This is a genomic window from Fibrobacter sp. (assembly GCF_045601785.1).
GTDB lineage: Bacteria > Fibrobacterota > Fibrobacteria > Fibrobacterales > Fibrobacteraceae > Fibrobacter.
In genome coordinates, this window is the sequence record NZ_JAZSAF010000021.1 from 1 (window position 1) to 57,671 (window position 57,671).

The 57,671-nt window shown below is 50.7% G+C and carries 47 protein-coding genes (1 of these 47 running past the window's edge); 30 read left to right on the forward strand and 17 right to left on the reverse strand.

What is annotated here, in order from left to right:
* Position 1: 1 nt before the first annotated feature.
* From ACKI61_RS03345 to ACKI61_RS03360, 4 genes are all read right to left on the reverse strand, one after another.
* Complete coding sequence (locus ACKI61_RS03345) at positions 2 to 1,405, reverse strand: hypothetical protein (RefSeq protein ID WP_407456381.1); 1,404 nt, start codon at positions 1,403 to 1,405, stop codon at positions 2 to 4.
* Between the two features lie 227 nt (positions 1,406 to 1,632).
* Positions 1,633 to 4,599 (reverse strand): ferrous iron transport protein B, encoded by a 2,967-nt coding sequence (gene feoB, locus ACKI61_RS03350; protein WP_407456382.1) that lies wholly within the window; start codon positions 4,597 to 4,599, stop codon positions 1,633 to 1,635.
* Positions 4,599 to 4,883: a ferrous iron transport protein A gene (locus tag ACKI61_RS03355; RefSeq protein ID WP_407456383.1), complete on the reverse strand. Its 285-nt coding sequence runs from the start codon at positions 4,881 to 4,883 to the stop codon at positions 4,599 to 4,601. The genes feoB (ACKI61_RS03350) and ACKI61_RS03355 overlap by 1 nt, the downstream gene beginning before the upstream one ends.
* Positions 4,884 to 4,934: 51 nt before the next feature.
* Positions 4,935 to 5,357, reverse strand: coding sequence for an iron dependent repressor, metal binding and dimerization domain protein (locus tag ACKI61_RS03360; protein WP_173348122.1), 423 nt, complete (start codon positions 5,355 to 5,357; stop codon positions 4,935 to 4,937).
* A 459-nt stretch (positions 5,358 to 5,816) separates the two neighbouring features.
* Here ACKI61_RS03360 and ACKI61_RS03365 point away from each other — a divergent pair, with 459 nt between their 5' ends.
* The 8 genes from ACKI61_RS03365 to ACKI61_RS03400 all read left to right on the forward strand — a co-directional run bounded on the left by ACKI61_RS03365 (position 5,817) and on the right by ACKI61_RS03400 (position 10,815).
* The gene (locus tag ACKI61_RS03365; protein ID WP_407456384.1) at positions 5,817 to 6,839 is read left to right on the forward strand and encodes a helix-turn-helix transcriptional regulator; all 1,023 of its coding nucleotides are present in this window, start codon (positions 5,817 to 5,819) and stop codon (positions 6,837 to 6,839) included.
* 131 nt (positions 6,840 to 6,970) lie between these two features.
* A complete protein-coding gene (locus tag ACKI61_RS03370; RefSeq protein WP_407456385.1) occupies positions 6,971 to 7,147 on the forward strand; it encodes a hypothetical protein in 177 nt (58 codons plus the stop codon).
* Between the two features lie 16 nt (positions 7,148 to 7,163).
* A complete protein-coding gene (locus ACKI61_RS03375) occupies positions 7,164 to 8,285 on the forward strand; it encodes a hypothetical protein (protein WP_407456386.1) in 1,122 nt (373 codons plus the stop codon).
* A gap of 38 nt (positions 8,286 to 8,323) precedes the next feature.
* Positions 8,324 to 8,944: a hypothetical protein gene (locus tag ACKI61_RS03380; RefSeq protein WP_407456387.1), complete on the forward strand. Its 621-nt coding sequence runs from the start codon at positions 8,324 to 8,326 to the stop codon at positions 8,942 to 8,944.
* Positions 8,945 to 8,955: 11 nt separating this feature from the next.
* Entirely contained in the window at positions 8,956 to 9,333 is a 378-nt protein-coding gene (locus ACKI61_RS03385; RefSeq protein WP_407456388.1) for a hypothetical protein, read from the forward strand.
* The gene (locus ACKI61_RS03390) at positions 9,333 to 9,743 is read left to right on the forward strand and encodes a hypothetical protein (RefSeq protein ID WP_407456389.1); all 411 of its coding nucleotides are present in this window, start codon (positions 9,333 to 9,335) and stop codon (positions 9,741 to 9,743) included. Before ACKI61_RS03385 ends, ACKI61_RS03390 begins: the two co-directional genes overlap by 1 nt.
* A 77-nt stretch (positions 9,744 to 9,820) precedes the next feature.
* Positions 9,821 to 10,072 carry a hypothetical protein gene (locus ACKI61_RS03395; protein WP_407456390.1) on the forward strand — a complete coding sequence of 84 codons (252 nt, stop codon included), beginning with the start codon at positions 9,821 to 9,823 and terminating at the stop codon, positions 10,070 to 10,072.
* Positions 10,073 to 10,311: 239 nt separating this feature from the next.
* The gene (locus ACKI61_RS03400) at positions 10,312 to 10,815 is read left to right on the forward strand and encodes a cysteine peptidase family C39 domain-containing protein (RefSeq protein ID WP_407456391.1); all 504 of its coding nucleotides are present in this window, start codon (positions 10,312 to 10,314) and stop codon (positions 10,813 to 10,815) included.
* Positions 10,816 to 10,858: 43 nt separating this feature from the next.
* Here ACKI61_RS03400 and ACKI61_RS03405 read toward each other — a convergent pair whose 3' ends face one another.
* The 7 genes from ACKI61_RS03405 to ACKI61_RS03435 form a co-directional block, all read right to left on the reverse strand.
* Complete coding sequence (locus ACKI61_RS03405; RefSeq protein ID WP_407456392.1) at positions 10,859 to 12,265, reverse strand: phospholipase D family protein; 1,407 nt, start codon at positions 12,263 to 12,265, stop codon at positions 10,859 to 10,861.
* Between the two features lie 337 nt (positions 12,266 to 12,602).
* Positions 12,603 to 13,262 (reverse strand): hypothetical protein, encoded by a 660-nt coding sequence (locus ACKI61_RS03410; protein ID WP_407456393.1) that lies wholly within the window; start codon positions 13,260 to 13,262, stop codon positions 12,603 to 12,605.
* A 16-nt stretch (positions 13,263 to 13,278) separates the two neighbouring features.
* Positions 13,279 to 13,950: a hypothetical protein gene (locus ACKI61_RS03415; RefSeq protein ID WP_407456394.1), complete on the reverse strand. Its 672-nt coding sequence runs from the start codon at positions 13,948 to 13,950 to the stop codon at positions 13,279 to 13,281.
* A 731-nt stretch (positions 13,951 to 14,681) separates the two neighbouring features.
* Positions 14,682 to 16,763: a heavy metal translocating P-type ATPase gene (locus ACKI61_RS03420; RefSeq protein ID WP_407456395.1), complete on the reverse strand. Its 2,082-nt coding sequence runs from the start codon at positions 16,761 to 16,763 to the stop codon at positions 14,682 to 14,684.
* A gap of 173 nt (positions 16,764 to 16,936) precedes the next feature.
* Positions 16,937 to 17,158: a DUF1490 domain-containing protein gene (locus ACKI61_RS03425; RefSeq protein WP_407456396.1), complete on the reverse strand. Its 222-nt coding sequence runs from the start codon at positions 17,156 to 17,158 to the stop codon at positions 16,937 to 16,939.
* 261 nt (positions 17,159 to 17,419) lie between these two features.
* Positions 17,420 to 19,675, reverse strand: coding sequence for a TonB-dependent receptor (locus ACKI61_RS03430; protein ID WP_407456397.1), 2,256 nt, complete (start codon positions 19,673 to 19,675; stop codon positions 17,420 to 17,422).
* A gap of 167 nt (positions 19,676 to 19,842) precedes the next feature.
* Positions 19,843 to 21,045 (reverse strand): hypothetical protein, encoded by a 1,203-nt coding sequence (locus ACKI61_RS03435; protein ID WP_407456398.1) that lies wholly within the window; start codon positions 21,043 to 21,045, stop codon positions 19,843 to 19,845.
* 315 nt (positions 21,046 to 21,360) lie between these two features.
* Between ACKI61_RS03435 and ACKI61_RS03440 the strand changes: the two genes are divergently transcribed.
* From ACKI61_RS03440 to ACKI61_RS03480, 9 genes are all read left to right on the forward strand, one after another.
* On the forward strand, positions 21,361 to 22,197 hold the full coding sequence (locus tag ACKI61_RS03440) for an AraC family transcriptional regulator (RefSeq protein ID WP_298768727.1): 837 nt from the start codon (positions 21,361 to 21,363) through the stop codon (positions 22,195 to 22,197).
* Between the two features lie 156 nt (positions 22,198 to 22,353).
* Positions 22,354 to 24,138, forward strand: coding sequence for an ABC transporter ATP-binding protein (locus ACKI61_RS03445; RefSeq protein ID WP_407456399.1), 1,785 nt, complete (start codon positions 22,354 to 22,356; stop codon positions 24,136 to 24,138).
* Complete coding sequence (locus ACKI61_RS03450; RefSeq protein WP_407456400.1) at positions 24,131 to 25,861, forward strand: ABC transporter ATP-binding protein; 1,731 nt, start codon at positions 24,131 to 24,133, stop codon at positions 25,859 to 25,861. Before ACKI61_RS03445 ends, ACKI61_RS03450 begins: the two co-directional genes overlap by 8 nt.
* Positions 25,862 to 25,951: 90 nt before the next feature.
* On the forward strand, positions 25,952 to 26,518 hold the full coding sequence (locus ACKI61_RS03455) for a DUF3793 family protein (RefSeq protein WP_407456401.1): 567 nt from the start codon (positions 25,952 to 25,954) through the stop codon (positions 26,516 to 26,518).
* Positions 26,519 to 26,591: 73 nt separating this feature from the next.
* Positions 26,592 to 27,020: a flavodoxin gene (locus ACKI61_RS03460; protein WP_072799357.1), complete on the forward strand. Its 429-nt coding sequence runs from the start codon at positions 26,592 to 26,594 to the stop codon at positions 27,018 to 27,020.
* A gap of 104 nt (positions 27,021 to 27,124) precedes the next feature.
* The gene (locus ACKI61_RS03465) at positions 27,125 to 28,246 is read left to right on the forward strand and encodes a cysteine desulfurase family protein (protein ID WP_407456402.1); all 1,122 of its coding nucleotides are present in this window, start codon (positions 27,125 to 27,127) and stop codon (positions 28,244 to 28,246) included.
* Positions 28,247 to 28,266: 20 nt separating this feature from the next.
* Positions 28,267 to 29,127, forward strand: a complete 861-nt coding sequence (locus tag ACKI61_RS03470) for a tRNA 2-thiocytidine biosynthesis TtcA family protein (RefSeq protein WP_407456403.1) — start codon at positions 28,267 to 28,269, stop codon at positions 29,125 to 29,127.
* Between the two features lie 84 nt (positions 29,128 to 29,211).
* Positions 29,212 to 31,560, forward strand: a complete 2,349-nt coding sequence (locus ACKI61_RS03475; protein WP_407456404.1) for an efflux RND transporter permease subunit — start codon at positions 29,212 to 29,214, stop codon at positions 31,558 to 31,560.
* Between the two features lie 15 nt (positions 31,561 to 31,575).
* A complete protein-coding gene (locus tag ACKI61_RS03480; RefSeq protein WP_163453088.1) occupies positions 31,576 to 32,364 on the forward strand; it encodes a ZIP family metal transporter in 789 nt (262 codons plus the stop codon).
* 8 nt (positions 32,365 to 32,372) lie between these two features.
* Here the strand turns inward: ACKI61_RS03480 and feoB (ACKI61_RS03485) are convergent, their stop codons facing one another.
* The 3 genes from feoB (ACKI61_RS03485) to rhuM all read right to left on the reverse strand — a co-directional run bounded on the left by feoB (ACKI61_RS03485) (position 32,373) and on the right by rhuM (position 35,729).
* Complete coding sequence (gene feoB, locus ACKI61_RS03485) at positions 32,373 to 34,421, reverse strand: ferrous iron transport protein B (RefSeq protein ID WP_407456405.1); 2,049 nt, start codon at positions 34,419 to 34,421, stop codon at positions 32,373 to 32,375.
* Between the two features lie 2 nt (positions 34,422 to 34,423).
* Positions 34,424 to 34,675 (reverse strand): ferrous iron transport protein A, encoded by a 252-nt coding sequence (locus ACKI61_RS03490; RefSeq protein WP_407451401.1) that lies wholly within the window; start codon positions 34,673 to 34,675, stop codon positions 34,424 to 34,426.
* A gap of 61 nt (positions 34,676 to 34,736) precedes the next feature.
* Complete coding sequence (gene rhuM / locus ACKI61_RS03495) at positions 34,737 to 35,729, reverse strand: RhuM family protein (RefSeq protein WP_407456406.1); 993 nt, start codon at positions 35,727 to 35,729, stop codon at positions 34,737 to 34,739.
* A gap of 826 nt (positions 35,730 to 36,555) precedes the next feature.
* On the opposite strand from rhuM, the gene ACKI61_RS03500 reads away from it, so the two are divergent.
* Both ACKI61_RS03500 and ACKI61_RS03505 read left to right on the forward strand, forming a co-directional pair.
* Positions 36,556 to 37,362 (forward strand): hypothetical protein, encoded by an 807-nt coding sequence (locus tag ACKI61_RS03500; RefSeq protein WP_407456407.1) that lies wholly within the window; start codon positions 36,556 to 36,558, stop codon positions 37,360 to 37,362.
* Positions 37,363 to 37,365: 3 nt separating this feature from the next.
* Positions 37,366 to 38,016, forward strand: coding sequence for a hypothetical protein (locus tag ACKI61_RS03505; RefSeq protein ID WP_407456408.1), 651 nt, complete (start codon positions 37,366 to 37,368; stop codon positions 38,014 to 38,016).
* Between the two features lie 190 nt (positions 38,017 to 38,206).
* On the opposite strand, the gene ACKI61_RS03510 is transcribed toward ACKI61_RS03505, so the two are convergent.
* Positions 38,207 to 39,139 (reverse strand): Rpn family recombination-promoting nuclease/putative transposase, encoded by a 933-nt coding sequence (locus ACKI61_RS03510; protein WP_407456409.1) that lies wholly within the window; start codon positions 39,137 to 39,139, stop codon positions 38,207 to 38,209.
* Between the two features lie 222 nt (positions 39,140 to 39,361).
* Here ACKI61_RS03510 and ACKI61_RS03515 point away from each other — a divergent pair, with 222 nt between their 5' ends.
* The 6 genes from ACKI61_RS03515 to ACKI61_RS03540 are packed head-to-tail and all read left to right on the forward strand — an operon-like array spanning position 39,362 to position 45,465.
* A complete protein-coding gene (locus tag ACKI61_RS03515; protein WP_407456410.1) occupies positions 39,362 to 41,737 on the forward strand; it encodes an efflux RND transporter permease subunit in 2,376 nt (791 codons plus the stop codon).
* A gap of 9 nt (positions 41,738 to 41,746) precedes the next feature.
* Complete coding sequence (locus tag ACKI61_RS03520; protein ID WP_254793912.1) at positions 41,747 to 42,529, forward strand: outer membrane lipoprotein-sorting protein; 783 nt, start codon at positions 41,747 to 41,749, stop codon at positions 42,527 to 42,529.
* A gap of 2 nt (positions 42,530 to 42,531) precedes the next feature.
* On the forward strand, positions 42,532 to 43,743 hold the full coding sequence (locus tag ACKI61_RS03525; RefSeq protein WP_407456411.1) for a DUF1302 family protein: 1,212 nt from the start codon (positions 42,532 to 42,534) through the stop codon (positions 43,741 to 43,743).
* A gap of 9 nt (positions 43,744 to 43,752) precedes the next feature.
* The gene (locus ACKI61_RS03530; RefSeq protein ID WP_407456412.1) at positions 43,753 to 44,463 is read left to right on the forward strand and encodes an energy transducer TonB; all 711 of its coding nucleotides are present in this window, start codon (positions 43,753 to 43,755) and stop codon (positions 44,461 to 44,463) included.
* Between the two features lie 39 nt (positions 44,464 to 44,502).
* The gene (locus ACKI61_RS03535) at positions 44,503 to 45,069 is read left to right on the forward strand and encodes a MotA/TolQ/ExbB proton channel family protein (protein ID WP_072809021.1); all 567 of its coding nucleotides are present in this window, start codon (positions 44,503 to 44,505) and stop codon (positions 45,067 to 45,069) included.
* Positions 45,070 to 45,465 carry a biopolymer transporter ExbD gene (locus ACKI61_RS03540; RefSeq protein ID WP_072809024.1) on the forward strand — a complete coding sequence of 132 codons (396 nt, stop codon included), beginning with the start codon at positions 45,070 to 45,072 and terminating at the stop codon, positions 45,463 to 45,465.
* A 17-nt stretch (positions 45,466 to 45,482) separates the two neighbouring features.
* On the opposite strand, the gene ACKI61_RS03545 is transcribed toward ACKI61_RS03540, so the two are convergent.
* Positions 45,483 to 46,451, reverse strand: a complete 969-nt coding sequence (locus tag ACKI61_RS03545; RefSeq protein WP_407456413.1) for a nickel/cobalt transporter — start codon at positions 46,449 to 46,451, stop codon at positions 45,483 to 45,485.
* A 257-nt stretch (positions 46,452 to 46,708) separates the two neighbouring features.
* On the opposite strand from ACKI61_RS03545, the gene ACKI61_RS03550 reads away from it, so the two are divergent.
* The 4 genes from ACKI61_RS03550 (at position 46,709) to carB (ending at position 55,303) form a co-directional block, all read left to right on the forward strand.
* The gene (locus ACKI61_RS03550) at positions 46,709 to 48,829 is read left to right on the forward strand and encodes a glutamine synthetase III (RefSeq protein WP_407456414.1); all 2,121 of its coding nucleotides are present in this window, start codon (positions 46,709 to 46,711) and stop codon (positions 48,827 to 48,829) included.
* A gap of 402 nt (positions 48,830 to 49,231) precedes the next feature.
* Positions 49,232 to 50,356, forward strand: a complete 1,125-nt coding sequence (gene carA / locus ACKI61_RS03555) for a glutamine-hydrolyzing carbamoyl-phosphate synthase small subunit (RefSeq protein WP_407456415.1) — start codon at positions 49,232 to 49,234, stop codon at positions 50,354 to 50,356.
* A complete protein-coding gene (locus ACKI61_RS03560) occupies positions 50,356 to 52,047 on the forward strand; it encodes a CTP synthase (RefSeq protein ID WP_407456416.1) in 1,692 nt (563 codons plus the stop codon). The genes carA and ACKI61_RS03560 overlap by 1 nt, the downstream gene beginning before the upstream one ends.
* Positions 52,040 to 55,303, forward strand: coding sequence for a carbamoyl-phosphate synthase large subunit (carB, locus tag ACKI61_RS03565; RefSeq protein WP_407456417.1), 3,264 nt, complete (start codon positions 52,040 to 52,042; stop codon positions 55,301 to 55,303). The genes ACKI61_RS03560 and carB overlap by 8 nt, the downstream gene beginning before the upstream one ends.
* A gap of 15 nt (positions 55,304 to 55,318) precedes the next feature.
* Here carB and ACKI61_RS03570 read toward each other — a convergent pair whose 3' ends face one another.
* A complete protein-coding gene (locus ACKI61_RS03570; RefSeq protein WP_407456418.1) occupies positions 55,319 to 56,776 on the reverse strand; it encodes an esterase in 1,458 nt (485 codons plus the stop codon).
* Between the two features lie 150 nt (positions 56,777 to 56,926).
* Here ACKI61_RS03570 and ACKI61_RS03575 point away from each other — a divergent pair, with 150 nt between their 5' ends.
* Positions 56,927 to 57,671, forward strand: the 5' portion of a protein-coding gene (locus tag ACKI61_RS03575; protein WP_407456419.1) for a cation diffusion facilitator family transporter. It continues 368 nt past the right edge of the window; only the first 745 of its 1,113 coding nucleotides appear in the window; it begins with the start codon at positions 56,927 to 56,929; the stop codon falls past the right edge of the window.

Below are 57,671 nucleotides of genomic sequence, written 5' to 3' on the forward strand. Positions count from 1 at the left end.
ATTAGAAGCTGAATACGGTTTCGAGACCGAAACGCAGCGCAGTATCGTCCTCGTTATCCTGCACGGGAATGTCCACCATGCCGAAGGCCATGATTTCGAGGTTTTCCACCGGCGTAATGTAGGCGCGGGCACCGACATCGAATGTAGCGGCGGAATCATCGTCATCATCCATGGTATTGGTGTGGTATTCTACAGGAATGCCGAGCTTGATGAATTCAGCAAGCTTGAAGGCGGGTTCGGCATACACAAAGAAGTATTCCGGAATTTCGCCGTTGTCAAGGTCGCTTGCATCTTCGGCGGCATCGCCCCTGTCAACAATGGCATAGAAGGCAGTCGTCTTGATATCGAACATACCCACTTCAAACGTCGGCTCAACCAAGAAGGCGTGAGCAGTAGAAGTCCAATCCTGATTTTCTACGACATCGCCATCGTCCATCAGATAGTCGGCATGGAAACCATACACAGCCCTGAAGCCAAAGCCACCGAGAGAGAGGCCCGCTTCTACACCGGCATGGAGTTCGTTATGCTGAGTGGTCTGGAAGCTCTTGTAGTCTACATACGGACGCAAGTGCTGACCGGCATAATCGAATTCGTAGGCAGCGTGCACATCGTAAACCTTGGCACCTTCTTCGTCAGCCCAGTCGTTATCGCCACGACCAAAGCCAACACCGAGAATGAAGCCAGCCAGGTCAATTTCAAGACCGCGGATATCATGTTCCTTCATACCGGCGGCGTTATCGGCAGGATCGTCGTAGTCATAGTAGGCAACGAATGCACCTTCCGAGAAGGTCAGGTCGCCCAGCTTAACCGCGAAGAAATCAGCCGGCTGGTACTGAACGTAGGCACCATTGTAAATGGCGGCCGGATCAGTCGTTTCGCCGTCGGCTTCGAGGCCAACGAATGCAGACCACTTTTCGTTGAACTTGACTTCAAAATTCAGGTCGAAGGTAGAAGCGTAGGAATGGTTCAGGTCATCTTCTGCCCAGACATTGCCTGTGTAAGCATCAAATTCCACTTCGCCATTGTACTTGACTTCCATCTGGGCTTCCGAAGTGCCTTCGTTCATGCTAGCCTTGAGCATGCCGAGAGCGTTACCGGCGGCGTCAGCGACTTCGCCCGGGTTAGTGTTTTCGGCAGGAGCGGATTCAGCGGATTTTTCTTCGGCAGGAGCGGCAGCGACAGGAGTTTCCTGAGCCGGAGCAGCGGCAGGGGCTTCCTGGGCAGGAGCCGGAGCGGCCTGAGTTTCAGCAGGGGCAGCAACGGGAGCTGCAGCAGGAGCTTCCGCAGCAGGCGCTGCAGCGGGGGCTTCGGCGGCAGGGGCGGCATCCTGAGCAAATGCAGACACAGCAAAGAAGGATGCGGCTGCAAGACCGAACAAAAGATTAGACGTCAAACGGTTTTTCATTTTTCTCTCCCTTGACGGATTTATTTTCTGTTTTTGTAACACTCCGTCAGGTTTTTTACAAATAGTGCTACAAAAACGCTTGGCTATCGCCTTCTGTATGCTATTGTTGCAAAATGCGTGCCAAGATGTTTCAGTTTAGCTCCAGAAATTAGACTAATCTAATTGAAGATTTTTAATGAAGGGCCGGCAGGTTTTGGGCCTACCAGCCCTGTTCTTGATTCCAAAGGTTAGTCTTCGAAACGCTTTTCTTTATTCGCCTTCATGCCGAAGAGCTTGAGGAAGATTCCCGTACCCACGAGCACCACGATGGCTGCGACAATCCACTTGGTATCGCCTCCAACGGGCACCTGGTAAAGGAGAACCGACACAGCCCAGGCAAGGAGCGTCTGCACGGTCGCCATGAGGACGGCGAGACCGAGGCCGATTTCACGGGCAACCACGCCCATGGCGGCAAGGCACGGCACGTAAAGCAAGATGAAGATGAGGAACGCGAACACCTGCCAATTAAAACCATCCACCGGGTTACCGTTCTTGTCCGGATTGTGGAAGTAAGAGCGGAGGTTGGCGTAGATGTCGGCGGTTTCAGAAAGGTCACCTTCTTCGAGAGCGCCCATTTCGTCTTCGGAGAGTTCGAGGCCTGCTGCAGCGAGCTTAGCAAACACGGCTTCGCGGGTCTTTTCGTCCTCTTCTTCTTCGCCGAAGGTTTCGATGGCTGCATATTCTTCGCAGGTCAGCACCTTGGCGTCGGTAATCTTGTCCAAAGTTTCTTTCTTGAGTTCGGCTGCTTCCTGGCCTTCCAATTCACCGGTGGTTCCCAGCGGGTCGGTGAGGGAGCCAAAGACTTCGGCGAGGTTAGCAGGAATCGAGCCGAGAGCTTCGAGCACGGCGCCCTTGATGTCGGGTGCGCCACCTTCTTCCTCTTCTTCGGCAGGGCATTCGTCGATGCCTACGATAAGCGGCTTTTCTTCGGCAGGAGCGGCCTTGGCAACGGCTTCTGCGGATTCAGCAGATGCTGCGGCACTATCGGCAACCACAGCGCTATCCGTTGCAGCGGAGTCAGCAACAGCGGCGACTGTCGAATCCGCCTTCACGCTATCTGTAGCAGCAGAGTCCGCAACTGCAACTTGTTCCGGTGCGGGTTCTTGAGCCTTTTCCTTTGCGACGGTCACTTCGGCAGGCTCAGTGACCTTATCGGTTGCGGAGCTTGTCGAACCATCTGCAGGAGCCTCGGCATTCTCCCCCACCATGGAATAGAGGGAGTTCATGGTACCGATAACAGCTTCCTTGGCCAAGAGGCCCGTAAACAGCGACACGGATGCAGGCCAGTTTTCACGCTCGACACCGAACGGTTCGAACACCGGCGTAATCGCCTTACCGATGACAGAAAGCAGGCTGTTTTCGGAGTCACCGTTACCGGCGGTGAACTCGTTTGACTTCACCACCTTGGATTCGTCAACAACGAAACCTTCGGGGAGAGCAACATTTTCAGCCTCGCCTTCTTCATTTTCCTTGACCATCTGGTAGCCGTCTTCGGCCTGGACAATTTCGGTCGCCGTGCCGTCAATATCGACATACATCTTCTCCACAATGCCGAAACTGTTGAGGAACCCGAGCACGGCAACGGCAAGCGTAATCACCTTACCGGCGCGCCAGATGTAGTCACGCAGGCGCTGCCAGCAGTGAATCATCAGGGACTTAAACTTGGGCAAATGATACGGCGGAAGTTCCATCACAAAGTTGCTGGCCTGGCCCTGGAAAAGCGACTTCTTCAGGAACAAACCGTAAGCGATGGCGAACAGCACACCGGCGAGGTAAAGCAGGAACACCACCGTGCCCGCCATCTTGCCGAAGAATGCCGCCGCAAACAGCGCGTACACCGGGAGGCGTGCGCCGCAGCTCATGAACGGCACCAGGAAAATGGTGAGGAAGCGTTCACGCTTGGATTCCAGCACGCGGGAGCCCATAATGCCCGGCACGCCGCAACCGAAGCCCACCATCATCGGCACGAAGGCACGACCCGGGAGTCCGAGGAACCGCATAAAACGGTCTGCAACGAAAGCCGCGCGGGCCATGTAACCCGAGTCTTCCAAGAACGAAAGGCACAGGAACATGAAGAAGATGACCGGGATGAAGGTCGAAACCGTCTGGATACCGGCACCGATACCGTCGGCGAGAACTGCCGTGACAAAGGAGGGGCAGCCGAGTACATCGCCCAGCACGTAGCCGAGGCCATCCACAAAAATCGCACCAAACAGCACGTCAAAGAAATCAATGAACGCAGAACCGATCGTCACCGCAATCCAGAACACCAGATACATGATGACCAGGAAAATCGGGAGTGCAGCCCAGCGGTTCAAAAGAACTGCGTCAAGCTTGTCCGAGAAAGTCTTCTTGGCGCGCGCAGAAACAATCGCCTTGCCCGCCACCTCGTGCGAAATGGAATAGCGGTTTTCAGCCATCGCAAATTCCGGCTCTTCGCCCAGAATCTTCACGACTTCGGCCTTGTCGAGCTTTACGCCCGCTTCGGCGAATTTGTCTGCATAGCTCTTCTGGTTGCCCAAGTACATGAGCGAAACCCAGCGAGCATCCGCATCCAAAAGCTTTGCGACCGGTGCCACCTTCGGTTCCAAAACCTTCACGGCCTCTTCGACCTTGTCGCCGTAAACCATCTGCTTCGGGAGCGGCATCGGGCTAGCAAGCACGTGGCCCATCTGGCTAATAAAGTTAGTGACGCTCTTTTCGCTCACGGCAGAAAGCGGAATGCACGGCACGCCGTAGAAATCAGAAAGTTCGTCGAGATCCAGCTGGATTCCGCGATTCTCGGCAATGTCCATCATGTTGACGGCAATCACCATCGGAATCTTCATGTCGGCAAGCTGGCTCGTAAGGAACAGGTTGCGTTCCAGGTTCGTCGCATCGACAATGTTAATAATCAGGCTCGCTTCGCGGCTGAGCAAGTAGTCAACAGCAGCGCGTTCGTCTTCGGCATTTGCGAACAAAGCGTAAGTACCCGGAAGGTCCACCAGGCGAATCTGGCGGTCGCCCAGTTCAAAGTAACCTTCCTTCTTTTCGACCGTCACGCCGGGCCAGTTACCCACATGCTGGCGTGCACCCGTAAGGGCGTTAAAGAGAGCCGTCTTACCGCAGTTCGGGTTACCGGCAATTGCAATCGTCAAAAGTTTTCTAGCAGCCATTATACCCTCCTCAGCTTGAGAACGTTGGCTTCTTCTTTACGGAGCGAGAGCCTGTAAGACAGTACGCTTACTTCAATCGGATCGCCGAGGGGGGCCACCTGCAAGACTTCCATTTGAACGCCACGCACAAGGCCCATCGAAAGCAACTTGGACTTGTAAGCAGAATCGCCCTCGTTATAACCGACGATCTCTACCTTGTCGCCGCGTTTCAAGTCCGAAAACTGCGGCTCAGTGTTCCATTTCTTTGTTTGCGACTTGCCGCCGCAACCACAATTACAGCTCATATTTTATCCTCGTATAAAAGGCCGGATACCGCATGAGCCGCGATTTCCAGCCTATTTTTTGTTTTTGACAGCCTTTGTTTTTTTAGGCGAGGGCGCAGCCTCCGCCGGTTTCATAAAATCTTCAATTTTTCCGAGAGTTTCTGCCGAAAGGATATGCTCCATGCAGCAGGCATCCTTGTCGGCAATGGCTTCGGACACGCCCAGCTTGATCAGGAATCCCTTCAGTAATATATGGCGGTTCAGAATCATGGCGGCAACGCGCTGACCTTCTTCGGTAAGCTCTACTCCGCTGTATGGTTCCTGTGTCACAAGCCCGAGCTTCTTGAGTTCAATCATCGCCTTCGCTACCGACGGCATCTTGACCGTAAGGGCTGCGGCAATGTCCTTGACGCGGGCGATTCCATTTGCAAGGCGCAGCATGTGCACCATTTCCAAGTAGTCTTCGAGACTCTGGCTTAGTTTTGTATGATCCATTCGAGGCCTCCGATTCGGATTATACGGGTTATTTTTTGTCTAATCGTCATTAGACGGGGCTAATATAGTTCTTTTCGGCTAATTAGGCAAGGCTAAAAATATTACCGAATTCGTATTTATTTAGATTAGACTAATTTTATAAGAAAAAATTTACATTATTTTCGCCATTTTACCCTTGTTTTTACAGTTAGTATTATCTAACTTTTAGTTAGACAAGTCTAATTCAGAATGTCGCCATAGCTTTCGGACTCAGACTTGTTCGGTTGAATCAAAAAATCAATTCCCTCTTTTGTGTCTCTTTGGGAATAAAGGTGCCCCCGCTCAAGTAGCTCTGAGCAGGGGCATTTTTGTTTACTATTCAAGTTGCCCTACATTTTTCACCAAAAAAAACGCAAAAGCAGAAGCTTCGCGACATCTTTTGTCGCAGTAATAAGATATATTAAGTTTTAGAGGTTTATTATGGCAGAAATTACCCGCGGCGAACGCACCGTCCAGCTTTTTGCGCTCCTGATTTCAAATCCGAGCAGAGCCTACACCATCAACGATTTGATGGCCGCATTGGAGATTCCTGAAAACGAGCGTCGCAATGTGCAACGAGATATGAATTTCCTTGCCTCCATTAATGGAGGCGCCTATATCCGCGTGAGCGGCGACCGACGAGCCTACCTTTATCAATCCGCAATTAAATCGGCGGACAATCTGCTTTTTCCGAATTTCGAAAATACCATGCTGCATTTCGTGTTTCTGCAGCGCATCGCAAACATGTACCCCGCCGCAAGCGAGACCGTCACGGATCTGCTTGAAAAAATCCAGAAAAGTCTGCCTTCGAACGAAAAAAAGGCCGTGGAACAGCTCGCTCAAGACCTGAATTCGCGAATTCTTTTTGCGGGAACCCCTCCCATGTTCGAGGAAGATTCCAGCGAAAAACTCAAGGTAATTCTGCGGGCGATTCACGAACGCCGCAAAATCCTCGTCACCTATATCAGCGAAACTGGTAACATCCCTCGCATACGAATTCCGCTGATGGTCATCTTGTACCAGGGCGAAATCTACATCGGTTGCGAGTCGCAGTCGCACCCCGGCGAAACCTACACACTCAAGTTCCGCCGAATCCAGAAGGTCGAACTCACCAAGGAAACCTTTCAGGACAACCCAAAGACACTTGAAATGTTGCGCAAACGTGTGCAGCTCGGTTCTGCCATTTTTGGGCCGCAAGACCCGAAAGCCGAAGATGTCGAAATCGTGTTCAGCAGCCATGCGCAGCATTACCTCGAAGAAAAGCCGTTCCAACGCTCCATGAAGGTGGAAAAACTCCGCGACGGCCGTCTGTTGGTCACGATGAAGGCCCTAAACGACGAGCTCCTTTTCCGCTGGGTACTTTCGTACGCCGACAGCGCCGAAGTCATCAAACCTGTCGCCCTCCGCAAAAAACTCCGCGACTTCTCGTATTTCCTCGACAGCACTTATAGAAGAAATCATTAGCAAAAAAAGTCATAGTATTCAGCTTGTCATGCCCGCCAATGTGCGGGCATTTCCTTTTTAGTGTTCAAACGCGACTATATTTGTCGCAGTAAATATCTATTTTGAAGATAAATCAAAATGGGAGCACAAATATGAAAAAAAAGAAAGATTACGTGGAGACGCTGGGACCTAACGGGACCCGTCACATATTTACGCCAAAAGAGTACAAAACCTTTATGAAGGGACTAGACGCTTATCCCGACCAACACAAGGCAGACTTATTAAAACGCATGCTTAATCCGGTATATCACAAGCCCGAAAAAGGCTAGCAACAAAGGAGGAATTATGAGCAACAAGAAAAGCCACAAAAAAGGGAGCAAGGTTTACAAAGGCAACTCCCTAATGGACCTGATGCATGATTTTTGGGAAGCCGGGAACGGGGAACGCCTTGTCGCGATTCCATCGATGAACGATAACGTCCCGGGACTTTTTGACGATTACACGCCATTCATTGAAGACGAAGATGATGACGACCCGGACGATCCCGATTCGCTAGAGATGAGCCGAATTCAGGAGGGCTCCAAAATCCGGATTTTGACGGATGTCCTCAACAAGCCAGATTGGCGCACGCTTTGGGACTTTTTGCAGTACCCCGAAATCGAGATCCGCCATATCCAAGACCTAGATATGCTTCTGTTCGTCCACCTTGGAGAAAAGCGCGCCTTCAGCATCACAAGCCTAACGCATTGCGACGGCTCATATTATGATTTCGAAGATAATTCCATTACAACGGAAACCAAGGATTACAAGCCATTTCAAAGATTATTCGATAATCTTTGGGAAGAGGCAGAACCGATTACGAGTAAAAAAATCGAGCACTTTAACAAGCTATGGAGCGACGATAGAAAAGATTCCGACAAGGAACTTCTGGAACGCACTTATTTCCTTTTCCCGGAGGGGAAAAAGGATGATTACGACATGCAGGAGGAACGGGACGAAAATGCAATATTCCGCAGCGCCTTCTGTGGCGAGATAGAGCTTAGCGATTCCGGCATTTACAACCTCGCCTACATCGTGGGCATAAAGATTCCTAGAGATGCGGAACAAATCATCATCTGCCACATAGACGCACAGTCAAAGCACATCAAATATGACCAGACCTTCCGGGTTTTCGGGAACAATCCCATCCGTGAAATAGACGAGACCCTTGAATACTATTACCCGGAGCGAGGCTTTTCCATTGTTCAGGGATGGAACGAAAATTGGTCTGTCGTGGATACTTACCCACGCCCCAAACGCTACTACAGCAAAAATATCTATATGGCGATGGAGGTATTCGATTTCCATTTTGACAACAATACCAAGAAAATCGAAAATGCACTATGCAAGAAATTTCAGACGGATGCTATGTTTGCCGATTCACTCAAGAAAACATGCTTCATAAAATGGAGCGAGGTCATGCAATGAGAAACAATTTATAACATCCCTATAAATAGGACTTTATTATGGGTATAGAAACTTTCGATTTAATTAAATCTTTCGGTGATGGTGAAAATCAGGTTGATTACGGATTCGTCTTTGCTGGCGACCGTCAAAAGGTTTTGCTGATAAAGGCGGGACAAGGCGGTTCCATTTATGGGTATCGCAACAAGTACCTGAAACTTGCCTGCGAAATGCGCGAGCTGTGCGGGTTCTCGGTGGTTTGCGCGTCCACTCCATCATCTGACATCAGCCAGATGGCGCAATTCGCCGAAGTGGTAAAATCGGAATTTGAAATCGGTGGCCATACCCAAATCTACTTTATGGGAATGTCAATGGGCGCCTCCATCGGGTGCATTGGTCGATCTCTATTTCCGGAAATCAGCCGATTCCTGTTAGTGAATCCCCCGCTCATGATAAACACAATTCGGATATGCCGCAGCGCCAAGGCATTTGACGGAGACATGATGACATTCGTTTTCGGGAGTCTCGATCCTTCAGCACATTTAGCAGGGCTTCTTAAGCTCCACGAACGTGAAAACATGCACGTTGTGGTTGTGCCAGGGCAAGACCATCATTTTTCAAGAAATGAATTTCGACTAATAGAGTTGATGAAGCTGCTAAATTCTGAAGATAAATTAAAATAAGGAGTGCGAATATGAACATTATCATGACACCGACACAAAAATACAACGACTTGAAATCGCTAGTAAAGCGTTCGTATGCAGACGAAAAAGAACGGAACGAGATGTGGGAATATATCGCAGGCTACATTCTTGCGGATGACAAAAAGCAAATTCAAGAGGACCGTCTAGAGCAATTTACGACATTCCTCTGCCACACGGGTCGCCTAGCTCACATTGACATCGTTCTCGACGCGACCGACTTCAACAAATACTCTGCCGAAAGGGATAAGGCTTTTGTCAATGCCATTGAGAAAGTGTGGCCGAGTCCATGGGTTTCCATCTGCTATGGAGAATCGATCGGAACTGACCACGAACTGAACCGATTCTTCTATATGAAAAAGGAGAGGTGATGAAACTGTTTGTATCTGGATCAAAATCAATTTCGGTATTGCCTGATGAGGTCAAAGCTATACTTGATGAACATATTGCTTTGGGTACAGAATTTCTTGTGGGAGATTGCTACGGCGTTGATGCTGCGGTGCAAGGTTATTTGGAATTAAAAGAGTACAGCAACGTGACCATTTACTATAGTGGCGAATTTCCAAGGAACAACTTCGCCACGGGAGTAAAGGTCCATTCTTGTGCCGAATCCGCCAAAGGGCTTACAGGGAGCGAGTTCCAGTATGTGAAAGACATCCAAATGGCGCAAGACTGCGATACGGCTCTCATGATTTGGGATGGGAAAAGCAAAGGCACCGCTGAAAACATTCGCCGCGTAAAGGAAATGGGGAAACCGTACAGAATTATAAACGAGGATTGACTAATAATTTTGTTCACGACATTATTTATCGTAAAAAAAAATATAATTTTACGGTATATCAAAAATGAGGTTCAACTATGCCAAACACATCAGACATTAAAATAAAAATCAGGGAAATTGATAAAAATAACAACGAGGTAAAATTTTCTTGGGAAGATTCCTTGGGAAAACGACATGGGAAAAATTTGAAACTCGGAGTCTCTCTTTCCGAGATTCATTCCGATTTCGGAAATCTAAATGTAGTGGGTATTGAAACAAAAACGATTTTACTCTCAAACGGTCATCGTTTAAGCGAGGGCGACTATATCACTCCAAAAATTTGCCGCTGAAGCAACGCAATAATTTCAAGGTTGACATAGGTTATCGCGTATTGTGTGTAGCCCACTCCGCTTCAAGCGGGGTTCTTTGCAATCAGTTGTCTAGAAATTTTGTCAGATCGACTGAAAATCTTCAAAGCCCCCCCCCAATGGATCTAGCGACAAAAAGAAATGACAACCAGCGATGCATTTAACAGCACTGACTGCACCATAGATAATCGCTTTTGAAATCAAAGCACAACCCAAGGGATATGTGTGATATTAGGGTGTATTCAAGAAATTATTTTAAATTTATAGTGGACACTAGTAATTATTCAGAAAAAATCAAAATGCGTTTAATCCGTCAGCCACAAAACTCAACTTTATGTGGCATTGCTTGTGTTGCAATGATTGCAGAAAAATCACTTACTGTTGTAATCCAAAAAGCAATAGATTTATTTAAATGGGATCCCAAAACAGTGAAGACAAATTCCAGAACCAGCAGAAATGATATTCTCAGATTACTTGCAAAATATGGGTTTACCCAAAGGAATACTTTTAAAAATTTTTCCACGTGGGATAATATTGAGGGACTGAATTTAGTAGCGGTCCGATACAGTCCCAAAACAGGAAATTGGCATTGGATCGTAGCAAAACGAAATAGAACAATTTTGAAAATATACGACCCTCAAAAAGAATCACCAATAGAATATCGAGAAAAAGAAAAGCCCGATGGCAGAACCTATCGGGGAAAATGGTTTCTAAAAATTAATTAAAGTCACTGTTTTTAAATGGAATAGAATGCATATAATTTGTCTTCTATTCTTCTCCCACAAATTTAGCCTTACAAAAAGCATCCAGTAATTGTTTGTCACTTACATCCGTCACATCATTTCCTAAGACGGAATTTACTGCTGAACAAATTTTTTTCATTTGCTTATTTTTGGTTGATAAATAGTATTTTATAGAATCGCATAACGATTTTTCAAAATCCTCTGCTGAAGCAGGATCATCACTCCATACATCTGGTACCTTGGTTTCACCCACACCTTTGCATAAACGTGTACGGAAATCCTCATACTTTTTTTCTTCGGGGTTAATTCGTGTTAACACGGATTCTAACCAATCTTTGCCAAGACTTAAAACATCGTCATTTTCATGCAGTCGCCATGTTTCATCGTATTTTCCAGAATGTTCTATAAAAGTTTTCCAATCAGATTTAATAATGTTTAATTTTTCAACAAAAACATTCAATATTTCATTTTTGTGTTTACGAACTTCATAGAACAAATCCCTCATTTTCCTCAACTTGTCTGTCATTACTTTTTTTATGTCTTTTTCAACACAAGGTCTATATCCCAAAGGTACCCAAAAACCAAAACACGTTTCTATGGCATATGATTTCCATTTTTTTCTTAATGAATTATCTTCAAAAAAAGGCAACTTTATTTTCAAGCTTTCAAGTAAATATTCTAGAGTTATTGCGTTCGATGTTTTTATAGCCAAAGGAAAAGCATCATCATTTTCTCTTTTTTTGTTACGATATTTTAAATAGCTGTCAGGAAGGTTAAGCGAAAATCTGAACGAATTCTGTTCTTTAAGCTCATAATAAAGAGATCCTTTAAGAAGCTGCGAACGAACAGAAGGTGCTTCACTTTGTTTCTTTTTTATCGGAATCTTCTCAATTTTTAAAGAGGATATATATTTCTCAAGATTATTTTTTAGAGCCACTTCATTTCGGCGTTTTTCTTTTTCATCTTTACTTTTCCAACAGAATGATAAAGCTATCTCTTCATTCTGTTCAAATGCTCTATTTGTAAAATTAATTGAGCCAAGAGTAATTTTCTTTTCAGAAGCAGATTCACTTATAATAACCTTAGAATGAAATAAAGCCGAGCAATTCACCAAATATATTCCGCTTTTTTCATTAAATTGTTTATTGATTTTTTTCGCCAAATCATCTAGTTTCTTTTTTACATCATCTGACGAGTAATACCTACTCGCAGAAGCATCTAGATAAACCGCAAAACGACCATAAATACGTTTATCCAAATTTCTTATAAATCGTCTTTTGGCTTTTTTTATAAAATCAATATCCGTAAAAGCAGAAACAATAACTAAGTCCTGCAATTTTCCCTCTGCAAAAATAGAGTCAAAACTTAATTGTTGCGTTCCACACCTTTTAGTTCCATTTTTGATGCAACGCTGAGTAGAAAGTAAAGCCATTTTTTATCCTTTTTGATTTTTATTTCTCTAAATCTATACTCATTTTCCTTCAAAAATTCAACAAAATTACTCCAACTTGGAATAGTTTGTTTGCCAGTCCACTTATCTCTTACATGCTTTACGTTAGGCCTCCAGCCACTTAACAATCTGTTGCCTTAGCAGAATCGCGTTAGGGACAGTTACCCGAAGGGACGAGACTTGCGTTAGCAAGGCTCGGTGAGTGCGCCGTTAGCGGCGTGCGAGTATGGCCCGACCCGGCTAGATCCTTCGACTCCGTTGCACTCCGCTCAGGATGACACATCGATTTGGCCGGGGAACGCCCAAAGGGATTATCTAACTACGGCTCCAATTTATTGTAATTCGGAATGGGTAAATCGTAGGGCAGAATGCGGCTATCATCGTCGCCTTGAACTTCGTTGTTGAACGCTCCGATGACGCTCATCCAGTTGTTCGTGCACCTGTCGCTAAACATGCTCTTGCATTTTGTTTTCAAGAACTTCATAAGCATCTTTTTCTCGTTGTCGTCCAGGAACCAGACGGATTTGTTATACGAGGTGCCCAGTTCATATTTGGATTCCAGAAAGGAGATGCGCGCGCACTTGGTCGCGAGCCCGCGTTTCCAATGGTTGTACAGCGTGAAATAAGGCTTTTTGCCGGGGCCGATGTCGATGACGGCGCGAAGGTCTATGTTCAGGCTCTTGCTCCACGCTCCGTTGCAAGACATCATGTTGAATTCCGAAAGTTGCAATTTGCCATCGGGCGAATAGACATTGATTTGCCGTTCAGATTCATATTCCAAATCGTCATTGACGGGCAGAAACATGATGGAAAAACTATAGACCGGGCAATAGAAATCTCCGCCCTTGACGTAATCCCGCAGAACTTTTTTGGCGGTGCGTAGCGACGTGAAAATTCCCAGGTCGTGATCAACGGTGTCGTAGCCCAGCCCATTCGGCAGTATCGTTGCCGCCAACTGATAAATGTATCGTCTTCTCATAGTACCTCACTTTTGTTTAAAAACTCAATGTGTATCGCACTTCGAATTGTTCCGGTTTCATACGGACAATGTCGTGGAAGGTGTAGAGGCTTGATTCGCTGTCGTAGAGGAGCGAGTCGAGTTCCCAGGTGACGCCGTCTTTGACGAACTTATCGATGAGCAGCATTTGTTTCCAAGCGGGAACGAGGTAGACCTTGTGGCGTTCGGGGTTGTGTTCGTTCGTGCTTGAGCAGATGTTGATGGAGCCCCAGTTCGCGTACCAGAAGAGCAAATCGCTGATGTATTCGTGTTCGCCAGGAATGTCCCAGTCGTTTGCGGGGCAAATTTCGGCTTCGAGTTCGTATTCCCTGTACCACTTGTGATTTTGCGCGGAGAGAGCAACGATGTCCTTCTTGGTCGCTTCGAAGGTGCGGGCGATGCTCCGATGCAGTTCCCTGAAACGCTGGTCGAGCGCGATGAGTTTTTTCATATTTGCGTAGGTCCAGCGGAATTCCTTGTTCAGCTTTTTGTAGCGGTCATTCAAAAATTCGGTGTGGATTCTGGTTTCGAAAAGTTCCTGTTCGAGCCTACTTTTGGGCATTTCCTTTTTCCATTTCTCGACACAGCCGCGCTTGCGACCGTTATCGAAGTCGCGGTAGAAATTCCGGAGAATGTCCCACCGCGGTGTGCGTGAAAGAATCCTAGTCATTGCGGCTCCCTATTTTTGCAAAAAGTGTTAGATTTAGCGAAATTCGTTATTCACTAAAAATACATAATGACTGCGACAAATAGTGACGTAAACGACATATCCTAGAAAAAAGTGGCATTACACCACCTTTTAACGAGATTTTATAGCTTTTGAGGCAATACGGCTCAACATTTTTTACACCGCATAAAGCGGAACATTAGTCAAAGACGCATGCTTCTCCACAAATAGCAAGCGATAAAATCAATCCATTTTTCGAATGAGTTTCCCCGCATAGTAAAGCGGTAGATTCACTAGCGTGTATGGCTTGCGGCCCTTGGGCATTTCATTTTTCTCGATGGACTTCGGGCCGCTATAAAGTCGAAACGCATAATCGATTCCGCTTTCATTGATAAACGAATGGAGCGACCGGGAAAAGCCATAAAGCCCCTTTTTGCGTTAAAATCAGCATTTTTGCATAAAGTCAGGGCAAAACCCTTTTACAAGCATACTTTATCTTTATTTAATACATTTTTCCGCACATAAAATCAAGCTACCAATACACTTTTCCGCACATATTTTGACCGTTAGTCAACATTTTTCCGCACATAAAATCAATCAATTTCGACATTTTTCCGCACTTTAAATAGTGAACAAATGTATAGAATTTCATCAAAAACTAAGCAAAAAGGTAGTCCATAGACTACCTTTTTAGCGCTTTTTTGGTAATTTGGGCGATTTTGAGCGTTGTGGCCCTACGCCTGTTTCAACGGGGTCATGCTCTTGGCGCAAATCGCCATGGTCGAGAGGTTGTGCAGCAGGGCCGAGGTCGAGGGGGCAAGTATTCCGAAGAATCCTGCGGCCAGGAGCGACGTGTTGAAGGCGACGATAAAGCGGTAGTTCGCCTGGATGCGTTCCATGAGCTGCGTACTCAATGCGCGGAGTTCGGCGAGGTCGCGCAGGTCTTCGCTGCGGAGCGTCACATCGGCGGTTTCGCGGGCAATGTCGCTGGCATCGCTCATGGCAACCGACACATTGGCCGCGGCAAGGGCAGGGGCATCGTTGATTCCGTCGCCCACCATAATCACGCGGCGGCCTTCGGCCTTCATCTTTTCCACATAGCGGTGCTTGTCTTCGGGCAGCACCTGCGCAAAGAATGTGTCGATGCCCAAAAGTTGCGCCGTGCGTTCAGCGGCCTTTTGGCTGTCGCCGGTAATCATTGCCACATGCTTGATTCCGCGTTCGCGCAGCATGCGAATGGCTTCTGCAGCTTCGTCCCGCGGAGGATCGCTAATGCAAAGCACGCCCGCAAGGTTCCCGCCAATGGCAAGGTAAATCACGGATGCGGCTCCGGCGAGTTCGTCGATTTTTTTCTGTTCCGCCTCGCCTACCGCAATCATCTCGTCTTCGACAACGAAATGCTTGCTGCCGATAACGGCGCGTTCACCGTCGAGAGTCGTCGCGATTCCATGCGCCACAATGTACTTGACATCGGCGTGTTCCTCTTCGTGGTCGATTCCCCGTTCGGCGGCGCCACGCACAATGGCGCGCGCCATGCTGTGCGGGAAGTGCTCTTCGATGCAGGCCGCGATGCGGAGGATTTCTTCTTCGCTGCGGTTTCCGAACGGAATCACGCGTTCGAGTTTCGGTTCCGCCTTGGTGAGCGTTCCTGTCTTGTCGAAAACGATGGTGTCTGCAAGCGCGAATTCTTCCAGGTACTTGCCGCCCTTCACGGTCATGTTGCGGTCAGCCGCTTCGCGCAGCGCCGAAATCACCGAAATCGGGGTGGAAAGCTTGATGGCGCAAGAATAATCCACCATCAGAATCGAGACGGCCTTGGTGATGTTGCGCGTAAACAGGAGCGTGAGCCCGAATCCGATAAAGCTGAACGGCACGATACCATCGGCAAGGCGTTCGGCGCGGCTCTGGATAGAGGCCTTCAGGTCTTCGGAGCGGTCGATGAGTTCAATGATTTTTTGAATCTTGGTGTTGCCACTCACGGCCCGCACCGACACCACAATGGAGCCTTCATCCACGACGGTGCCTGCAAAAACGGACTTCCCGACCGTCTTATGCACCGCCTGCGATTCGCCCATCATGGTCGCTTCGTTCACGAACGCATCGCCTTCGGCAACGGTTCCGTCCACCGGAATCATGCTGCCGGAACGCACACGCACGAGGTCGCCCACTTGAACATCCTGCATACGCACCTGGACATCGACGCCGTCCCTGACAACCCACACGCGGTCTACCTTCACGGCAAGGCTTGCGGTAAGGGCGGTTCGCGTACGCGCCTTGGTGTAATCTTCCAAAAGGCTGCTCACGTTCAGCAGGAACATGATGGTCCCTGCCGATTCGTAATTGCGCTGCAAGATGCTCGCCCCGATGGCAGCACCGTCCAGCACTTCGACGGAGAGTTTTCCTTCGCCAAGGCAGTTCAAGCCCTTCGCCACAAACTTGAGGCCCCTGTAAATCAGGTGTGCCGTGCGAATGGGGGCCGGAATCAGCAACTTGGCCAGGTAACGCCGCGCAATCATGAACGCGAGTCGGTTCTTGAATTGCGTATCGAGTTCCTGCAGTTGATATTCAGTATCGGGCTCGCTCTCAGGGAGACTTGCGATGTCCAGATTCCGAATGAAATCAATCACCTGTTCACGATAGCCGCCTTCGTATTCCAGCAGAATGCCGCCGTTTTCCGAATGGACTACCGCTTTCTGGACATAAGGTTCACTCACGCATGCCTTGTGGATGCGCGGTTCATGCATTTTTTCGAACGCGTAGGCCCCCGCCCGAAAGCGGATTCGCCCCGGCTGATCATAGGTAATTCTGAAGTTCATAATAAAACAGGAATTTTAGGTTTGAGGTATGAGGTATGGGGTATGAGCTCGGGCTTACGCCCCTTGAGTCTTGCAATTGCAACTCCGTTGCCTTGATTTGCTCAAAGCCCTGCTATTGCAGGGCGAACTCAATGCTCAAAGGGAGCCAAAGGCGACCGACCTCATAGCAATGCTTACTTACCTGCTTCTTTCTTCGCGTCGTTGCAGATGTCGGCGGCTTCGTCCTTCATATCCTGGAAGGCGGCCTTGGCGTCGGCAGTAATCTTCATGCCTTCGGCAAGTCCCTTGACGGCATATTCGCGGGTCTTCGGAGCCTTGAGAATCTTCTTGATGATAGCCGGGCCAACGACACCAGCCACCACACACCAGAATTTTTCATTTTTCCATACGGACATAGCTTACTCCTTTTGTTGATTTGTCATTCACCGCTATTCATGTCATGCCCGCGCAGGCGGGCATCTCCATTTCAAGTGGCATTGTTCCTTGCACAATAATCTACCTAATTATTTATTAAAAAGCCACTTACATACAAACTAACAAACAGACTTCAAACCCAGGTCCCATAAGCTTTCCGAGCGACTAACATTGTTGCAAATTTGAAATTTAGTTGACAACTTGAAACTTAGTTAGCAGCAACACAACTTAGTTAGAATCAACTACCTGAAACTGTACCTAATCTTAGTCGCAAAAGTGCGTCCCGGTTTAGATTCTCCATACTTGTCGTAAACGGTTTCGTCCAAGAAGTTGTCAACCTCGAAACTCCAGGCGAGTTTGTTATCCCACACGGAATATTCCACGCCCAAATCCTGCGAGAACGAGGCGTCTATTTTCCGGCTCTGGCGGGAACTGATTTTCCAACCATAATAATATTCATCGGTGTAGTTAGCAGCCCACCAGAACTTGACAAAATCGTTCTTATTGAATATATCGCCCATGTGGAATTCCGCCGTATAATTCATAAAGAACCGTGGAATGTTCGGGATAATGGCATCTTCGGGAATCCCTTGCTTGGCATTGTAATCTATGTTGCGCAAATCCTGGAAAGTCCAGTTCGTGCCAAGCAGCACCCATTCATTCACATCAAGTTTCACATCGCCCTCGTAGCCCCAGCCGCGAATCGGATTCATATTAAAGTACGGCACCGACATCTGAGAAGCGCTCATATAGTGAATGCGGTTCTTGTAATAAGAATAGAAAACGTCGCCATCAAACCGGAATCGCGCCACCAGCGGAATTTCTTGCAAGTCTAAAGAAAGTCCAATGTTAAAATTGTCCGCTTCTTCGGGCTTGAGGTTTGTCGCAGCACTCACGCGGATTCCATCGCCAAAGAGTTCATCGGGCGTGGGCAGGCGCACTGCATGCTGGTAAGAGCCCTTGAGCGCAAGCGGTTTCACAATCCGGAACATCAAGCTTTCATCGTAACTAAAGTCCGTATAATCATTCTTTTCCAACACCGCCTGCTGTATCATGCTGGTGGAAGTATTAGAAATTTCAGCCTTCATGTAATGGAACTTGAAGCCCAACAGGTTCTGGAGTCTCGAATCAAAGAAATTGTCTTCAAGCGAAAGCCCCGTCGTCACCGAAATCGTCTTTCCCGGATACCCCGCTGTATTGAATCCGACCATTTCGGAACCCAAGTCATCTTCAGGATTTTCCTTGTGATACCGGAAAAGCGTATTCCAGTAAACAAACTGATTTTTAATAAACTGATAATCCAGATTCAGCAAATTATTGAAGTCGTACGCCTGCACAGTGCGGAATTTCGGAAGTCCCATCGAAGAAAGTTCGCCCACATTCTTTTTGGCGGTATCGCAACTATACCAGTTGCGGCAATGGACACGACTCGTGTCAATAATTTTATTTTCATTGTAACCAAACGAAAAATGATTGCCGAAATTCAGGTCTTTTACAAACAAATTCTTCTTATCGAGTCCGAATGTTGCGCCAAAATTATATCCTTCGGCAGTGCTTTCAACAATGCGGCTCGCATCACCCTGAATTTCCTTATCGAATGCACCGTAGCTTGCTCCTAGCGAAATCTGGTCAAACCAGGCATTCATCAAGTTCGCAAAGGTTTGCACATTGTAAGAGGTGTAATGGTCGTGATCCCGAACGACGCTCGTATCTTTACCAGTCGAACTTTTCATGTAAGGCGAAGTAAACTTGTAATCGTTATCGGAATGATTAAAGTAGCCCGAAACACCCACTTCTAGGCCAACATCACCCGCAATGCTATCGATTAAATGGCTCGCACTTACCGATGCCTTGTGCGTATTGAAACTTGAAAGGCTGTAGGACGCATCCACCGAATTGGCGGGACGCTTCTTGGTAATGATATTGATGGCACCGCCCGCACCGTCCGTAGCAAAACGTGCCGGAACATAGCCCTTGTAAACTTCAATGTCTGCAATCTGGTCGATAGGGATATCGTCAAGACCCAAGTTGCCTTGCGTCTCTAGGGGGACACCATTTACCAGCACCTTGATGTTCTTGCCTTCCATGCCGCGAATGTTGATTTTACCTTCGCTGCCCATGCCACCGGACTTGCGCACCTTAACGCCCGAGGCTGAATTGACCGCCTTCGAAATGGTCTTGCTTGTATTCTGCATCTCGGCTGCGTCAATCGTCGCAACCGATTCCGCCTTTTTGGCCTGCTTCGCCTGTTCCGCTTCTATTTCAGATTCCACCGAGAGTTCGTCCAGCTGCGTGACACTTGATGCATTTGCAGCAGAAGCCTCTGACCGCGCCATATCATTTGCGTCATCAGTTGCCGCATTACTTTCCGGAGCTGATTCTTCAAGAAAATCGTCTATCGAGGTAATTTCATCATCTTGGGCACGGGCCGAAACCGCACCAACCGTAGCAAATATAAGGGCAAGCGTGGCCGCCTTGTAAATAAACATCTTTTTCATCGCAGCGCAATTGAGCAATTTTGGGGTCAAAAATCTACTCCAAACGGTTTGCCGAAAACCCAAATAGCTTTTTGAATTTTGAATTTGCGAATCAAAAAAATCCGCCCTTGCTTGAGCAAGAACGGAAGTTTGTGTTTATGAGGATATTAGGGGTTTATGGAGAAATTTTACTTGAGCGGCACAAGCCACATCGGAATCTGCTTTACATCGGCGATCTTTTCCGCCTTTTCGGACTTAGGATCATAGCGGAAGTAGGCGTTGCCGTCTTTTTTGGTAGAGACCGCAAAAATCACGGTGCCGTCGTCATCGATGTACTTGCCGTAGCTAGCCCAGCTAGAAGTATAATCAATCGGGAGCGCCTTCATGGTTTTCTTGGCGAGGTCGATTTCTACCGGCTTGCAGGTGTTGTTGTGGTAGCTATCCATATCGGTCCAAATCTGCTGCAGGTCTACCATCACGTTCAAGAAGGAATACACCTTGGTGCCGTTGGCATAGGTAGTGGGGCTCAGGTATTTGAAGTTGCCTTTCTTGGTGACGCCGTCGATAGCGACATCCTTGGTCACGAGCCACTGATAATCCTTGTCGAATTCGGTTTCACCCACCTTGATGCGCAGGAACCCGTCGACCTGGCCGGGAGCATAGCCCCAGGAGGCATTGCTGTAGCAGTAAATGTAACCGTCAGCAACGATAAACGACTGGTTCTGGGAATCATCCAGGGAGCCCACTGCCGCGACGCGGTCATCTTCAGCCACGGCAATCACGGAATCCTTTTTGATGTCAATGATGGCAACCTGAGCGGTATTACCGGTAGCATAGTCGCTCACGTTCTGCAACAGGCCAACATAGAGCCGACCGTCCACGATTACGCCTGTACCCGGGCTCACCACGAGTGCATCGTCGCCCTTGTATTTGGACAGGTCAATCGCGCCCGTGCGCTTCATGGTCTTCGGGTTGATGATGAGCAGCGAGTCAAGCATGCCGCCTAAGTAGGCTTTTTCTTCATTCACGAAGTAAATGTGGTTTGCCCATGCGCCAGCAAGCGAAAGTTCAGCAGTCTTACTACCGATTTTGTTGTTAGCATCGAGACTGTAGCGGGCGATAGAGCCTACGTCAAGGTCAGAGACAAAGAGTGCGTTATCGTAATAGACAACACCTGCGCGGGTTCCGACTTCGATATAATCCGTACCGATTTCATCCGTATGGTCCAGCGACATCGTGCCGATGAACATCGTTTCGCCGGTAGAGATGGATGTCGCAAAGTCGCGCTTGTATTCGCCATTTTCACCATTGGCAGAAGAAGAGGAATCGTCGCCGCAAGCAGCGAGCATGCCAAGTGATACAGCAAGCGCCGCCAAGAATCTTTTTTTCATAAATACTCCTTGAAATTGATGCGGAAAAACCGCGTTTGTTAATTTTGCGGAGCATTTTAGAAATGTCCCTGGAGCGGTTCTACTCCAAACGGAGGTGGAAAAATCCGATTGGATTTTTAGGGGGGGGAATCGTCTTTTTCGTTTTGTTTTAACTCCGTTCAGTCATTTTTCACTCCGTTCAGACATTCTTGCAATAAAATTTTTCTATTGCCGTCACAAAATTAGCCTTGACGAAGTTTTGTTTACTAATTAGATTTAGCTTACTTTTTAAGACTAGACTAACAAAGCCGGTTTAAAGAGATTTTTGAGGGAAATATGTTGAACATTAACGGAATTGAATGGTTGCACAAAGTCGGGTGCTACCATACAACGCTTGAAAGGGATCCGCTCCTGGTTCTTGAATTTTGCCGAAAGGGACAAATCAGCTGGGCCGGCGGAGCACTCCCCTGCAATCAGCTGAAGGCAGGAGAAATGCTGGTTTACGACGCATGGACTTCGGGAGCGCTGACGCGTTCTGCCGATTACTGCGGCGACCGCATTTTGTTCTTTGAAGAATCGATAAGGTACATCCGCGAACATTTTGCAGGATTTCTGATTGACATCAAGATGCTCGCACAGAAAATGTGCCGGCCGGGCCGACCGTTTATCGTCCACACCAAGGAAGAAGTCGCTAGCGCCTTCGAAAAAGTCGACAACAAGTCAAAGAATTTGCAGGCGGAATATGGCAGACTCGCCATTTTGGAGCTTTTGCTCACCCTGAAAAACCTAGACACGCAGCGAGAATCCATTTGTCGCGAATGCAATTTATCTTCGATGCAAATTGAAAAAATCTACTGCATCCGTTCGTTTATCTGCGAAAACATGGACAGTCATTTCACCATCGAGGAACTTTCCAACAAGTTTGACATGCCGCCTACCGCAATGAAACTCTGCTTCAAGAACGTGTTCGGTTTGCCGGTATTCACTTACGCTCGCCGCGAGCGCATGAAACTGGCTGCCAAGCAACTTCGCGAGTGCGACCGTGGGATTCTCGAGATTGCAGGCGAAGTCGGTTACAATAATGGGAGCAAATTCGCGCACGCTTTCCAAGACGTGATGGGAATGACCCCGAAGGAATACAGGAAAAAATATCGGCTTACAAATGTAGCATAATAGGTATGAGCTATGAGGTCGTGCTTCGCACTCTGAGGTCGCCTTGCAAAGCAAGGCTTTGAGTAAAGTAAGACACCTTCGGTGCATTTATAAAACCTCATACCCCAAAGGGAGCGTTAGCGACCGAGCTCACACCTCACAACCTCTAGAATAATCATGAAAAAGACATTCTCTAAACTCTACGCTTACATGGGTTCGCGAAAACCGCTGTTCCCACTAGCATTGATTCTCTCGGCACTGAGCGCCATCGCGGGGCTCGTGCCTTTTTTACTGATGTGGCTGATTGTCCGCGAGGTTATCTCTGGCGGTGACATGACGAACATCAAGATTTTTGACTACTCCATCGGAGCGGTTCTCGCCTCGGTCACAAGCGTATTGCTCTACTTTGCGGCCCTCGCCTGCTCGCACTTGGTTGCTTTCAGGCTCGAAGGAGACCTGCGTCGGTTTGCCATGAAAAAGTTGATGTCAGCTCCGCTTGGATTTTTCGACAAGAACCCGACCGGCAAACTCCGCAAGATTATCGACGACAACGCCGCGATTACACACACCTTCATTGCGCACCAGATGCCCGACATTTCGAGCACCATCTTGATTCCCGTCGTGGCGCTCGTGATGATGTTCAGCTTTGACTGGCGACTTGGCCTCGCCTCTTTGGTGCCTATCGCCTACGCCATGTTCATTTTAGGCACCCTTGGCCGCAGGGGAACCAAGTTCATGGAACGCTACATGCAGGCCCTCGAAGAGATGAACTCCGAAGCGGTGGAATACGTGCGCGGGATTCCCGTAGTCAAGGTTTTCCAGCAGACCATTTTTTCATTCAAGAGTTTCTACAACAGCATCGCGACCTACCACCAGATGGTGACTGCCTATTCCGACAATTGGAAAGTTCCTTACTGCATCTACACGACCCTCGTGAACGGCTTCGTACTGTTCCTGATGCCGACGGCAGCGCTCATTATCGGTAACGACGGCGATGTAAAACTCACCATCGTGAACATGATGATTTACGTGCTGGTGACGCCGCTGTTTTCGCAGTGCGTCATGCGCAGCATGTACCTAAGCAACGCTACGAACCAGGCGGGGCTTGCCATTGACCGCATCAACGATATTGCACGCACCAAGGATTTGGAAGTTTGTGAAAATCCCGTACCGATGCAAAAGTTCGATGTAGAATTCCGGAACGTGAACTTCACCTACCCCGATACCGACAAGCAGGTATTGAGCGACATCTCACTCACGGTACCGGCGGGCCATACGGTAGCACTTGTCGGGCCTTCGGGCGGCGGCAAGAGTACGATTGCAAAACTCCTGCCACGATTCTTCGATGTCGATAGCGGCGAGATTACCATTGGCGGTGTTCCCGTAAAGCAGATTGACCCGAAGGAACTGATGAAGAACGTTTCGTTCGTGTTCCAGAATACGCGACTTTTCAAGATGAGCATTCTGGACAACGTTCGCTACGGCATGCCCGACGCGACTCTCGAGCAGGTAAACAAGGCGCTTGACCTTGCGCAGTGCCGCGAAATCATCGACAAGTTGCCCGGCGGTATTGATACCGTTATCGGGAGCAAGGGAACTTATCTTTCGGGTGGCGAGCAGCAGCGAGTGGTGCTTGCGCGCGCTATCTTGAAGAACGCTCCCATCGTGGTGCTAGACGAGGCGACCGCCTTTGCAGACCCCGAAAATGAACGCCTGATTCAAGAAGCCTTGCACAAGCTTGCCGCCGGCAAGACCGTTCTGATGATTGCCCACAGGCTTACAAGCGTGGTGAACGCCGACCAGATTATCGTTGTCGAAGAAGGCGAAATCGCTGAACGCGGAACGCACAGCGAATTACTTGAAAAGAACGGCATTTATGCCAAGATGTGGGCCGAATACCAGCAGTCCGTCACGTGGATCCTCGACAATTCCAAGAATAATGAAGGAGGCGAAAATGTATAAGTGGGTTCAGAATACTTTTGCTCTTTCGGAAGAAGGCTCGCGCACATTTGTCCGTGGCGTCATTTGGACATTTTTGCACTTTGTTTCGCTTATGTTCCCGATGATGATGCTCTTTTATTTTTTGATGGAGCAGATGGGCGTCGGTGAATTTGCAGGCAAAACTCCGCACGGGACCTTGTTCTATGTGGGAATTGCGGTAGTCCTGTTTATCGTGATGCTTGTCATTTACAGGTTCTCGTACAGCGCCACCTACGATAGCGTGTACGACGAAAGTATGCGACGCCGCGTCTCGATTGCCGAAAAACTCCGCAAGTTGCCGCTCTCGTTCTTTGGCAAGAAGAACCTTTCGGACTTGACATCGACCATCATGGACGACTGCAATGCTCTCGAAATGATTTTCTCGCATGCGGTGCCGGAACTTTTCGCCGCCATCGGGAGCGTCACCATAATCGGAATCATGCTGTTCTGCTACAACTGGAAAATGTCTATTGCACTTTTCTGGGTGATGCCCGCAGCAGCATTGCTCATTGCGCTTTCCAAGAAAATTCAGGACCGCTGGTTCGAAAATTCATATAACGCCCGCCGCGTGATTATGGAAGATATCCAGGAAGGTCTCGAAAACGTGCAGGAAATCCGCTCGTATTCGGGTGAAACCGCCTACCTCAAACACTTTGACAAGGATTGCATCATGTACGAAAAATCGCAGATGGATTCCGACGTGAAGGTGGGTTCGTTCTTGAATTCGGCACAAGGCATTCTCAAGATGGGCCTTGCCACGGTGCTGATTACTGGCGCACGCCTCTGGACCAAGGGCGAAATCGACGTGTTTACCTACCTGGTGTTCATCGTGTGCGCGGCGACTGTTTACAACCCGGTTTTCCTAGTGTTCAACAACCTCGCCGAACTGTTCTTTGTGAATGTGCGCTTGCGCCGCTTCCGCGAAATGGACCAGATGAAACCTCAGGATGGCGTAACTGTATTCACTCCGCAGAATTACGATATCGAATTCAAGGATGTCGACTTCAATTACAACGAGAACAAGCAAGTCCTGAAAAAAGTTTCGTTCACGGCTAAGCAGGGCGAAATCACCGCACTTGTGGGCCCGAGCGGCAGCGGAAAGACGACTGCTGCAAAACTCGCGGCACGCTTCTGGGATATTCAGGGCGGCAAGGTGACCCTCGGCGGGCAGGACATCAGCAAGATTGACCCTGAAACGCTCCTCAAGAATTTCTCCATTGTCTTCCAGGACGTGGTGCTGTTCAACACAAGCATCAAGGACAACATCCGTATCGGCAAGCGCGATGCCAGCGACGAAGAAATCCTGAAGGTGGCAAAACTCGCGGGCTGCGACGAATTCGTGCAGAAGATGCCGCAGGGCTACGACACTGTCATCGGCGAAAACGGCGAAACGCTCTCGGGCGGAGAACGCCAGCGAATCTCGATTGCACGCGCCTTGTTGAAGGACGCGCCCATCATCTTGCTCGACGAAGCGACCGCAAGCCTCGACGTAGAAAACGAATCCAAGATCCAGCGCGGCATTTCGCAGCTGGTGAAGGGCAAGACCGTCATCATCATCGCGCACCGCATGCGCACTATCGCAAACGCCGACAAGGTCGTGGTTCTGCAAGATGGCCACATCGCCGAAACAGGCTCCCCTGCCGAACTCAAGGCGAAAGGCGGGCTGTTCAGCAAGATGCTCGAATTGCAAATGAACAAAAATTAATACAAAATTAGCCTTGACAAACATCAAGGCTTTTTTATATATTTGTTAGAGAAATCTAACTTTACAATTTATTTGTAGTTTGCAATAAAAATGAATCGCCTTTTAGACTACCGTCTCGTTCGCCAATGCGCGCCAACACTCGCCGGACTCAAGGTCGGAAGCTTATTCTGCCTTGAATCTTCACCCAGCGAAACGCTGTGTAAACAACTCGCCCACTGGAACAAGGAACTCAACCCTCGCGGCGTATGCGTGCGCGTTATCGCAGAACGCTGCGGTCGCAGTTTTATCTACGTCTATCGCGAAGACGCCCTGAAAAAGCTCATTGCCGAGCCGGAAATCCGCCATTTTCTCGTCGCCTACGGCTACACAGACTTTAGCACCGACTGCGCACTCGCATACATGACGGCGCGCATCCGCAAATGCCACTGTTTTCCGCACGAAGTCGGACTTTTCTTGGGCTACCCCCTCGAAGACGTGAAAGGGTTCATTATCAACGGTGGCAGGAATAGCAAATATACGGGCTACTGGAAAGTTTACGGCGATGTAACCGAATGCGAAAAACGGTTCGCCTGCTTTCGCAAGTGCTTCGATGTTTTCAACAAACTATTTGAAAAAGGATATTCGCTGCCGATGCTGACCGTCCGAAACGCAGCGTAGTCAACACCAACGTCATTGCGAGCGAAGCGAAGCAATCTAAATTTTTTTTTCATAATTACACAGGAGAATCACAATGGAAAAAATCGCAGTCATTTATTGGAGCGGAACAGGCAACACTGAACTGATGGCAAAATACGTCGCCGAAGGTGCAAAGGCCGCAGGTGCCGAAGCCGACGTGTTCAGCGTCTCGGACTTTTCGCAGGGCCAGCTGGGCGAATACGCCCGCTATGCACTGGGTTGCCCCGCCATGGGCGCCGAGGAACTGGAAGATTCCGAATTCCAGCCCTTCTACGAAGCCGTCAAGCCCGCACTCAACGGCAAGAAAGTCGCCCTGTTCGGCTCTTACGGCTGGGGTGGCGGCGAATGGATGAACCCGTGGAAGGCCGACGCCGAAGCCGCCGGGCTCGTACTTGTGGCAGACCCGCTCGCCATCGAGAACGCACCCGATGACGCCGGCAAGGCCGCCTGCCAGGATCTCGGCAAGGCACTCGCCACCGCCTAAAAAGACTTTTTCTTTCTTATAGTGTTTTGGATTGAAGCTGCCCTGACGGAATCACACTCCGTTGGGGCTTTGCCGTTCCCCATTTTTCTATCTTTTTGCTAGTTATGTCCTATTTCGACTACACGGCAAATACCCCGGCATGCGAAGAAGCCTTGCAACGATTCTGCGAAGTTGAACGCGGGTTTATCGGCAACGCCAATTCGAATCACAAAGCAGGGCATGCAGCAAAAGCTTTCCTCGCCCAAGTGACCGATTCCATCGCGAAACTTTTGGGCGTAAACCCCGACGAAATCATTTACACCTCGGGCGCAAGCGAAAGCAACAACACCGCCATCCGCGGCATCGTCCAGGCCAAGCGCCATGTGGGCAAGCACATCGTCACGAACCCGCTGGAACATTCTTCGGTAAGCGCAACGCTCACGGCCCTGCAAGAAGCGGGCTACGAAATCGAGATGGCAAAAATCGGCACCGACGGGAAAATCGACCTGGAAGACTTGCGAAGCCTGCTCCGCAAAGATACGGTGCTTGTGACGGTAAACGCGGTCGATAGCGAACTCGGGACGGTACAACCACTGGAATCCATCAGTAAGATTGTCCGCGAGTTCCCGAACTGCAGCCTTCACGTGGATGCAACGCAGGCCATCGGGAAAACGCCCATAAACCTGAATTTGGCAGACACGGCAAGCATCGGCGCGCACAAGTTCTACGGGCTTTCGGGCAGCGGGCTTTTGTACAAGAAAAGCGGAATCGCCATGGAACCGCTCATTTACGGCGGAGCAAGCACCACCATTTACCGCAGCGGCACCCCGACACTCGCGTTGGACGCATCCCTCGAAACGGCACTGTCGCTTGCCGTGGAGCATTTCGAAGAACGATTTGCCCGCGTCAAGGAGCTGCGAAAGATTTTGCAAGAAAAACTCTGCAGCTATCCGAAAGTCCGCATCAATTCACCCGCAGACGCCGTTCCGCACATTTTGAACCTGAGTGTCGCGGGAGTCCGCGGGAACATTTTCCAGAAAGCTCTTTCGGACAAAGGAATTTACGTGTCGGTCAAGTCCGCCTGCAGCGTAGATGCGCTCCCCTCCCGCGCCGTTTTTGCCGTCTGCCGCGACCGCAAAAACGCCTTGAACTCCTGGCGCATAAGCCTTTCGCACCTCACCACCGAAAAAGAAATCGACGAATTCATGGCCGCATTCGACAGCTGCTACAAGGAACTTTGCAAGTAAACGCAAAAAAGGTAATGAAAATGGCAAGAGAACTTTCATTCGTCCAAAGCGTAGAACGGAGCATTTCGAAAACATACCGCGAAAGGCTCTGGACGCCATTCATTACCGCCATCAAGAACTACAAGCTCATCGAAGAAGGCGACAAAATCGCCGTCTGCATCTCTGGCGGCAAGGATTCCATGCTCATGGCGAAGCTCATCCAGATGCTTCACCGCCACAGCGACGTGAAATTCAACGTGGAATACCTGGTGATGGACCCCGGTTACAACGAAATCAACCGCCAGAAAATCGAAAGCAACGCAAAGCTCCTGGAAATCCCCATCACTGTTTTCGAGACGAACATTTTCGACGTGGCAAACAACACCGAACGTTCCCCCTGCTACGTTTGCGCCAAGATGCGCCGCGGCCACCTCTACCACAAGGCAAAAGACCTAGGCTGCAACAAGATTGCGCTGGGTCACCACCTCTCCGACGTCATCGAGACCACCGTCATGGCGATGTTCTACGGTTCGCAACTGCAGGGCATGATGCCCAAACTCCACAGCCTGAATTTCGGCGGCATGGAACTCATCCGCCCCATGTATTGCATCAACGAGCAAGACATTATCAACTGGAAAAATTACAACGGGCTGCAGTTTATCCAGTGTGCCTGCCGCTTTACCGAAAGTTGCACCGTCTGTGACAACGGCGGTGGCGGTAGCAAGCGGCAAGAAATCAAGATGCTCATCAAGCGCCTCAAGCGCGAAAACCCGAACATTGAAAAAAGCATCTTCAACAGCCTGCACTCCGTCTGCATCGAGACGTTCCCCGGCTACAAGGCCGGCGGCGAACCGCATTCATTCCTAGAAGACTACGAGGATCGCCTACCGCAGAAAGGGTAAACGAACCGTGTTTTTGAACCCGTCCGTTTGGAGTAGAAAAAACGGCGCTATGGCTCTATTTTTCCCTCAAAAATTGAGGGTTTTATGCAAGTTTCTCGTGTCAACAAGGTTTTTGCCCGATTGGGGCATTTTCAGGTCAAGTTTCGCTGGTTGATTCTGCTGGTAACGGCAATTATAACGGTTTTGGCATGTCTAGGGCTTTCGCATCTGCAGATGAGCAGCAGCGAAGAAGAATGGTTCGATGACTGGGACCAGGTAAAAATTGACCAGGCGCATTTCAACGACATATTCGGGAGCGAGGACACCTACATGGTAATGGTGCGCGCCGACGACGTTTTTGCGCCGGAGGTGTTGCAGGCAATCGACCGGCTTTCGCGCAGGCTCGAAAGCGAGGTACCCTACGCCGACCGCGTGGTTTCGCTGACGCGCAATTTGTCGATTCCGGTCGCAAATGACGAGGGTTTCGAAGTCATAGACCCGTTCGAGGGCGGCATTCCCGATAACCCGCAGGAGCTGGCCGAAAAACGCAAACTGATTATGACCCGCGAATCGCTGGTGAACAACATCGTCTTCGATGACGCGAAGGAGACCTGGGTGATTCTTTCGCTCAAGACTTACGAGGGCGGCATCGAATTCGGCAAGGACAGCATTGCGCCATTTGCCCGCGAAGTCATCTATTCCGACGAATTCAAGAGTGACAGATACACCTTGATGCCCACGGGCATGAGCTACACCGAAATGGAAGAAGACGAGGTGGTTTCGAGAGAGTGCGCAATGCGCATTGGAATCGGTTTTGCCGTAATGCTTTTGTGCCTTATCCTGTTCGTGCGTTCGCTGCGCGGCGTGGTGGTGCCCGCAATCGCTACCGCGGGGGGCATCGCCTCGGTGCTCGGAATTAACGGTTGGCTGGGCTTTGTCGGCGACAAGACCATGGTGGCGCTCCCGGTGCTTCTGGGAATGGCTCTTTCGGTGGGCTATTCCATCCACTACATCAATTCGTTCCGCATGCACTTTAGGCGCACGGGCAACCGCCGCGAATCCGTAATTTGCGCCGTCGAAGAGACGGGCTGGCCCATTCTCTTTACCGTCATTACTACGGTCGCATCGTTGATTTCGTTCCTGTTCGCGGGAATCCGCCCCATCCGCTGGATCGGCGGCATTTCGGCAGGCATCGTCACGATGGTTTATCTGTACGTCATCATCCTGATTCCGGTTCTCATGAGTTTCGGGAAAAATGCGAAGCCGGAACCCGAGATGGTCAAGAGCGCGGGGGCCACCAAGGCGGACATCCTCTTTGAATTTTTCGGGCGCAAGGTGTGCAGGCACAGCATTGTTATCGCGGTGATTTCGGCGGCGGTAATGTTGCTGCAGATTCCGGGAATGATGCGCATCGACGTGAACATGGACTACACCGAAACCATGGGCGAAAAGATTCCCTTCGTGGTGCGGCTCAAGGACATGCTCAGCGGAAAGCTCGGAAGCCTCTACGACTTTAACGTGATGGTGGAATTCGACGATGCAGACGCGCTCAAGGACCCCGCCAACATGAAACGCATCGAGCAACTTGAACAGAAACTCGGAACGCTCCAGCTCACGAAAATTTCGGGCGACAAGCCGCGCGTGCAATCGGTGACGCGCCTCGTGAAAGAGATGAACCGCACGCTGAACGCCGACAGTATCGAGTATTACAAGATTCCCGACGCACAGGACATGCTCACACAATTGCTTTTCCTGTATGAGATTTCGGACCCGGAAGCGCTTTTCGAATATATGGACGAAGATTACAAGACCTCGTTCATCCATATAGAACTTTCGGGCTACGACGCCAACAAAATCGTCGAGGACCTGGATTCGGCCAAAAGCTACGGCGCACAGATTTTCCCCGACGCAAAAGTTTCTGTCGTGGGCGAAGTCGTGAATTACGCCGAAATGAACAGCAAGCTGGTCGGCGGGCTATTGCGCTCGTTCGGCGGATCGTTCGTGATTATCGCCATCATGATGATTTTCGCATTCGGGAGCATCAAGGCGGGCCTTATCGGGATGATTCCAAACGTCGCGCCGGTACTCCTGATCGGCGGCATCATGGGCTATTCGGGCATGCCGCTCGACATGATAACGATGATCGTGATGCCAATGATTTTGGGCATCGCCGTCGACGACACCATCCACATGAACAACCACATCAAATACGGATTCGAGCGAACGGGCAGCTACAGGCACGCGCTACTGCTCTCTTACCGCGAAATCGGAAAGACCATGGGCATGACCACATTCATCCTTTGCGCGATGTTCTTCGTGTTCATCTTCAGCCCCATGGGGGCCCTCCACAACGTGGGCCTGCTCTCCATCGTGGGCCTAGGTGCCGCACTCCTTGCCGACTACACGCTCACCACCGCACTTGTTTACCTGTGCAAACCATACGGGAAAGGTTAATACTATCTTTATGGCATGAACGAGCCCATATTACAAATTGCCCAAGGTCTTGCCATTCCGTTTTTAGGGACGGTTCTCGGTGCCGCATGTGTTTTCTTTATGAAGAAGCAGATGGGGCAAAATCTCAAGCGGGGTCTACTCTCGTTTGCGGCGGGCGTCATGGTGGCAGCCTCCGTCTGGAGCCTGCTTTTGCCTGCAATCAGCGCGAGCGAATCGATGGGAAAGTTGGCTTTTATCCCGGCGACAGTCGGATTCTGGGCCGGCATCCTGTTCCTGTACATTTTAGACAAAATAACGCCGCACTTACATTTGGGAAGCGCCACGCCCGAAGGCCCCAAGGCAAAACTCAAGCGCACGACGATGCTTACGCTAGCAGTAACTTTGCACAACTTGCCCGAGGGCATGGCTGTCGGTATCGTTTTCGCAGGCTGGCTTTCGGGGAACGTGGCCATCACGCTTTCGGGAGCGTTTGCGCTTGCCATAGGCATCGCCATCCAGAATTTCCCTGAAGGGGCGGTGGTTTCGCTCCCGCTCCGTGCCGAAGGAGCGTCGCGCAAAAAAGCATTTGCCCTGGGCGCACTCTCTGGAGCCGTAGAACCCGTAGGCGCGTTAATCACGCTGCTTGCGGCCGAAGCGCTTTCGCCGTTCATGCCCTACCTGCTCTCGCTTGCGGCAGGCGCCATGATTTATGTCGTAATCGAAGAAATGCTCCCCGAAGTCAGCGAAGGAGAGCATTTTGATGCCGGCACCATCCTTTTTGCCGTGGGCTTCACGCTCATGATGGTGCTCGACAGCGCGCTATAAAATTTCACTTAGAAAATCAGCAATCCGATGTGGTAGCCGATAAAGGCAAGCCCGAGCGAAAGTGCCAAGTAGTAACCCATAATGGTGGCTAGCCACTTGAACGAGCCTGCCTCGCGGTAGGTCGTGCCCATCGCCAGCACGCAAGGAACGTTGAACATCGATGCAAACAGGAATGCGAGCGCTTCGGGCTTGCTGATGGTACTTGCAAGCACTTCGCCCAGGTTTTCGCTTGCAGCCACGCGGGTCACCAGCGAGAACGCCTCGCCAGTATGGTTGAAGAGCGTACTCATGATGCCAAGCGAAGCTTCCTTACTGAACATGCCGCCCAGATAAGAGACGAACAGCTCCCAGCGCATGCCAAAGAACATCGTCACCGGCTCAATCGCATTACCAATCTTGTACAGGAGCGTATTTTCCACATTGCCGTCGCCTGCGTAAGAGAGCGCCCAGAAAAGAGCCGCCACCATCAGGATCATCTTCAAGGCCTTCTTGAAAATTCCCCAGGTGCTACGCCCCACCATCGCAGCAATCATCTTCCAATGCGGCTTGTGATACGGCGGCAGCTCCATAATCATGCCCACGCGTTCATTCTGCGGGACAAGCTTTTTGCCGAACAGGCGCGAAGACAGGTAGAAGCTTGCAAAAATCAGCGCCACATAGCCGATGCCAAACAGCGGGGCCACCGACCCGAAGAATGTGGACGCCAGGAACAGCACCACCGCCACCTTGCTCCCGCACGGAATCGCCCACAACAGAACGAGCGCAAGCAGGCGTTGTCCGCGGGTATCGAGTACGCGCGTGCCGCAAACCGCACCCGCCGTGCAGCCAATTCCGGAGAACAGCGGCATAATCGCCTTGCCCTGCAAGCCCAGGCGCGAAAGCCAGTTGTCAAACGCATACGAGAAACGCGCCATGTAGCCGATTTCTTCAAGGATGCGGAATACGAAAATGATGGAGAAAATGAAACTTGTCATACAAATTGTAATACAAGTTCCACCGACGAGCACCAGATTGATGAACGAAATCACCACAGGCCAGACGCCAAGCGCATTGCCAGCGCGTTCTACAAGCGACTGCAATACAGGCTGCATTCCAAAACCGATTCCCATTCCCGGGAAAGCGAGAATCATGCACGCAATCAGCGAGACGACCATGATGCCGAACGCAAAAAACTTGCCCTTGATATGGTGCGTGGCAATGCGGTCCCACTTGCTAAAGACTTTCTCGATGGACTTGGGCGTCGCCGATTCACGCACAATCTTCGAAACCCAGCGATACTTGGCTTCACCAGTAAGAATACCGCCGTCACGCCCCTCTTCGCTATTGAGGATTGCATCAATCACATTTTTCCTAGCGAACGGAAGCGATTCGCGCACGACACCGCAAATGAGCTTGTCTTTTTCAAGGAGTTTTTCCGCAATCCAGATTTTTTCGCACACGCCGTATTCAAAATCGCCGAGCGCGGCTTCAATGCGGCTAATGATATCATCCGTTTTTTCGCCAAGCTCTCCCCCACTAACGAGTTCCTCGCGCAGGCTCCCGCTATCTAGGCAAACAGGCGTCTTGATAGCCGAAACCATCTTCTTGAAAAATTCAGGATAACGTTCCATTTCGGCCGCACTGAAGCCAAGCACCGGAACGCCGAGGCGCTTTTCAATCGCAGCTACATCAATCTTCTTGCCCGCTGCTTCGGCCACATCCATCATGTTGAGCACCAGCATCACGGGCATGCGAATGCCCACAAAATCAGCCAGCATGTAAAGGCTGCGTTCCAGCTGCGACGCATCTACCAGAATGCACACGAGGTCCGCCTTACCGCTCTGAATATAGTCGCGGGTGACGACTTCTTCTTCGGAGTTCGCCGAAAGCCCGTAACTGCCCGGAAGGTCGATTACTTTATATGTCGTACCATCAAAAACAAATTCACCCTCGGCCTGTTCCACCGTTTTGCCGGGCCAGTTGCCCACGCGCTGGTGAAGTCCCGTTAAGTTGTTAAAAAGCGTTGATTTACCGGAATTGGGTTGCCCGAGCAAAGCAATAGTCTTGATTTCGCTCATCTTTACGATTCTACCTTGACAAAAATCTGTGAACTTTCCTTATGGTTGACAGCGATAACCGTATCGCGACAAAAAACGAGCACCGGCGAGCGCCCGTCGTTCTTGAGGAGCTTAAAGGCGGAACCCGGCGTAAGCCCGATAGAAACGATTCTTGAAATAAAGCGGGAATCGCCCTCGATCTGGGCGACCGTCCCGCAACGATTCTCACCCATTTCGGCGAGACTCAAACGGTCAACAAATTCAGCGTTTTTCATGCGCCAAAAGTAGCCGAAAAACGCTCAAAAAACCGCTCCAAATGGACTATGGGGAATCCGTTTATTTCCCCTTCATACTTTCCTGGATTTTGGCAATAACTTCTTCGGGTGTTACAAAATTCAAAACGCTAAATGCAGTCATCTCGTTACCCATATCTTTAAAAGAAGCCCCAAAGTGATAAACGGTATCATCCACAAGCAAAAATCGGTCATGAATGGTTCGCATAGTTTTCAACTCCAGGCCGGGATATTGCTTGTTGTGCAATTCCTTGGCAGCTTTAAATTCTGGTGTGATATGTGCGGAATAAATAACCGCAGTTACTCCTTTTGTTCGCATTGCGGCAAATTTTAAAATTTCAATTGTTGCAAATGGATCGATAAACACTACAGACCGCTTCGCCGATTTCACCAAATCAGCAATCAGAGCAAGCCCGTCAAACCGAGTTCCCGTCGCAAGAACGCCGCCCGTCGGAGTTTGCGCAGCTTTCACAAAGAAATCAATATGCTTTTCAACAGTCGAAAGGCGTGCGTCTACATTTTCTAGCTTTGCACCCTGATTTTCAATTAGTTGGCGTTGTTCCTGAAACCTATTGGCTATCTGCATTCCAGTTGCAACCATCCGTTGATTTACGGTATAACCTTTGAGCATGTAGTCCTTCAAGACCTGATTAGCCCAACGACGGAACCTTACTCCATTTGCAGATTTGACGCGGTAACCAACGGATAAAATAATATCTAAATCATAATGTTCAACCTGATATGTCTTTCCGTCTTCTGCAGTTGTCGCAAATTTTGCGACAACTGAATTATGGCATTCTTCCTTTAGCGTATTGGAAATATGTTTTCCAATTGTCTTAATATCACGATTGAATAATATGGCTAGTTGTTGTCGATTTAGCCACACAGTATCATTTTCGACACGAACCTCTAGCCGAACATCACCTTCTGGCTGATAGAATACAATTTCTCCTAAACCCGATTCCGCAGACGGATGCGGTGCTGCATTTGTCATTCCGGCCCTTAAGCCGGAATCCTTTCCCTTGATTTTTCCCATAGCCTTACCTATGGAACGCATGCCCCATAAACCGAGCATTTTGTTCGGTGCAGTATTATACTGCGGGCCCCTGTCGGGGGATATAATAAAGTGTTGGAACTTCCAACGCGGGAAGAAATATACAATATCATTCCAGGTTGGATTATGATAAAACTGGCTTTTTTAGAGAAATTTGCCGTTCTTTGCACTTAAACGCATTTTTTTTGTAAAAAACGTTCAATTTGTAAATATTTATGTATTTTTAAAGCAAAATAGAGTTTAGCTCTTGTTCTCGCTCTGAAATCTGCAAATTTCACGTACAAGAGGACAAGGCGAACGCTCACGCAAGCATGCCGTTTTGCGACGTGTTTCAGTTTGTCGTACCGATTTAATAGTCGGTCTTTGGTCGTATGACCAAGGGGCAACAGCCCTTTCGGGGCGTGGGTCGCTCGCATTTATCGGTTATAGGCTTTGCAGAGCCTCGTTTGGATAGATGCAACGACTCGCGCCTTTTTTGTATTCAGACAAAATTTGGCGAAAGTTCTTTGCAACAGGGGCTAACTCTCCATAGGTGTTTAATGATGGAGGCTGTAATGGCAACATACTACTGTAAGAAGTGCGGACAATCTTATACGGACTTTACGTACATGACGCGAAACACTTATTGTCAAAAAGGCGGACATTGCGAACCATATGAAGGTCGAGAAACAGGGCCATGGCATTGCAAAAAATGTGGCCGAGCCTACACCGATTTTAAATATATGATTCAAAATACTTACTGCGAAAAAGGCGGTAAGTGCGAACCGTTTTAATAATATTATTTTCACAACAAAGCAGGAGATAAATCATGTCTGAAAAAGGAATTGCCTTATGGAATAATGTTCTTTCTACCACATTGCGAATTCCGCATGTGGCTGTGGATAGGACAGACTTCCTGAAAAAAGAGTTGGCTGCTTATGTCAACGATGAAAAACTTGCGCAAATACAATCTTTACGACCTTGGAATTTAGTGAGTGATGATGTTTTGGAAAAAATCGCCGTATCGTGTATCAATTCTACGACATTCATGGCTTCTGGTGCGAGTTTTGTAGCGGGTTTACCTGGCGGTTTTGCGATGGCAGCAACAATTCCTGCAGATATGGTTCAGTATTATTACCATACGGTTGTTTTAGCTCAAAAAATATCTTATTTGTACGGTTTTCCAAATCTTGTTGATGAGAATGGTGATATTTCAGATAGTGCTGTTGATTTGTTGACCGTGTATCTTGGGGTTACCATGGGTGCGGGAGCCGCCAGTCAAGGGTTGGAAATGGTTGCTAAACAACTAGCCAAAACTGCGCCTTCTAAAATAGCAGCTAAAGCTTTAACAAAAACATTTTACTATCCCATCATCAAAAAACTTGCGCCTTGGTTTGGAGTGAAAATGACAAAGCAAACATTTGCCAAAGGAGTTGGAAAAGCAATCCCCTTATTGGGAGGATTGATTTCTGGTGGACTGACTTTTGCTTCGTTTAAAATAGGTGGCAATCGTCTTTTAAAAGAAATGAAAATAAGGAAAGCGTTGTTTGAGCAAGAATCAATGAATGAAAAACATGGCGACAAGCAGATTGTAGATGCCGAAGTTATAAACGAAAGCAATGCAAAGGAACTGTAGTTTTTGCTGATCGATTTCGACTCCCGTTTTTCCTCATCTCAATACATTAATTTCTACCCATACGTGGGTAAGGATTATGCGAGCGCACGGCACAAGATTCTTGTGCTTGGCGAATCGCATTATGGTCCGCAATCTAACAACGGCTATCACGAGTGGACTCGTGAGGTGGTCGAGAAGGATTTTCTAGCAAACTACGACAAGGGTGCAACGCTCCCCAAATGGGCGCAGTGCCACCGCAATACAGCGAATGTTCTCGCCTCTGTTCGTGATGCAAACCCGCATGAAGTTTATGACAAGATTGCATTCTACAATTTCTTTCAAAAAAGTATCGGTGAAGGCGACCATGCGGACAAACGCTATTTGACAGCTGAGTTAAAGGCTTTGTCCGCCAAGGCCCTTGCCAAGGTTATGGAAATTCTGCGTCCTAATTTGATTGTCGGTTGGGGCTGGGACAATCTTGAATGGAAATATCTCCCGCAGGCTCGTGATCAAGTTGAGATTAGCAAGAATTGTGCTGGAATAAACCTACATTTGTTCACATTAAATGGCTTCCCGCCCGTCCCCATTTGGTGTATGCACCATCCGTCTATGGGTATAAACATTGATGCCCATCGGGCATGTTTTGCTGAAATCCAGAAATACCTCAATTGGTGAATTTCTTGATGTATTTGCGTTAGGGGGCGTCGCACCTTTGTGGCGAGACGCGTAGCGGCTCGATGAGCCGAAGGCGAGCAGCACCCGACCCGGCGAGGAACGAGCCGGGGAACGCCCCAAAATAAATTGTATAAACACAAAAACTGGCCCACAAGGACCAGTTTTTCCTTTTTGAATATCTGTATTTTACTTAAAGTCCCTGGTTACGAAGTGCCCGACGCTTCTGAATTTCTTCTTGCGGAAGCCCCGAAACAACAGAAATGTCTTCGTCGGTCAATTTGGGCATGGCGAGCATGGCATCGACCATTTTGAGCTTTATTTCTTCTTCTTCGACTTCGGCGATGGACTTGTAGCCGTAAACTTCACTGCATTTCTTGAAATCCATTTTAAACTGCTCCTTGGCATCGCCGTTGAACCACTGTTTCAAATATACAAATGTTTGGGATAAAAACTCCTCGGCTTCTTCACGGGGAAGCGACTTGAGTCCTGCCATAGCCGCTTTCAGATGCTTTTTGAGTTTCTCCCCATTAAAAACATACTTCAAAGCAACCAGCGCAAGAGCAATCTTGGGCGAAATCCGAGGGATTTCCTCGTCCTCGAAGATATCACTCACGTCAATGAGTTCCAACAAGAACGGCAATCCAATCTTGTGGTAGTATTCGGGGTAATTCGGGAACATCGTCTCCTTTTCAATGCGCCAAGGATCCTTTCCATTGTAAAGGACAATGGCGATTGTCGGGATATTTTTCTGGTTACGGACCATAATCTGGAACCAGTATTTGACCAATTGCGGGATGATTCCCGTTTCGGGATAGCTCTTGTGTTCCTCGATGATGCCCACAAGGAGTTCTGCTTGCTTAGGTTCATCGCTGGCAATTTTTACAGTGAAAGCCAAATCACCATCACCATGGGTAACCGTGTCACTGAAAGCCTCGGAAATTTCTTGCAAAGTGTCGAGATTCACTGTCGCAAGGAACTGGGCAAGATTACTATTCTTTCTGGACGCAAGGCGAAGCAGCTCCGCCGTGCGAGCGGGATCCTTCAGCACCGAGCGAACATAAGGGTCGTGCGGAAATTTTTTGGTCGTAGAAGTTACTCTTTCAATATTTTCATTTTCAGACATTAGCGTGTCCTTGTTTTAAGGTGGCCTTACGGGCTCCCCCGCAAGGCGACAAGAACTTAGTCCTTGTCTATACTATACACGCTTTTTTTGGCCCCTCTGCACCAATTTTTCGAAATATTTATTTCTTTTTACAATCGTCCATTCGGTTTTGCACAAAACCATTTGGAGTAGAAATTTTAGGCTTATCTCTCTACTTTTTGCTCCGCAAAAAAAGAGGATACAATGAGCCTTCCAAAAATTAACATTGAAAGAATCAACGAGCGGTTCGGCCGTTTTGGCGAATTCTTGCTCAATCACCGCGCCATTTTGCTGGTGGCGTTTGTCGTTTTGCTTGCGGTTTCGATCGTGGGCATGAAAAAAATCTACGTCGAGGCGTCGTGGGACAGCTACTTTATCGAGGGCGACCCGATGCTTGTCGAAACGGACAAGTTCAAGGAAACTTTCGGTAACGACTATTTCGTGGGCGTGCTGGTCGAGAGCGACCATTCCATCTTGACGCCGGACAACCTGAAGCTTTTGCGCGAGCTTTCGAACGAACTGCGCGATAGCCTCTCGTATTCCGACGGCAAGGCGACTTCGATTGTCGATTTGGAATACATGCTCGGCACCGAAGAGGGCATGGAAATCACGCAGATTGTGCCCGAAGAAATCCCGACGGACGAGGCGGGACTTGCCGAAATCGAGAAGCGCCTAGCCGACAAGCCGGAACTGGCGAAGAAGCTTATTTCGAGCGACCGCAAGCAGGCCTTCATCAACATCAAGCTGCGCCCCTTCCCCGAAGATTCCGTTTGGAAGGCCGAAGGCGAAGCGAAGGGCGTGAAGGCAGAAGCGCCCGACATGCAGACGGGCCGCGAAACGGCTGAAATCATCGCGAAGGAAAAGTATGCGCCGCTGCACCCGCGTGCTACAGGCATGCCCTACCTGAGTTTCCAAAAGCTGAAATACATCGGCGAAGAAATGGGCCGCATTTTCATCATGACGATTATCTGCGCCATCATCGTGATGTTCTTGGTGACGCGTTCGCTCCGCGGAATTGTCTCTCCGCTGATTACGACTTTTGCGGGCGTCATCATGACATTTGGCCTGGTGGGTTATCTCGGACTTTACATGGATGCGACCAACATCATGGTGCCCGTGATTTTGGCCTTCGCCGTTTCGATTGCATACAACATTCACATCAACTCGTTCTTCCGCAAGAACATGATGCTTACCGGCAAACGCAAGGAATCGGTGCTTTACGCCATGCGTGAAACGGGCTGGTCGGTGCTGTTCTCGGGACTTACCACGATTGTCGCGTTGCTCAGTTTCCTTTCGGTGATGCTCAAGCCAATTCGCTCCGTGGGCATTCTTTCGTCGATTGCGGTCGGATTCATTTTGCTTGTAGCGTTGACCATTTCGCCGATTCTTCTGAGTTTCGGTAAAGACAAGAAGCCAAACGCCAAGGTACTTGAACGTGGCGACACGCGCATGGGAGTCATTCTCGATTCTATCGGCAAGTTCGTTCTCGGGCATGGAAAGCCCATCGCCATCGTATTCGCCGTCGTGACTGCAATTTCTGTTTTCGGGCTCACCAAGATAGAACCCGCCTTTGACGTGGAACGCACAATGGGCCGCAAGGTCGAATACGTGAACAAGATGCTCTACGTGGCAGAATCCGAAATCGGAAGTTTCTATTCGTACGACTTGGTGATTGACTTTGGTACAAACGACAAGGCCAAGGAAGTCGAGAACCTGAAAAAGTTGGAACAGTTGCAGGAACACGCCAGCAACTACCCGCTTACCAAGCGATCCACCTCCATTCTTGACATCGTCAAGGATCTGGACCGCACGCTGAACGAAAACCGTCAGGATAAATACACCATTCCCGAAACGGAAGAAGAAGTCGCTCAGTTGCTTTTGCTTTACGAAAACGCGGGCGGCAGCGAAGCGAGCTACTGGATGGATTACGATTACAGGAAACTCCGCCTGATGATTGAAATTTCGAGCTACAACTCCAACGAACTCCAGAAGGAAATCGAGGACTTGCAGAATTTCGCACGCAAGCTTTACCCGGACGCAAAGGTGACAGCCGTGGGTAACTTGCCACAGTTCACCGCCATGCAGCAGTACCTGGAAGTGGGCCAGATGACGTCGTTCCTGATTTCTGTGGTGATTGTGGCGGTCCTTTTGATGATTGTCTTCGGCAGCATTCGCACGGGCCTCATCAGCATGATTCCGAACATTGCGCCGGGTATTTTCGTTGGTGGCTACCTCGGGCTTACGGACATTCCGCTTGACATGATGACAGCGACGCTTATCCCGATGATTATCGGCCTTTCCGTTGACGATACGATTCACTTCATCAATCACGGACACGTGGAATATGACCGCACCCACGATTACCGTGAGTCCATTCTCAATGTGTTCCGCACGGCGGGCCCGGCACTCGTGATGACAACGATTATCATGGTGGCGACCTTCGCTGGCTTTACCACATCAGCCGCAACGCAGATGTTCAACTTCGGCTTCGTGGTGTTCGTGGGCCTTGTCTCGGCATTGCTCGCCGACCTGTTCGTGACACCGCTTTTAATCAAGAAATTCAAGATTTTTGGAAAATAGGAGAAAAATATGAATATGAAATTCGCAAAAACAGCCGCGACAATTATTATCGCCTTGAGCGCCATGGTGAGCGCAGAAACATTGACCGGCCGCGACATTGTGCAAAAAGTGCATGACCGCCCCGATGGCGACACACGCAGTTCCGAACTCTCGATGACACTCATCAACAAGAGCGGGGCCAAGCGCGAACGCAAGATTACCTCGTTTGCGATGGACGTGGGCAAGGACACCAAGCAGATTATGTTCTTCCGCTACCCCAACGACGTGAAGGGCACGGGATTCCTGACGGTCGATTACGACGACATCAACAAGGATGACGACAAGTGGCTTTACCTGCCCGCCATGAAAAAGACGCGCCGCATTAGCGGAAAGAGCTCCAAGACGGATTACTTCATGGGTTCCGACTTCACTTACGACGACGTGGGCCAGCGCAACATCGACGAAGACACCCACAAGCTCCTCCGCGAAGAAAAGGTGGACGGAATCGATTGCTGGGTAGTTGAATCCGTGCCGAAAAAGGGCGACGAAATCTTCTCGAAGAAAATTTCCTGGATCCGCAAGGACTGCCTGATTGCCGCCAAGGTGGAATACTACGACAAGCTCGGAAAACTGCACCGCTCGCTAAAAGTCGAAAACGTGGTTCAAGTGGACGGATTCTGGTCTATCGCCAAGATGAGCATGGAAAACGTGCAGACCAACCACAAGACGCTCCTTGAATTCGGCGACATCAAGTTCAACATCCCGCTTGACGCAAAGACATTCACCGTGCCGAGATTGGAAAGAGGACTGTAATAGTGGCTAGTGGTTGGTGGTTAGTGGTTGGGGCGGCCGCTGTCGCAGCCTTCGCCCAAGAAAGCCCGTTTCAATTCAACGGGTTCGTAGACACGTATCACGCCGTTCAGACGCAGCATCCGCACGATTTTACCACGTCGCGGACGCGCCTGCGCGCTGAACTCCGCGTGGATTACGAGAACGCTTACCTGTTTGCAAGCCTGAATGGAATCCACAACAGCATTCTCGAAGACCGCACCGGCGTGCAGTTGCAAGAAGCGTATTTCAACTACCAGAACGACTTCGTGGAAATCAAGGCTGGCCGCCAGATTGTGGTATGGGGCGTTGCCGACGGGCTTCGCGTTACCGACTTGATTTCGCCTGTAGACTACACCGAGTTTATGTCGAGCGATTACGACGACATGCGCATGGCTGTCGACGGTTTCCGCATCAAGTACCCCGGCGAGCGCGTGAATGCCGAAATCGTTTACGTGCCCGTGCCGCGATACTTCCAGATGCCCATGCAAGAAGAAAACCCCTGGCGTCCTGAATTGCCCAAAAAAGCGAGCATCGATTTCCCAGAAGGTCCCGATGCCAAATTCAAGAACGGCGACTTCGGAACGCGAGTTTCGTTCTTCCTCTCGAATCTAGATTTCTCCATCTCGGCGCTCCATACGCATAACCAGTCGCCCGTTACGGTCGCAGGCTACGATCCCGTCAAGGATTCCATTGTCATTCATGGCATTCACGAAACCATGACCATGTTTGGCGGTGACCTTTCGATGCCTATCGGCGAATTCGTGCTGCGTGCCGAAATCGCAGAATACTTCGGCGAAGCGCTCGGTTACGCAAGCAACCTCGATTACGCCCGCAAGAACACGTTCAATGCCCTCGGTGGAATCGACTGGTACGCCGGCGACAACTGGACTTTCATGGTGCAGTATCTGCACAAGTATATTGCTGATTATTCGGATAAATTAGCCACCGAAAAGAATTCCTCAGAAATGACGTTCCGCATTTCGAAGGAACTCCTGAACAACACGCTCAAGCTTTCGCTCTACGGCATGTTCGACATCGACAACCTTGCCTATTACGCACGCGTTTCGGGCGATTACTCCGTCACCGACCAGGTAATGATTTCGCTTGGTTACGACCACTTTGGCGGCAAGCGCGGACAACTCGCAGGCTACGACAAGAACCGCGAAATCTGGGCGAAAGCGAAGTATTACTTCTAATAAGATCTAATGAATTTTGAAATAGAAACCGAAACCCGCAATCCCTATTCCGCGTTCACGATGCGGCGCGTATTTTGCGTTGGCATTGTTGTTGCCGTCTTGCTGCATGCGGGCTTTTACGCCTGGGGATTCTTGAAGCGGACGCAGGTGGTTACCACCCGCGAAGATGCCGAGGTGATTCATGTGGAGCGTTTGCTCTTGCAGCCGCCTCCGCCACCGCCTGAAGTCAAGAAAATCGTGAAGAAGGTGGTTCGCGCGAAAATTATTCCGAACATCGTACAAGATACCGTTCCGGAACCTGAACCCGAACCAGAGCCGGAACCCATTGTGGTTACGGATGCCGAACCCGTTGTCGAAGCGCCTCCTAAACCTGTGGCACCGCCCCCGCCGCCACCTCCACCGCCGAAGCCCTCGAAGGATTCGCTGATGAAAGTGACTCGCGCTTATCTGATGGGGCTGAGCAAGGCTTTCGAAAAACAGAAGGACTACCCGGCAACAGCCCGCCGCCTAAAGCAAGAAGGCACCGTACGCGTGCAGTTTACGGTTGCAAAAGACGGAAGCATCAGCGGAGCAACCGTATCAAAGCCGTGTCCGTATTCTTCGCTGAACGAAAGTGCGCTTGCCGCCGTGCAGGCCGTACCAAAGTTCGACCCGATTCCAGCTGTACTTGGCAAGGACACCTGGAAAATGGAGATTCCAATCAAGTATAACCTTCACTAACAAAGGAGATTCCGGCTCGGAGGCCGGAATGACATAAACATGAACTACATCTTAGACTTTATTCAACAGGGCGGCGTTATCGCCTACGTACTCGTAGCGATGAATTTCGTCGGTTATTCCATCATCGTATGGAAAATCATCTCGCTGATTCTCTTCAACAGGAGCATCCGCAAGCGCCTTCCGTCTAAAATTCTGCATCGCGTGGTGAGCCACAACACCGATCACCACATCATTATGGAAAGCATCCGCACCGAAATCGCGCTCGCTTTCTCGCCGTTGCAAAAGGGCATGACCACGATTGAAAATATCGCAAGCATTTCTCCGTTGCTCGGCCTTTTGGGCACCGTATTCGGCATCTTTAACGCCTTCAGCGTCATCGCCGTGTCGGGCCTTTCTGATGCGGGTGCATTCGCTACAGGCATCAAGCTCGCCCTTATTACGACGGTGATTGGCCTTGTGGTCGCCATTCCGCACGTCATTGCATTCAACTACCTGAATGCCAGCATGGAATCGGAACAGGACAACGTTGAAAACGATGTGCTTTTGCAGCTGGGCCGCATTCTCAAGGAGAAAGATCACCTTCGTTCCCAAAACGAGGATGCATAAATGGCCAAGCGCACACGCCGAATTCGCCCCGACATGACGCCGCTCATCGACTGCGTCTTCTTGCTGCTGGTGTTTTTCCTGGTGACATCCGTCTTCAAGCAAGACGAATCGGTGCTCAAGCTGATTCTGCCCGAAACTCAGACCGAAACCAAGCGCGACACGCCCGAGGGTCTGTACATCGAACTCTCTGAGACGGAACTCGCATTTAACGGCCAGCGCGGCACTCCCGACGAACTCCGCGAAAAAGCCGCAACGGTGCAGAACAAAAAATCCCCTGTCGCCATCAAGATCGACAAGGGAACCACTTACGAACGCATCGCCGTTATCCTAGACATTTTACAGGTGCAAAAGCTGTACAATATCCAGCTAATCAACGAGATGGAAAGCGCGGAATAAGGCCGCTTGCGGCGTCGCTACACGCGGCCCGCGAACTGGTTCGTAAACAGCAACAGTCCCGAAATAAAGATAATGACACCGCCCGCGAGAGTCGCGACGGTGTATATTTTTGTCGCAATACGGGTGTGGGCACTCCCCTTGTCGATTCCCTTGCGGAATGCCACGGCCGCAATGCCGAAGGCCACATTCGTAATCGTCATGCCAATGCAAATGACAAGTGCGCCCAGGAGCGACAGCGCCACCATGGAATTCAGCAGGCAGAACAGCACAATCAGCGCCACAGCCGGGCAGGGCACGATTCCCGTGACGGCGGCAACCCCGATAATTTCTCGCCAGCGGGCAACCGGCGGAAGCGCCCCATTCTGCGTGACTCCGGCAACAGCTAATTCGTCCTGCGCAACAACCTCGCGGTTCTTTCGTTGCGTCACAAAATCCTTGATTCCAAGCACCACCAGCAACACACCCGTAAGCATAATCAACGCATAGCTCGCCCGTTCAATGCCGATACGGCCCGTTTCAAACGCCGTAAACACGGTCGCCTTGAAAATTGCATACAAAATAAGCAACAGCAGAACAGCACTCATGGTATGCGTCACAGTAATGCCCGCACCAAGCGCCACACCCTGCCGCCAGCGACCACGACGCGCTATAAAATAACCTACCACAATCGACTTGCCATGTCCAGGGCCAAGCGCGTGCAGCATACCATACACAAGGCAAATCGCGAGGAACTTCCAGATAGCGCCCCAATCACCGCTCTTCATCGCCGAAATCGCCGCCGTCAACTTTTCGCGAAGAACCTTCTGTTCCTCCGCAATCACCGTATAAAAAGACCGCGTCTTTTCTACCGTTTTTTTTGGCACCGCCGCAGGCACAGCGGACGCACCTTCAGCAGGCGCCACCATTTCCGTTGCAGCCGGAGCTTCGCCCCCACCCACGTCAAAACGTTTCTTCTTGACAGCCGCCGAAGCCGCCATTGCAAGCATAAAAACCAAAATACAAACAAGCAACTTATTCAATGGAAATCCTTTTTTTATATAAGATAAAAAATTTCAAGCGATTTTTCGAAACTTTTTACATTTTACAAAAAACGTAAGATTACAATCTATTTTTCAAATTTTGGAAAGCTCCGAATTTTTGTAACAGTGCAAAAGTTATGATTTTGCAAAGAATTCGCCAATTTTTCATTTTGGCACACTTTTTGCAAATATGGCACCGAAAACAAAATTCATAGGAGATTGCCATGAGCAACGAATACAGATTAAAAGCTATCAAGGAAATCGCCAGCGAAAACGCCGGCGCTAACCTCCCCGCAGCACCCGCAAACATCGACTTCTACGGCGAAGACGTCTTCAACGCCGAGGCCATGCGCGCATATCTTCCCAAGGACATTTGCAAGAAGCTCTTCGCCACCATCGATGGTGGCGCACCGCTTGATCCAAGCATCGCCGGCGAAGTCGCCCACGCCATGAAGAAGTGGGCTATCGACCGCGGCGCCACCCACTTTACGCACTGGTTCCAGCCCCTTACCGGTTCCACCGCCGAAAAGCATGACTCCTTCCTCGAACCCGAAGACGGCAAGGCAATCCTCGCCTTCAGCGGCAAGAACCTGATCGTCGGCGAACCGGACGCTTCTTCTTTCCCGAGCGGCGGCCTCCGTTCTACTTTCGAAGCCCGCGGCTACACCGCCTGGGACCCGACCTCTCCGGCATTCATCAAGCGCCACGGCAACGGTGCTACCCTCTGCATCCCGACCGCATTCTGTAGCTACACTGGTGAAGCCTTGGACAAGAAGACTCCGCTTCTCCGTTCCATTCAGGCTCTCCAGAAGTCCGCCGACCGCCTTATGGGTCTCTTCGGCGTTGCCCAGCAGAAGGTGACCGTCACGCTCGGTGCCGAACAGGAATATTTCTTGATCGACAAGCGTTTCTACCTGCAGCGCCCCGACCTGTACCAGGCCGGCCGCACTTTGTTTGGTGCCGCTCCGGCAAAGCACCAGCAGATGGAAGACCACTACTTCGGTAGCATTCCGGCACGCATCATCAACTTCATGAACGACGTGGAAAAGGAACTCTGGAAACTCGGCATTCCGGCGAAGACCCGCCACAACGAAGTCGCTCCGGCCCAGTTCGAACTTGCCCCGATGTTCGAGGAAGTGAACCTCGCTTGCGACCACAACATGCAGATTATGGAAGTACTCCGCCAGGTCGCCGACCGCCACGGACTCGTTTGCCTGCTGCACGAAAAGCCGTTCGCCGGCATCAACGGTTCCGGTAAGCACAACAACTGGTCCGTAAACTACGGCAAGACGAACCTCTTGAACCCGGGCAAGGACCCGCACCAGAACGCCATCTTCCTCACCACGCTCTGCGCTGTCATCTACGCTGTCGACACCCACGCCGACTTGCTCCGTATGGCTGTCGCTAGCGCCGGCAACGACCACCGTCTCGGTGCCAACGAAGCTCCTCCGGCAATCATCTCCATGTACCTGGGCGACCAGCTCGCCGACGTCATCGACCAGCTCGAAAAGGGCGATCCGAAGTCCAGCAAGCAGGCCGGCGCCCTCAAGCTCGGCTCTGACACGCTCCCGCCGCTCCCGCGCGACGCGACCGACCGTAACAGAACTTCTCCGTTCGCCTTCACCGGCAACAAGTTCGAATTCCGTGCACCGGGTTCCAGCCAGAGCTGCTCCGAACCGAACGTCATTCTCAACACGATCGTCGCCGAAGCCTTCGACATCATCGCCGACAAGCTCGCCAATGTTCCTGCCGACAAGTTCCACGAAGAGCTGCAGAACCTGCTGCAGAAGATCGTCAAGGAACACAAGAAGGTTATCTTCAACGGCAACGGCTACACCGACGAATGGGTCGAAGAAGCAGCCAAGCGCGGCCTCCCGAACATCCGCACCACCATGGAAGCCCTCCAGGCTCTCAACAAGAAGGAAAATGTGGCCCTGTTCGAAAAGTACGGCGTGTTCAACAAGCGCGAACTCGACTCCCGTTACGAAGTCAACATGGAAGATTACCACAAGAAGATTCACATCGAAGGCAAGATCGCTTTCGACATCGCGAAGAACGTGGTGCTCCCGCAGGTGCTCTGCGCCTACAGCAACGCCCTCAAGACCAACGAAATGGCCAAGACCCAGGGTTTCTACGCTGTAGACGGTTACGCTCGCGAACTCGGCGACAAGCTCAAGGAACTTGAAGCCGCAGTCGCCCAGATGGAAACCGCCCTCGGCGAAAAGCACGAAGTCATTCTTGATGCCATGGCCAACCTCCGCATTATCGTGGACAAGATCGAAAGCATCGTACCCGACGAAAAGTGGCCCTTGCCGAAGTATCGTGAAATGTTATTCATCTATTAATCGTACCCAACCTTATTCTTCATAACACTCCGAACCTCATAAATGCAATTCGTCGGCCTTGTGCCGGCGGATTGCTTTTAAAAAGCCCCTTTTTACAAAAAGTGAAATACCGCGTGCACCTGAAAAATTATTCGAAAAAAATCTCCCACTACAGAAAAAAGATTTACTATATTTTGGCTCCGATGAAAATATCGGAATCCATAGAGGCACATTTGAGCGCAGCCGTTGCAGGAATCTCGCAGCGGAATCAAGCGACTCTCCCCGGTTTCCACAAAATTTTTCTTATTTCCGTTTTTAATCGTCTTTATCGTTTGGCAAAAGCTTTTGGCTTTTGCCTTCTTTTTTACTGCCACCCCGCACTTGTTGCGGGGTCACCGATTTTCATTACACAGCGAGCAATATATGACTGACAAGTTCAACTGGAAAGCGAAACGCGAAAAGAAAGCGTTCTTGGCACTGGCGGATGGCGCCGTGTTCCACGGGTATGCCTTTGGTAGTGCTACCGATACCGTCGGCGAAGCGGTGTTCAACACCGGCATGGCGGGCTACAAGCAGATTTTGACGGACCCCTCCTACGCGGGGCAGTTCGTGGTGTTCACCACGGCAGAAGTGGGCGCATACGCCGCAAACCTCGAGAAGTCCGAATCCCGCGACGTGTTCCTGAACGGGATTGTCGTGAACTCGCTGGACGACGTGAGCAAGGAAATCGGCGAAGAGAGCCTGCACGACTACATGCTCGCCCACAAGAAGCCTGGCATCGCAGGCGTGGATACTCGCGCACTCACCATCCACCTGCGTGAACACGGCGCACAGAAGGCTTACCTCCACGTGGACGGTACCGACATGAGCGAAGCCGACGCGATTAAGAAGGCGCAGGAATGGGAAGGCCTCGACGGACAGGATTACGCCAGCAAGGTCAGCGATCCGAAGGGCTACGAGTTCAGTACCGAAGGCGACCTGAACGTTGTCGCTCTCGATTTCGGCATCAAGACGAACATCCTGAGGAATCTCGCCACGCAGAACATGAAGGTGACGGTGCTCCCGATCAACGCCACCTACGAACAAATTATGGCGAAGAATCCGGATGGCGTATTCCTCTCGAACGGCCCAGCCGACCCGAACAGCCTCCCGCAAGTGGCGGCAGTCGTGAAGCGGCTTTTGGGCAAGGTCCCGCTGATGGGCATCTGCCTCGGTAACCAGCTGCTGGGCCTCGCACTCGGCGCAAAGGTTTCCAAGCTCAAGTTCGGCCATCACGGTTGCAACCATCCGGTAAAGAACTTGAAGACCGGCGCTGTAGAAATCACGAGCCAAAACCACAACTACGCCATCGAAGAATCGACCCTCCCCGCGAATGTGGAAGTCAGCCACATCAACCTGAACGACAACACCGTCGAGGGCATTCGCCACAAGGAACTCCCCGCGTTCAGCGTGCAGTACCACCCGGAATCCGCTCCGGGCCCGAACGATTCCTACTACCTGTTCGGCGAATTCAGACAAATGATTCTTGACTTCAAGGGAGCAAAATAATGACGAAGGCCGCCCCCAAAAAACAGACCAAGTACATCTTCATTACCGGCGGCGTGGTCAGCTCCCTCGGTAAGGGAATCACCTCCGCATCGCTCGCGCTGCTGCTCAAGAGCCGTGGCTACAAGGTGTTCATGCAAAAGCTGGACCCGTACCTGAACGTGGATCCGGGCACCATGAGCCCCTACCAGCACGGTGAAGTTTTCGTGACCGACGACGGCTACGAAACCGACCTTGACCTAGGCCACTACGAACGCTTCGCTGGCGTGCAGTGCTCCAAGGCATCAAGCTACACTTCGGGCCGCATCTATTCTTCTGTACTCGCGAAGGAACGCGCGGGCAAGTACCTCGGCGGTACGGTGCAGGTGATTCCGCACATCACGAACGAAATCAAGGACGCCTTCCGTTCTGCAGCCGAAAGCGGCGCAGACATCGTGCTCTGTGAAATCGGCGGTGTCGCAGGCGACATTGAATCCCTCCCCTTCCTGGAAGCCGCAAGACAGTTCCGCTTCGAAGTCGGCGTGGAAAACACCTGCTTTGTCCACCTGGTTTTGGTACCTTACCTGAAGGCAGCAGGCGAACTCAAGACAAAGCCCTCGCAACACTCGGTTGCCGAACTCCGCAACATCGGTATTTTCCCGGACATTCTCGTATGCCGTACCGAAATGACGATTCCGCAGGATCACCTCGACAAGCTCGCGCTCTTCTGCAACGTAAAACCCGAATGCGTCATTGAAGAAAAGGACGTGACGGATTCTGTATACGCCGTGCCCCGCGAACTTTCCAAGCAAGAACTTGACCTCCGCGTTTTGGAACAGCTCCGCCTGAGTGTACACCCCATCATCCACTCCGAATGGGACAAACTCGTCAAGAAGGCAACCCAGCCCAAGTACGAATGCACCATCGCGCTGGTGGGCAAGTACATCGCCATCCGCGACGCCTACAAGTCCGTGCACGAAGCCTTGCAGCATGCCGGCATGGAACACAACGCCAAGGTGAAAGTGGAATGTATCGAGGCCGAAGAGCTGGAAAAAAATCCGAACCTCATCAAGAACGCCGACGGCATCCTGATTCCGGGTGGCTTCGGAAGCCGCGGCGTGAACGGCAAATGCGTAGCCATTCGCTATGCCCGCGAGCACAAGATTCCGCTGCTCGGCATCTGCCTCGGCATGCAATGCTGCGTGATTGAATTTGCACGCAACGTTCTCGGCTGGAAAGACGCCAACTCCACGGAATTCGACGAAAAGACGGCCCACCCAGTCATCGACCTGATGGACGAACAGAAGAACGTCACCGAAAAGGGCGGCACCATGCGCCTCGGCGCTTACCCGTGCAAGCTCATGAAGGATTCCAACGCCGCAAAGCTCTACAAGAGTGAAAAAATCAGCGAGCGTCACCGTCACCGCTACGAATTCAACTACAACAGCGAATTCCGCGTCGCCTTGGAAAAGGCGGGTCTCAAGATTGCCGGCACATCGCCCGACGGAAAGCTCGTGGAAATGGTGGAAATCAAGAACCACCCCTACTTTGAAGCCTGCCAGTTCCATCCGGAATTCAAGAGCAGGCCCACCGCGCCGCATCCGCTGTTCAGCGGGCTTGTGAAGGCTGCCCTCGCGCAGAAGAATGGCAAAACAAAAACCGCGACCGCAAAAGCCGCGCAGAAGAATTTGAATGGAGGCAAAAAGAATGCCTAAGCGTACCGATATCAAGAAGATTATGCTCATTGGCTCCGGTCCGATCGTAATTGGCCAGGGCTGCGAATTCGACTACTCCGGCGTGCAGGCCTGCAAGGTGCTGCGCCGCGAAGGCTACGAAGTGGTGCTCGTGAATTCTAACCCGGCCACCATCATGACCGACCCCGAAATGGCCGACCGCACCTACATCGAGCCGCTGAGCGTCGATATCCTGCACGAAATCATCCGCCGTGAACGCCCGGACGCCTTGCTCCCCACACTCGGTGGCCAGACAGCCTTGAACCTCGCCATGGAACTGAACGAGCGCGGCATTTTGGACCGCTACCAGGTGGAGCTCATCGGTGCAAAGGCAGAATCCATCCAGCGCGCCGAAGACCGTCACTTGTTCAAGGAAGCCATGCTCAAGATTGGGCTGGACCTTCCCCGCTCCGGTTCTGCACACTCCATGTCTGAGGCGACCGCTATCGCCCACACCATCGGAAGCTGGCCGCTGATTATCCGTCCGGGCTTTACCCTCGGCGGCACCGGCGGCGGTATCGCCCACAATCCCGAAGAATTCGAGACCATCGTGAACCGCGGTCTTGACGCCTCGCTCAACAACGAAGTCCTTATCGAAGAATCGCTCCTTGGCTGGAAAGAATTCGAAATGGAAGTCATGCGCGACAAGAAGGGCAATGCCGTTATCGTGTGCTCCATCGAAAACCTCGACCCCATGGGCGTGCACACCGGCGACTCCATCACGGTCGCTCCGATCCAGAGCCTTGATGACCGCGCTTACCAAGCCATGCGCGACGACTCCCTGAAGGTCATGGAAGCCATCGGCGTGGAAACCGGCGGATCTAACGTTCAGTGGGCAATCGAACCCAAGACCGGTCGCCGCATCATCATCGAAATGAACCCGCGCGTGAGCCGTTCTTCTGCGCTTGCTTCTAAGGCAACGGGCTTCCCCATCGCAAAGATTGCAGCCCTCCTCGCTGTAGGCTACACCCTCGACGAACTTCGCAACGACATTACGCAAACGACCCCGAGCTGCTTTGAACCCGCCCTCGACTACGTTGTCGTGAAGGTCCCGCGCTTCACCTTCGAAAAGTTCCCGAAAGCCGATTCTACGCTCGGCACCCAGATGAAGTCTGTGGGCGAAGCGATGGCCATCGGCACCAACTTCAAGCAGGCCATGCAGAAAGCGCTCCGCTCCCTAGAAACGGGATTCGGCGGATTCGGAGCTTGCGCCAAGTGCGAAAAGTTCGCCGCCTTCGACGACGAAACGCTCGCCAAGGAAGTCGCCCGCCCGAGCGCAGAACGCATCTTCGTGCTGCACGAAGCATTGCGCCGCAAGTGGGGTGTCGAGAAGTTGTACGAAATCACAAAAATTGACCGTTATTTCCTCCGCCACCTCGAAGAACTCGCCCTCTACGAAGACGAAATCCTTTCCGCAGGCTCACTGGAAACATTGGCAAAAGACTTGCCACTCTTCCGCCAGGCCAAGGAACTCGGCTACAGCGATATCCAGATTGGTTACCTGTTCCACAAGACTCCCGAAGAAGTCATGGCGGTGCGCAAGCAGATTGGCCTCGTTCCGAGTTACTACTCCGTCGATACCTGCGCCGGCGAATTCGAAGCCATCACGCCGTATTACTACAGCTGCTACGCTGAAAATTCCGAACCCGTCCGCGAAATTCCGGGTCACGGCCACAAAAAGAGAATCATGGTGCTCGGTGGCGGCCCGAACAGAATCGGTCAGGGTATCGAATTTGACTACTGCTGCTGCCACGCCGCCTTTACGCTGCGTCGCGAAGGCTACGAAGTCATCATGGTGAACTCCAACCCCGAAACGGTTTCCACCGACTACGACACCTCCGACAAGCTCTACTTTGAACCGCTCACGCTCGAAGACGTGATGGGCATTTACGAACGCGAAAACTGCGCGGGCGTGATTGTGCAATTCGGTGGTCAGACTCCGCTGAACCTTGCCATGCGTCTCAAGAAGGCCGGCGCAAACGTCGTAGGTACAAGCCCCGAAGACATTGACCTCGCCGAAGACCGCGACTTCTTCAAGCAGTTGGTCGACAAGGTCGGTATCAAGCAGGCCGCATCCGGCATCGCCCACAACGTGGAAGAAGCCTTGGCTATTGTCGACCGCATTGGCTACCCCGTGCTTGTGCGCCCGAGCTTCGTTCTCGGCGGCCGCGGCATGGTGATTGTCTATAAGGAAAAGTACCTACGCAAGTTCGTGGAAGAAGCCGCCGCCATTGGCGAAGGCAAGCCGATTCTTATCGACCGCTTCTTGGAAGACGCCACTGAACTTGACGTGGACTGCATCAGCGACGGCAAGCACACCGTGGTGGGTGCCATCATGGAACACGTGGAACCCGCAGGCATTCACTCCGGCGACTCCGCAAGCGTCATCCCGCCTATGACGCTTTCCAAGGAAATCCAGGACAAGGTTCGCCAATATGCGAAGGACTTTGCAAGGGAACTCCACGTGGTCGGCCTCATGAACATGCAGCTCGCCGTCAAGGATGGCGAACTCTACATGATCGAAGTGAACCCGCGCGCCTCCCGCACCGTGCCGTTCGTTTCCAAGTCCATCGGCGTTCCGCTCGCCAGCTACGCAAGCCGCTGCATGCTCGGCGAGACCCTCGAACAAATCGGCTTTACCGAAGAAGTCCACGTGCCTTACGTGAGCGTCAAGGAAGCCGTGTTCCCGTTCGTCAAGTTCCCGGGTGTCGATATCACGCTTTCTCCGGAAATGAAATCCACCGGCGAAGTCATGAGCCTCGATCGCGACCGCGGCCTTGCCTACCTCAAGAGCCAGCTGGCATCGGGCAATAAGGTCCCGAGCCAGGGCAACATCTTCGTCTCGCTCAAGGACGAAGACAAGCAGAAGGCCGTCCCGCTCATTCGCCAGCTCGTGAACCTCGGTTACGAACTATATGCGACCCGCGGCACCTCCACCATGCTCTACAACGAAGGCATCAAGACCCGCGCCGTATTCCGCATCTCCCGTGGCCGTCCGAACCTGCTCGACCTCATTCACGACAAGGAAGTCCAGTGGATCGTGAACACCACCGAGAACGGCGCCGAAGCCATGGTCGATGAAATCCAGATGCGCTCCAAGGCAGTCGTGTCCGGCATTCCCATCACCACAACCATCGCCGCCCTCACCTCCACCGTCGAAGGCCTCATGGACAAGCACGACTTCGGAAGATTCGAAGTTTGCAGTCTGCAAGAGTACCACAGGCATGTGAAGAAATAAGCGAGTAGGAAGTCTTTAGAACTTCTCGAAAAATTCCCACGTAGCTTGCGGCACCCAGGACTGCTGCTGGCCGGGGTCCTTGTGGTCCCAGATGTGTCCGCCGCTCTGTGTGCACCAGCGAACGGGGAATCTTTCCTCGACGGTCGTGTAGTCGTAGCACTTGTGCGGGGCGTTGCGCAGGGCTTCTTCGGCGCGTTCGTTCTTCGCCTTGCCGCCTTCGGAGTTGAGAGTCAAGATGATGTCACGCGCGTTCCGGCCCATTTCAGGGGTGCACATGCCGTCATCGAGTCCGAGCACGCCCATCCAGCCGATTCCCATATTCTTGCGTTGCGGGAGCCAGATGTTGCGTTCCGCAGTTTCGTAAACGGCCACTGCGCGGAGCACGTCCTGGTGGTTCCACGAAAGGCCGTTGCTGAACATGGCGCCGTAGCTGAATCCCGTGGAAAAAACGCGGCTCGAATCGATGCAGAAGTTGCCTTCGAGATATGCGAGGAGTTCGTCAAACAGGAGGTAATCATCCTGCCCCCAGGGCAGCTGGTTTCCATTGCCTTCGGGCGCAACGAATATCGCGGTTTCGTTCTTGTCAATCCACTTGAGGCCGTGATAGCCTTCGTCCTGCACGGCGCTTCCTGAACCGCCCATGCACTGCATTCCGAAAATGAGTTTGTACGGTTTGTTCTTGTCGTAACTTTTCGGCATGTCGATGCGCACGGTACGCACACCCTTGCTCCACCTAAAGTCAATGTAGGGTTTATCGCCACGATACTTGTAATCAAGCTTAGTGTCCTTGCCACAACCACGAGTGGGAACAGGGTCGTTCTTGAGGCCCCATCCGTATTCGTACTGCGGTTGCGGCGGAGCGGTTTTCTTGAGCGTAAGCGCAAGATTTGTGTCAAGATTGTCGAGTTTTACATTGAGTGTATCGAAACCGTCGGCAACAACACGCAGGTCATCCGAATCGCCCACCTTGAGAAGCGCCTTTGCTCCGGACTTCGCGCCGAGTGCCGCATTGAGACTTCCATCGGCGACAAACTGGAACGTTTGCGAAGCGCTGCCTACGCGGACGCGTGCGAAGTACTTGCCCTGCGCTTTCACAGAAGACTTCATGTCAACCGTCCCCGAGCCGTAGAGAGTTTCATTCAGCAGGCGGTTTCCGAATATGTCGATAATCTGCACCTGTACCGGGGAATTTTGCCCCTGCGAAAACGATAAAACGCCGTTGTTCACGGAGAGAAATCCGACCGAGTTTCTGCCTGTCAGAGCCAGCTGTTCTTCAGCCTGATGAATCGTAAATGCACCCGAGGTATCTGTTTTCGCTTTGAGCCCTTTTTGAACAAGCGAAACATCTGCGTCTTGGACAGCCTTGCCATTATCGTCGCTCACCTTGCCTGTCAAGGTAAACGCATTCGCCGTCACGACAGACAACGCCATAATAACGCCAACGGACACACCGGTCCATAGAGCATGATTCATAAAACCACTCCTTTTTGATTTTCTATTCCAGAAAATACTTTTCAAGAAGCGGTTTAGTTCTTATGTAAACTTTTTTGCGTTGACAACGCTGTCCACAAAAATCCCAAAGGTCATTTATTTCTAATTTCCGTTAAAAAAGGATCAGATTTTATGAACGAAGCAGAAAACCGCCAAAAGGTCATTGTCCGTACAAGTATCATCGGCATCGCGGCAAACATCGTGCTGTCGGCATTCAAGGCATTCGTGGGCTTTGCAACCAACTCCATCGCCGTGACGCTCGATGCGGTGAACAACCTTTCCGATGCACTGTCTTCGGTCATTACGATTGTGGGCGCAAAGCTTTCGAACAAGTTGCCCGACAAAAAACACCCGCTCGGTTACGGACGAATCGAATACCTGAGCGCAATGGTAGTTGCGGCAATCGTGCTTTACGCCGGCGGCACCTCGGCGGTGGAATCCGTCAAGAAAATCATCCACCCCGAAACAGCGGACTACTCCACGGTTTCGCTGGTGATTATCGCCTCGGCGGTGGTGGTTAAACTCGTGCTCGGCAAATTCGTGAAACGCCAGGGCGAACGCGTGAACTCGGGCGCTCTCGTGGCATCGGGCGCAGACGCGTTATTCGACGCCATACTCTCCCTTTCGGTGCTGGCCTCGGCCATCGTCTTCATTCTCACGGGCATTTCGCTTGAAGCCTACGTGGGCCTTGTGATTTCAGGATTCATCATCAAGTCGGGCATCGGCATGCTGATCGAAACTTTGGACGACATTCTGGGCAAACGCGCCGACAGCGACCTGGTCAAGAAAATCAAGGCTCTGCTCACCGAAGAACCGCAAGTCCGCGGCGCATACGACGTCATCCTCAACAATTATGGCCCGGACAAGTTTCTCGGTT

Excerpts from the sequence above, each read along its gene's own strand:
- ACKI61_RS03545 (WP_407456413.1), bottom strand. The coding sequence starts at position 46,451 with ATGCTTGCAATGGCGGCTTCGGCGGCTGTCAAGAAGAAACGTTTTGAC.
- feoB (WP_407456382.1), bottom strand. The coding sequence starts at position 4,599 with ATGGCTGCTAGAAAACTTTTGACGATTGCAATTGCCGGTAACCCGAAC.
- ACKI61_RS03345 (WP_407456381.1), bottom strand. The coding sequence starts at position 1,405 with ATGAAAAACCGTTTGACGTCTAATCTTTTGTTCGGTCTTGCAGCCGCA.
- ACKI61_RS03500 (WP_407456407.1), top strand. The coding sequence starts at position 36,556 with ATGTCTGAAAAAGGAATTGCCTTATGGAATAATGTTCTTTCTACCACA.
- ACKI61_RS03570 (WP_407456418.1), bottom strand. The coding sequence starts at position 56,776 with ATGAATCATGCTCTATGGACCGGTGTGTCCGTTGGCGTTATTATGGCG.
- ACKI61_RS03420 (WP_407456395.1), bottom strand. The coding sequence starts at position 16,763 with ATGAACTTCAGAATTACCTATGATCAGCCGGGGCGAATCCGCTTTCGG.
- ACKI61_RS03450 (WP_407456400.1), top strand. The coding sequence starts at position 24,131 with ATGTATAAGTGGGTTCAGAATACTTTTGCTCTTTCGGAAGAAGGCTCG.
- ACKI61_RS03480 (WP_163453088.1), top strand. The coding sequence starts at position 31,576 with ATGAACGAGCCCATATTACAAATTGCCCAAGGTCTTGCCATTCCGTTT.
- ACKI61_RS03395 (WP_407456390.1), top strand. The coding sequence starts at position 9,821 with ATGCCAAACACATCAGACATTAAAATAAAAATCAGGGAAATTGATAAA.
- ACKI61_RS03470 (WP_407456403.1), top strand. The coding sequence starts at position 28,267 with ATGGCAAGAGAACTTTCATTCGTCCAAAGCGTAGAACGGAGCATTTCG.
- ACKI61_RS03390 (WP_407456389.1), top strand. The coding sequence starts at position 9,333 with ATGAAACTGTTTGTATCTGGATCAAAATCAATTTCGGTATTGCCTGAT.
- ACKI61_RS03355 (WP_407456383.1), bottom strand. The coding sequence starts at position 4,883 with ATGAGCTGTAATTGTGGTTGCGGCGGCAAGTCGCAAACAAAGAAATGG.
- ACKI61_RS03530 (WP_407456412.1), top strand. The coding sequence starts at position 43,753 with ATGAATTTTGAAATAGAAACCGAAACCCGCAATCCCTATTCCGCGTTC.
- feoB (WP_407456405.1), bottom strand. The coding sequence starts at position 34,421 with ATGAGCGAAATCAAGACTATTGCTTTGCTCGGGCAACCCAATTCCGGT.
- ACKI61_RS03445 (WP_407456399.1), top strand. The coding sequence starts at position 22,354 with ATGAAAAAGACATTCTCTAAACTCTACGCTTACATGGGTTCGCGAAAA.
- ACKI61_RS03465 (WP_407456402.1), top strand. The coding sequence starts at position 27,125 with ATGTCCTATTTCGACTACACGGCAAATACCCCGGCATGCGAAGAAGCC.
- ACKI61_RS03410 (WP_407456393.1), bottom strand. The coding sequence starts at position 13,262 with ATGAGAAGACGATACATTTATCAGTTGGCGGCAACGATACTGCCGAAT.
- ACKI61_RS03520 (WP_254793912.1), top strand. The coding sequence starts at position 41,747 with ATGAATATGAAATTCGCAAAAACAGCCGCGACAATTATTATCGCCTTG.
- ACKI61_RS03365 (WP_407456384.1), top strand. The coding sequence starts at position 5,817 with ATGGCAGAAATTACCCGCGGCGAACGCACCGTCCAGCTTTTTGCGCTC.
- ACKI61_RS03415 (WP_407456394.1), bottom strand. The coding sequence starts at position 13,950 with ATGACTAGGATTCTTTCACGCACACCGCGGTGGGACATTCTCCGGAAT.
- ACKI61_RS03490 (WP_407451401.1), bottom strand. The coding sequence starts at position 34,675 with ATGAAAAACGCTGAATTTGTTGACCGTTTGAGTCTCGCCGAAATGGGT.
- ACKI61_RS03440 (WP_298768727.1), top strand. The coding sequence starts at position 21,361 with ATGTTGAACATTAACGGAATTGAATGGTTGCACAAAGTCGGGTGCTAC.
- ACKI61_RS03400 (WP_407456391.1), top strand. The coding sequence starts at position 10,312 with ATGTGTGATATTAGGGTGTATTCAAGAAATTATTTTAAATTTATAGTG.
- ACKI61_RS03375 (WP_407456386.1), top strand. The coding sequence starts at position 7,164 with ATGAGCAACAAGAAAAGCCACAAAAAAGGGAGCAAGGTTTACAAAGGC.
- carA (WP_407456415.1), top strand. The coding sequence starts at position 49,232 with ATGACTGACAAGTTCAACTGGAAAGCGAAACGCGAAAAGAAAGCGTTC.
- ACKI61_RS03515 (WP_407456410.1), top strand. The coding sequence starts at position 39,362 with ATGAGCCTTCCAAAAATTAACATTGAAAGAATCAACGAGCGGTTCGGC.
- ACKI61_RS03435 (WP_407456398.1), bottom strand. The coding sequence starts at position 21,045 with ATGAAAAAAAGATTCTTGGCGGCGCTTGCTGTATCACTTGGCATGCTC.
- rhuM (WP_407456406.1), bottom strand. The coding sequence starts at position 35,729 with ATGGGAAAAATCAAGGGAAAGGATTCCGGCTTAAGGGCCGGAATGACA.
- ACKI61_RS03560 (WP_407456416.1), top strand. The coding sequence starts at position 50,356 with ATGACGAAGGCCGCCCCCAAAAAACAGACCAAGTACATCTTCATTACC.
- ACKI61_RS03550 (WP_407456414.1), top strand. The coding sequence starts at position 46,709 with ATGAGCAACGAATACAGATTAAAAGCTATCAAGGAAATCGCCAGCGAA.
- ACKI61_RS03510 (WP_407456409.1), bottom strand. The coding sequence starts at position 39,139 with ATGTCTGAAAATGAAAATATTGAAAGAGTAACTTCTACGACCAAAAAA.
- ACKI61_RS03370 (WP_407456385.1), top strand. The coding sequence starts at position 6,971 with ATGAAAAAAAAGAAAGATTACGTGGAGACGCTGGGACCTAACGGGACC.
- ACKI61_RS03430 (WP_407456397.1), bottom strand. The coding sequence starts at position 19,675 with ATGAAAAAGATGTTTATTTACAAGGCGGCCACGCTTGCCCTTATATTT.
- ACKI61_RS03460 (WP_072799357.1), top strand. The coding sequence starts at position 26,592 with ATGGAAAAAATCGCAGTCATTTATTGGAGCGGAACAGGCAACACTGAA.
- ACKI61_RS03380 (WP_407456387.1), top strand. The coding sequence starts at position 8,324 with ATGGGTATAGAAACTTTCGATTTAATTAAATCTTTCGGTGATGGTGAA.
- ACKI61_RS03360 (WP_173348122.1), bottom strand. The coding sequence starts at position 5,357 with ATGGATCATACAAAACTAAGCCAGAGTCTCGAAGACTACTTGGAAATG.
- ACKI61_RS03425 (WP_407456396.1), bottom strand. The coding sequence starts at position 17,158 with ATGTCCGTATGGAAAAATGAAAAATTCTGGTGTGTGGTGGCTGGTGTC.
- ACKI61_RS03455 (WP_407456401.1), top strand. The coding sequence starts at position 25,952 with ATGAATCGCCTTTTAGACTACCGTCTCGTTCGCCAATGCGCGCCAACA.
- ACKI61_RS03535 (WP_072809021.1), top strand. The coding sequence starts at position 44,503 with ATGAACTACATCTTAGACTTTATTCAACAGGGCGGCGTTATCGCCTAC.
- ACKI61_RS03475 (WP_407456404.1), top strand. The coding sequence starts at position 29,212 with ATGCAAGTTTCTCGTGTCAACAAGGTTTTTGCCCGATTGGGGCATTTT.
- ACKI61_RS03540 (WP_072809024.1), top strand. The coding sequence starts at position 45,070 with ATGGCCAAGCGCACACGCCGAATTCGCCCCGACATGACGCCGCTCATC.
- carB (WP_407456417.1), top strand. The coding sequence starts at position 52,040 with ATGCCTAAGCGTACCGATATCAAGAAGATTATGCTCATTGGCTCCGGT.
- ACKI61_RS03405 (WP_407456392.1), bottom strand. The coding sequence starts at position 12,265 with ATGGCTTTACTTTCTACTCAGCGTTGCATCAAAAATGGAACTAAAAGG.
- ACKI61_RS03385 (WP_407456388.1), top strand. The coding sequence starts at position 8,956 with ATGAACATTATCATGACACCGACACAAAAATACAACGACTTGAAATCG.